The organism is Chryseobacterium ginsenosidimutans (assembly GCF_024807225.1).
Classification (GTDB): Bacteria; Bacteroidota; Bacteroidia; order Flavobacteriales; family Weeksellaceae; genus Chryseobacterium; species Chryseobacterium ginsenosidimutans.
Genome location: NZ_JANUCO010000001.1, coordinates 2,652,893 through 2,710,563 on the forward strand (window position 1 = coordinate 2,652,893; position 57,671 = coordinate 2,710,563).

The following is a 57,671-nucleotide window of genomic DNA, read 5'->3' on the forward strand; positions in this document are numbered from 1 at the left end:
TATTGGTTTGTAGGATTGTAAATTCTGTTTTTAAACTTGTACAAATAAGGAGCTTTATTTGCCGAACCGTCGTACAATTTTTCAAGTCTTTCTAAGATGTTTAAACTCAATATTTTACGTTGAAAATTGTTCCTTCTGAATTCTTCATCCAAAATTGTTTCATAAAGACATTGAAGATCCTTCATCGTGAATTTTTCGGGAAGAAGATTACTTGCCGCAACTTCTGTGTTGATATTCATTCTTAAATATTCAAGTCCGGTTTCGATGATTCTATCGTGGTCGAAAGCCATTTTCGGCAGTTTACTCACTTCAAACCATTCGCAGGTTTCGTTAAAAGCATCCGGAAAAGTATTCGCCATCGAAAAATCGATCAAACTACAATATCCAACTGTGATGAATCGTTGAAAAATCCAGTGATCTCTCGGAACTTCGACTCCTTTGTTGTTTAACAAAATCTCGTGAACATTATTTTCCGTTCTGTCAATTCTTCCAAAAGTGTGAAATTGTTTCAGGAAAATATCCTTAAGATGGGTTCTTTCATGCAAAACACGAGCAGCTGCTTCACGAAGATCTTCATCGTTGAATACAAAACCGCCGGGAAGAGACCACAAATTGAGGTCGTGGTACTTCAAAAGAAGAACTTTCAGGATATTATTATGAAAACCAAATATGGTGCAATCAACAGATACATGCGCTACAAAGTCCTTTGTATCAATAAGTTCCTGAAGAGTTTCTTTATTTTTTTCGTTCTTGATTTTCATAGGAGTAAAAATAAAATTATTTTTCAAATGTTTTAGCAGCAAGTTTAAAATAAATTAAACTTATCGTAAATACCACAATTACAGCGCATAAAATATAGGTGGAATAAAAGTTCAACATTTGATTTCCAAATAAAATGGCCATAATAATTGAACTGACAGAGCTTCCGAGCGACGAAAAAATGACAATTAATGAAGTGAAAAGGTTGGCTTTTGCTTTATCAATCTGAGCAATCATTTTTGAATTGATAACAGGATATAAAGGAGATAAAAACAGTCCGATTATAGGAAATAAGAACAGCAATAATTTTGAGTCGTCTGTATCAAAAAGCTGTATTCCGATAATGACGATTAATACCAAAACAATTAATGACAGACACAAAACATAATATTTAGATAAAGAAAATCTTTGGATAATATTGGCGGTTATTGTTCTTCCGATGTAAGAGAAAAGAGCTAAAAATGAGGAAGCCTGAAGTGCAAAAAACGAATTTACCTTTAAATGATTTTTATAAAAAGAAGGCAGCCACGAATTAAAGCTTTGCTCAACAAATACAATTGAAAAAATTACGGCTAAAAATATGAGTAATAATGGATTAATTAATTTTAAAAGATCTTTGATAATATTTTCTTTCTCCGTTTTAATAGGTTCTGAAATCGGAAGTTTTGAGAATAGATAAATTGTTATGGCAGATAAAACTGAAATTGATAAAAATCCAAATTTCCAGAATTCTGAGAATTTACTCGAAATGATCCATCCAAAACCTGTATTCACTACAAAAATCCCGATCATAAAAGAAGCTTCAACACTGTTCATTGTTTTAGCGAGAGATTTTTCGTCTGAAATATTGTTTCTGATTATTCCAAAAACACAGATTTTACCAACCGCGAAACATGTCCCGATAATCGCAAACCAGAGCTTGTAAAACCAAAATACTTCTACAAATGGTAAAATAAGTGAACAAATCCCAACAATTGTTAATGCTAAAATCAGAGATTTTTTAGTACCGAATTTGCTGATAAAATTAACGGCGAAAAGTGAAATAACAGCGATCGGAAGATCTTTAAAAGATTCTAGAAAACCCAGTTTTTCATAGGTGATTTTTGCCTCCGAAAGTTGAAGAATTACAATGCCCATGCAGTTTAGCACCATGGAGAAAATAAGAAAAGTTAACTTTAGCGGAAGTGAAATTTTGGAGAGCTTGGTTGACATTTTGGGGATTGTTTTTATTGTTTTTTTGCCAATTTTTGATGATTATTAAGAAAAAATTATGCCTTTAAACCCCCAAAAATAAACGAAATATTAAAATAATTATTAATAAAATGTTAATTATTTAAAAAAAAATATATTTTTATTGTCTCAATTTGAGAATTAAAAAACTAACTGTATATGAATGTAAGAATATCTAGAAGTTTGGGAATGGTTGCAGTGCTATATTTTACTGCCAACTTCAATGCCCAAAACACAAAGAAAGACACTCTTCCAAAAGAACAAAAAATAGAGGAAGTGGTAATGATCGGTTACGGTACTCAGAAAAAGAGTAATGTGACGGGTGCAATCTCAAGTATTAAAGCTGCGGACATTGATAACATTCCGGCAGGTAAACCGGAACAGGTATTGCAAGGTAGAGCAGCCGGTGTAAATGTAATATCAAATTCAGGACAACCAGGTTCTGCTGCGACAATTCGTGTAAGAGGTATTACCAGTTATTATGCCAATAATGATCCTTTATGGGTGGTTGACGGAATCGTAGTAGATGGAATTGGCTGGCTGAATCAATCGGACATTGAAAGCATTGAAGTATTGAAAGATGGTGCTTCTTCTGCAATCTATGGAGTTTCTGCAGCTAGAGGAGTAATCTTGGTGACTACCAAAAAAGGGAAAAAAGGTAGATTAAATCTTTCTTACAATGGATCTTACGGTACAGCAAGAGCTTCAAGAAAATTAGATCTTTTGGATGCAACTCAGTATGCAACAATCTTAAATGAAGCTTATGTAAATGGTGGACAAAGCCCAGTGTTCCAAAATCCACAATCTCTAGGAAAAGGTACAGATTGGCAAGATGCCATTTTCGGAACTGGTGAAAGATCTAATCATGAAATAAGCATCAGTGGAGGAAATGAAAAATCTACTTTTTACGGTTCATTCGGATATTTTGATCAGACAGGTATTGTGATGAGTGATATCTCTACTTACAAAAGATTAACAGGACGTTTAAACTCAACACATAAAGTTACAGACTGGTTAACAGTTGGGCAGACTTTTGCTTATACTCATACAAAATCTCAGGGAATTAATGCTAATGGTGAATTTGGAGGTCCTTTAAGCTCTGCTGTTAACTTGGATCCTACAACACCTTTAGTTGTGACCGACCCTGCTGTGGCTAATTCTAGTACATATTCAAATCCTAATATTGTAAGAGATCCTAATGGAAACCCTTATGGTATTTCTAATTTGGTAGGTCAGGAAATGTCTAACCCGCTTGCTTTTAGATATACACAACTAGGAAATACAGGTTGGTCTGATGATTTTATTGCTAATATTTTTGCTGAAGTGAAATTTGCAAAAGATTTTACATTTAAATCATCTATTAACGGTAAAAAATCATATTGGGGAAATCAAAGCTTTACACCGCTTTTTTATCTAAATCCAAATTACAGTAATTTAAATTTTAATAGCTTAAGCAGAACAACTCAGCAAAAACTAGAGTGGAGTTTTGAAAATACAGTTAACTGGCAAAAGAAATTTGGAGAGCATAATTTCAATGTTTTAGCTGGTACAGGTTATTACGAATATAATATTGGTTTCGGACAAACGGTAACGCATACTAACTTACCAATAAGCAGTTATCTGGATGCTTCCTTCAACTATTTTGTTCCACAGGATCAAAAAAATATGAACGCATGGGATTATGTAAATACTCATAAAGCATCGTATTTCGGAAGAGTTGTTTATGATTATGCTAATAAATATTTGTTTACTGGAACAATCAGACGTGATGGTTCTTCAAAATTTGGAGCGAATCATCATTGGGGAACTTTCCCTGCCTTCTCCGTAGGGTGGAATGTAGATAAAGAAAATTTCTGGCCGGAAAATAAAATCGTTAACAGTTTGAAATTACGCGGAGGATATGGGATTTTAGGGAATGACGGGATCGGAGATTTTCTTTTCGCCAGTTTCTATGTTCCTGGAGCAAATTACACAAACGGGAGTAATGTAATCATGCCGGGATATATTCCAAATACATTGGCAAATCCGGATTTGAAATGGGAAACTACTTCTCAATTAAATATCGCAGCAGATATTAAATTCTTGACCAATTTCAATTTAAGCGTTGATGTGTATAAAAAGAAAACTTCAGATATTCTAAGACAAATCCAAATCCCTGGATATGTAGGAGTAACAGTAGCTCCGACTGCAAATATTGGAGATATGGAAAATAAAGGGATAGAAGTAGAACTTGGTTATAAGAAAAATTGGTCAGATTGGGGAATTTCTGTGAACGGAAACTTTGCATATCTTAAAAATACCGTTACAAGTCTGGAACAAGGAAGACAATATATTGACGGACCTGGATTCCAATCTATGGGACCTGTTTCAAGAATTCAGGTAGGAGAATCTTACGGATCATTCTACGGATATAAGAATTTAGGTATTTTCCAAAATCAGGATCAGATTAATGCTTATAAAAATGCAAACGGTCAATTAATCCTTCCTGACGCAAAACCCGGAGATTTCATTTGGGCAGATTCAAATGGAGACGGAAAAATCAGTGATGCTGATAAAGTTAATTTAGGAAATTCAGTTCCGAAATTTAATTTTGGTATGACTATTAACTTAAACTACAAAAATTGGGATTTAATGGTTTTTGCTCAAGGACAAGCTGGAAACAAAATTTTCCAAGGTCTTAGACGTCTTGATATTTTGAATGCAAATTATCAAACAGCTATTTTAGATCGTTGGACAGGTGAAGGTACTTCTAACACAACTCCAAGACTTACAACTAATGATACCAATCATAATTACACTTGGATGTCTGATTACTATCTTCAAAAAGGTGACTATGTGAGAATAAAACTAGTTCAACTAGGATATACACTTCCACAAACAATGACACAAAATTTTGGAGTAAGCAAACTTCGTTTGTATGTAACAGGTGAAAACCTTTTCACATTTACGAAATATACAGGTTACGACCCTGAAATTGCAGCTGGTGATAGCTTTGGTATAGACAGAGCATATTATCCACAAGCTAAAACTTTCCTTTTCGGAGCTAACGTTACATTCTAAATAAGATTAAAAAAATGAAAAATAAAATATTTAAAATAAGCATAGCAGCATCATTATTTATCGGAAACCGGATTAATCAATGTAGCTTGTAATACAGATAATCTTGAAGACGTAAAAAACCTTGGAGCATTTGATACAAATAATTTCTTCAGAAATGAGCAAGAATGTTTCTTCGCTCTTGTAGGAACATATGATCCGTTAAGAAAATATGCAGGTGGTTTTGAAAATATGGTAACATTTTTTAATGCAGGATCTGATGATTTTTATGCAGGAGGGGGAAGTTCAACAGATGGTGCAGGGATTCAGGGATTATCAAATTATCAATTGAACCCGAATACAATGCCTGCAAGCTATTGGAGAGATTATTATCAGGGAATTTCCAGAGCTAATGTTTTGATAGAAAAAATTCCTGCAGCAGATATGAGTGATGCTGTAAAGAATAGGTTCACGGGAGAAGCTAAAACTTTAAGAGCTTTATATTACTTTGAGCTTGTAAGAATGTTTGGAAATATACCTTTAATTCTTAAAGAAATTAAAGCTACAGACGATTACTATAATATTCCTCAAACTCCTAAAGCTGCAGTATATGCTCAGATTGAGGCAGATTTACTTGCTGCTATTCCAGGGTTGCCAATGACAGTTTCGGGAGATCAAAAAGGACGATTAACGCAAGGAGCTGCAAAAGCATTACTTGGAAAAGTTTATTTATTTGATAATAAAAAAGCTGAAGCGGCTGCACAGTTTGCTGACGTAAACGGAACTCCTGGTGGAACAAGCCAGTACGGATACAAATTGGTAAGTGATTTTGCAAGTCTTTGGATTACAGATAATAAATTCACTACGGAATCTATCATCGAAGTGATGCATACCAACAAAGGAAATTCTGACTGGAGTTTCTGGGGACAAGGTAATGATGAAGGGAACTCTACTAATATTATGGTTGCTCCGAGAGGATATAGTAAGAAAACTGCGGATGCACCAGATGTTGTTGCAGGTTGGGCATTTAATGCTATTACAACAGATTTATTCAACTTTATGCAAGGTGACCCAAGAATGGATGCGACAATTTTGAATGTAAAAGTTCTTAAACAACAAAATAAAGCTGATTATTCTCCTGCTTATATGGATAGCGGATATTTTTTAAATAAATATATGCCAACAAAAGACGAAGTAACCACTTTGCCTGGTCCAGCAGAATTAAACTACCGTCAAAACTATATCTACCTTAGATTAGCAGATACTTATTTAATGGAAGCTGAAGCACTTAACGGTTCTGGCTCAAGAGCACAAGCTTTGTTGGATGCTGTAAGAGCAAGAGTTGGTTTAGCATCAGTTCCTGTTTCTATGCAAGCTGTTAAAGATGAGAGAAGAAGAGAACTAGTTGGTGAAGGACACAGATGGTTCGATTTGGTAAGATGGGGTGATGCTCCTGCTAAACTAGGCGCAAGAGGATTCACTGCTGGTAAGAATGAAATTCTGCCAATTCCTTATACAGAACTTACAGGTACAATTCTTAAACAAAATCCTAATTATTAATTTTAATAAACATGATAACTAAATATATTAACAAGAGTCTTTTATTAGGACCAGCGATATTTTTTCTGGCAAGTTGTTCTCCGGATACTATAGACGGTGAAGGAAACGGACTTTCTCAAGGAGCTGTAGATGGTTCTTTTAAAGTAGCAAAAACAGCGGAAAATAGATATAGATTAACAACAAATGCTAATAACTATATCATGACAAAATGGAATATTGATGATGAAGGTTTTAATATAGGAAAAAACATACAGGATATTTTTCTTCCGGATGCAGGAACTTATGTTGTAGAACATCAGGCGTTTGGAATTGGTGGAGTATTAGCGGGTACAGGAACTCAGACTATCACAGTTCCCACTTCAGATCCAATTTCAGGAAATATGATTTTAGGAGGAAGATTTGATACACCAGATGAAGTTTCGAAATGGACAACTCACAAAATAAGTGCTTCAGGTTCGCAATGGGTTTTTGCTAATGGTAAAGCTACTATTGTTGCATCAGGTGGTTCACAACAGGGTATTTATCAGGCAGTAAATGTTGTTGCCGGACAAAAATACTCAATTGATATGGTTGCTTCATCCGATACACCTCTTGTAGATACGTGGTTTGAAGTTTATGTTTTAAATAGTATTCCGGTTACAGGTCAGGATATATCAGGAACGGTTTATCGAAATATCAATACATGGTCAGGATGTGGGAAATCTGCATTCAAAGGAAAAGTTTCATCTGTAGGATGTGATACCGTTAAAAATGCGGGTGTTTACACAGCAACAACTACAGGAACTGTTTATTTGGAGATAAAATGTGGAGGAACAACTGTTAACAGTTTAAGCATCGACAAAGTAGAATTCCGTAGAATGCAATAATTTTTGCAATATAAATGTAATATGAAATCACAATATTCATATAGTTTCGTACTTAGAAGTGCTGCACTCTGCGGTGTAGCGCTTCTTTCTTTTTTAAACTGTAGCAGCACATCTTCGGATTTAGCCAATAATGGCGATAATTCAGGGAACAATGGAAGCGGAAATACTTCCGGAGATCCGGTACAGGCATGGTTGACAAAAGGAGATCAAACAGTGAAACTACAACAACAGGGTACAGCTTATTTTTCTGGGACTTCAGGAACTGGGACAACGATCGAAGTGGATGCTTCACAGGTTTTCCAAAGTATTGATGGTTTCGGATATACGCTTACTGGTGGGAGTGTTCAGGTAATTAATCAGCTGAATGCAACCAAGAAACAGGAATTGTTGAATGACTTATTCAGCAGTTCAGGAATTGGAATTAATTATTTAAGAATCAGCATCGGTGCTTCAGATTTGAACAGCGAAGTTTTTTCTTATGATGATTTGCCGGCAGGACAGACAGATGCTTCGCTTGCTCAATTTAGTTTAACTAAAGATCAGGCTGTTATCCAGATGTTAAAAGATATTTTGCTGATCAATCCGAATATTAAAATTTTAGCAACACCTTGGTCACCACCGGTTTGGATGAAAGATAACGGAAACACCGTCGGAGGAAGTTTAAAACCTGAATTTTACGGAGTTTATGCCCAATATTTTGTAAAATATATTCAGGCAATGCAGGCTCAGGGAATTAAAATCGATGCGATCACACCACAAAACGAACCATTACATCCCGGAAACAATCCGAGTATGTATATGACTTCTACAGATCAGACGAATTTCATCAAGAATAATCTGGGTCCCGCTTTTCAGGCTGCAAGTATTAACACTAAAATTATTGCTTACGATCACAATTGCGATAATCCGGCTTATCCTTTAGCAGTTTTAAATGACACAGCAGCAAATCCTTATGTTGACGGATCGGCTTTTCATTTATACGCGGGAGATATTTCGGCTTTAGGTACGGTTCATAATTTATTTCCAAATAAAAACGTATATTTTACAGAACAATGGACGAGTTCTACCGGAGGTTTTTCCGGAGATTTGGATTGGCACGTAAAAAATGTGGTCATCGGATCGATGAGAAACTGGAGCAAAGTAGCCTTGGAATGGAATGTCGCAAATGATGCAGGTTTCGGACCTCACACAACGGGAGGTTGTACACAATGCAAAGGCGCAATTACAGTGAATGGAGCTACAGGTTACGACAAAAATGTTGCGTATTATATCATTGCTCATGCTTCAAAATTCGTACCTGTAAATTCTCAGAGAATTGCTTCTACACAAGGCGATAATCTTTCAACGGTAGCTTTTAAAACTCCGGCTGGGAAAACAGTTTTAATCGTTCAGAACAGCAATTCTGGCGATAAGACATTTAACATAAAATATAATCAAAAAATGGCTTCCGTAACAATGCCGGGAGTTTCGACAGCGACTTATATTTTTTAGAATAAAACATGAAATCGCGGTACTATTATTTGATTCAAAATATGATCTATCGCGATTACATGACTTTAGAAAAAATAAAAAACATTATATGAAAAGAGTTTATTTCTTATTAGCAATTACAGCATTTGGGATGAATGCATTCGGACAAAAGACAATCGATCAGAAAGTTTCTGAGCTGTTGTCGAAAATGACGTTAGAAGAAAAAGTAGGTCAGTTGGTTCAATACAGTGGTTTTGAATATGCAACAGGTCCTCAAAATTCCAATTCTGCGAATGTTTTAAATGAAATAAAACAAGGAAAAGTAGGTTCCATGCTGAATGTGGCGGGTTCAGAGGAAACCAGAAAATTTCAGGAACTCGCTTTAAACTCAAGATTAAGAATTCCTTTATTGTTCGGTCAGGATGTAATTCACGGATACAGAACGACTTTTCCTGTGAATCTTGGTCAGGCTGCAAGCTGGGATTTAGGTTTAATTGAAAAATCAGAAAGAATCGCCGCAACAGAAGCATCTGCTTACGGTATTCACTGGACTTTCGCACCAATGGTCGACATTGCAAGAGATCCGAGATGGGGAAGAGTAATGGAAGGTTCGGGTGAAGATACTTACTTGGGGACTTTAATTGGTTTGGCAAGAATCAAAGGTTTTCAGGGAAAAGGTCTTGGAAATCTTGACGCTATTATGGCTTGTGCAAAGCATTTTGCAGCATATGGAGCGGGAGTTGGCGGAAGAGATTACAATTCCGTTGACATGAGTTTAAGACAATTAAACGAAACCTATTTACCGCCTTTCAAAGCGGCTGCAGAAGCGGGAGTTGCGACTTTTATGAACTCTTTTAATGATATCAATGGAATTCCGGCAACGGGAAATAAATACATTTTAAGAGATCTATTAAAAGGTAAATGGAATTATAAAGGTTTTGTGGTTTCAGATTGGGGAAGTATCGGTGAAATGGTTTCTCACGGTTATGCTAAAGACAATAAAGAAGCGGCGGAAAGAGCCATCAATGCAGGAAGCGATATGGATATGGAAAGTAGAGCTTACATGGCAGAACTTCCTAATTTGGTTAAAGAAGGCAAGGTTGATCCAAAGTTAATTGATGATGCAGCAAGAAGAATTTTAGTTAAAAAATTTGAAATGGGATTGTTCGACGATCCTTACAGATTCAGTAACGAAAACAGACAGAAAGAGCAGACCAACAATCAGGAAAACAGAAAATTCGGAAGAGAATTTGGCTCAAAAAGTATTGTTTTACTGAAGAATCAAAAAAATATTCTTCCGCTTTCAAAATCCACGAAAACGGTTGCTTTAATCGGACCTTTCGGAAAAGAAACTTCTGCCAATCACGGTTTTTGGTCGGTCGCTTTTAAAGATGATAATCAAAGAATCATCACTCAGTTCGACGGAATTAAAAATCAGTTAGATAAAAACTCAACTTTATTGTACGCAAAAGGTGCGAATGTTGATGATCAGGACAAATCGATGTTTGCAGAAGCGGTGGAAACGGCAAAAAAAGCAGACGTTGTGATTATGACTTTAGGTGAAGGTTCTGCCATGAGCGGTGAAGCGAAAAGCAGAAGTAACCTGCATTTCACAGGAGTTCAGGAAGATCTTTTGAAAGAAATTGCAAAAACTGGAAAACCGATCGTTTTAATGATCAACGCAGGAAGACCTTTGGTTTTTGACTGGGCTGCAGACAATATTCCGACGATCATGTACACTTGGTGGTTGGGAACGGAAGCCGGAAATTCGATCGCGGATGTTCTTTTCGGAACAGTAAATCCGGGTGGAAAATTACCGATGACTTTTCCTAGAACGGAAGGACAGATTCCGGTGTATTATAATCATTACAATACAGGAAGACCTGCGAAAAACAACACCGACAGAAATTACGTTTCGGCTTACATCGATCTGGATAACGACCCGAAGTTCCCGTTTGGTTTTGGCTTAAGTTATACTCAGTTTAAATATTCTGAAATGAATTTAAGTTCGACAAAGCTTAAAGGAAATCAAAGCTTAACGATCAGTGTAAATGTAGCCAATACCGGAAATTACGATGGGGAAGAAGTGGTGCAGTTATACATCAGAGATTTGTTTGGAAAAGTGGTGAGACCTGTGAAAGAATTGAAAGGTTTCCAAAAAATATTCATCAAAAAAGGAGAAAGTAAGACCGTCAATTTTACATTAACTCCGGAAAATTTAAAATTCTATGATGATCAGTTAAATTTTGATTGGGAAAGCGGAGATTTCGACATCATGGTCGGAACCGATTCTCAGAATGTTCAGAAAAAGACAATTAATTGGTCAAAATAAATAATAGTTTACTTCAACTAAGAGCGGGATAAAACCCGCTTTTGGTGGTAAAAAACTGTTCGTTTTTTAGATGATTGAGGAAACAATAATGTTTGTCATTCAGAACGAAACAAAGTGGAGTGACGAATCTATTTTACATAGAAATTCTTCTTGCTTCGGAATAAAAAAAATTGAAAATAAATAAATAATAAATTTTTAACGCAAAGATTTAAATATTGAAACTATAAATTTTAAGGTGCAAAGAATTGCGACAAGTCGCTTATTAAGCAAGCTTCATAAAATCAATTTATTGATTCAATCTTTGCTCCTTAAAATCAAAATTAATTTAAATAAAACTTTGCGTTAAAAAACAGCAGTATCAATTAATAATAACAGAGCAATTAATAAAAAACATAAAACCAAGAATCTCGATGAAATTCCAACATATCATTCGCCTTTTAATCGGAGGAACACTCCTTTTTTCTGTTTCGAATTGTGCTTCAAATAAGCCTGATTTTGATAGAAAAATGATTTGGAATGACGAGTTTAACGGAAAAGGATTACCGGATTCTTCCAAATGGAATTATGAAGTCGGAGGTGATGGGTACGGAAATAATGAAGCTCAGTTTTACACCAAAAACCGCTTGGAAAATGCAAGAGTTGAAAACGGAAATCTTGTGATTGAAGCCAAAAAAGAAAACTGGGAAAAGAATAAATATACTTCCGCAAGACTTTTAACAAAAGGAAAATTTTCCTTTCAATACGGAACTGTCGAAGTTCGTGCTAAACTTCCGAAAGGTCGCGGAACTTGGCCCGCCATCTGGATGATGAGCGAAAATATGAAAAAATGGCCCGATGACGGGGAACTGGACATCATGGAACATGTTGGTTTTAATCAGGGGTATATTCATGCTTCGGCTCACACGAAAAAATACAATCACATCATCGGAACTCAGAAAACCGATACGCTGATTGTAAAAGATGCAAGTGAAAAATTCCATGTCTATAAAGCAGATTGGACGCCGGAGAAAATTGATATTTATGTTGATGATCAGAAGTTTTTCACGTATGAAAATAAAGAAAAAACGTATGAATCGTGGCCTTTTGATCAGCCTTATTTTATCATTTTAAATTTGGCGGTCGGCGGATTTTGGGGCGGAAAAGAAGGAATTGATGATACTATTTTTCCTCAAAAGTATTACATAGATTACGTAAGAGTGTATAAAAATAATTAATCTTAAAATTCGAAAGAATTTTTGACAAGGTGGTTAAATATAAATAGAAAAAAGAAGAAGAAATAAATGAAAAAGCTAATTGTAAGTTGCTTTGTCATCGGAATGATTTTCAATGCCAATGCACAGAATTACTGGAAAAAGAATGCAGGCAAAACAGCCCGAATTATTCTTACCAATGCTAAAACCAACGAAAAACTGGCAGATAAAGGAACGGTAAAATTTGAAAAATTCGATCAGCCTAAAGAAAACGAACCCAGTATTTTTGTTGATCCGGATTTTAAATATCAGAAATTAATAGGAATCGGAGGTGCGATTACAGATGCTGCTGCTGAGACTTTTTATAAAATGCCGAAGGATAAGCAAAAGGAAATTATCGAAGCGTATTACGGGAAAAACGGGTTGGGATATTCAGTTGTTCGTACCAATATGAACTCTTGCGATTTCTCCAGCGATTCTTACACTTATGTTCAGGATAATGATACTTCATTGAAGTCATTTAATGTGGCTCACGATGAAAAGTTTAAAATCCCGATGATTAAAGAAGCTCAGAAATCAATTGGAAGCAATTTTAAATTATATTTTTCTCCGTGGAGTCCGCCGGCTTGGATGAAAACCAATAAAAATATGCTGAATGGCGGTAAGCTGGAAAGTCAATATTATCAGACTTGGGCAAATTATTACGTGAAATTCATTCAGGAATATGAGAAAAGAGGAATTAATATTTGGGGATTAACGATTCAGAATGAAGCAATGGCAAAGCAAACTTGGGAATCTTGTTTGTACACCGCTGAAGAAGAGGGTAATTTCCTGAAAAATAATCTGGGACCAACGCTTTGGAAAAACGGATATAAAGATAAAAAAGTAATGATCTGGGATCACAACAGAGACCTGATTTATCAAAGAGCAACCACCACATTAAGCGATCCCGAAGTTTCTAAATATACTTCCGGAATTGCCTATCACTGGTACGAAGTTTGGCATAACAGAACTCAGTTATTCGATAATGTAATGGAAACGAAAAGAGCTTTTCCCGATAAATTCTTAGCGTTTACGGAAGGTTGTAAGGAGGTTTTCAAAATGGAGAGAATCGAAGATGTAAGCTTGGGAGAGTTGTATGGTAAAAATATGATCAACGATTTCAACAGAGGAACTTCTTTATGGACAGACTGGAACGTGCTTTTAGACGAAACAGGTGGACCAAACCACGTCGGAAATTTCTGTTTTGCACCCATCATTGCTGATACTAAAACAGGAGAAGTGCATTACACGTATGAATATTATTATGTAGGACAGGTTTCTAAATACATAAAACCAAACGCACAAAGAGTCGGAAGTTCTGCCAATACATCAGATTTAACATCGACTTCATTCATGAATGAAAACGGACAATTAGTAACCGTCATCATGAATGACACAGACAAAGATATCGACGCCAATCTTTGGATCGAAGGGATGTCAGCAAAATTATCGGCTCCGGCTCATTCTATACAGACAGTAATTTTATAGACTTCATATTAACATTTTTATTATTAAGAATCGGCGGCACCTTTGGTGCCGCCGATTTGATTTTATGATATGCTAATTATCTTTTCTTTCCAGTAAAATCCACTCATTAAAAGTGGCTTCACCGCCAATGCCTTTTATAAAATATTTGCCACCCTCTTTTTTTATATAAAAAGCAGGAGAATCGGCCTTGCAATCGATCTCTTCATCATTATAATACAATTCTAAAATGTTATTATTGCTTTTTATGAGATATTTTCCATTGCATCTTATCGGTTCATGGTAAGTATTTGTTTCAAGTATAGCTTCATTGCCTTGAATTTTAAATGAATAACTGATAGAAGCCATTCCTGTTGTTGTAGCTTCTGTCTCTATGTAAACAGAATAATTTCCTTTGAATGTGTCTGGTTTATTATTTTCATTAACAGCAAGATTTGCTTTATGATATTTATAAGTTTTGCCTTTATCATAAGTCGTTTTTATACCAACGTAATCATCACCAAGCCATATTGTTTCTGCAATGTTGAAATTATTTGATGAAAAACTTCTGTGTTCTGTAAATGTTTTATCATCATTAATTTTTAAAACTCCTAAAAAGCTTTTATTAGTTTCATAAACGTAATTATAACGATAAACCAAATATTTCGTTTGAGGAGAAATGATAGGTTTTTCCACTTTATCATCTCCAACTGAAATAATACGGTAAGCTGAAAAATCGAATTTATTGATTAATTCAAGTTCACTAAAACCTAAATTGTCACGTGAGCTATTAGCGGAAAAAGCATATATATTTAAAGTTGGGTAAAATCCTAAATACTCATATTTGTTTTCTCCTTCTTTAGCTACATTTTCTTCAGTTTTAAGTTTAAGAATTTTATTGTTTATTTCCAATAAATAATTATTGTCTTTAATCGGTAACGGAGAATTTGTTATGGAGTTAGAAGTACTTTTTAGATTATCATATTCATCTTTAGTAATTTCCGAGAATTCCAAAGGCGGAAGTATTTCAAACTTATCTTGATAACCAACTTCAAAGTATTTTAAACTTTTAATATCAATAATATTTTTCTGAACTGATGATATTGTTTGTGTATTCTTTTCTTTATTGCAACTGAAAAGAATTACCGCGAGAATGAGTATTTGTATAATATTTTTCATCTGTGTGGTTAATTGTATAAAAAAACCCAAAGTAAAAATTCACTTTGGGTTATATATTTAAATAATGATTGTAAAACTATTATTCAACATCATATTTACTGATTACCTTCTGAGTAACTCCAGAGCTGCTGAATCCTCCGTCGTGGAAAAGATTCTGCATCGTTACTTTTTTAGTAAGATCAGAGAAAAGAGTAACGCAGTAATCTGCACATTCTAATGCGGTAGCATTTCCTAGCGGAGACATATCTTCAGCATATCCAAGGAAACCTCCGAAACCTTTCACACCGCTTCCTGCAGTGGTAGGAGTAGGAGACTGAGAAACCGTATTTACACGTACTTTTCTCTCACCCCAGTAATTTCCGAATGTTCTTGCGATACTTTCAAGATAAGCTTTGTTATCAGACATATCGTTGTAATCCGGGAACGTTCTCTGTGCTGCAATATAGGTAAGCGCCAAAATGCTTCCCCACTCATTCATACAGTCTTTTTCATAAGCGACACGCATTACTTTGTGGAAAGAAACGGCAGAAATATCCCAGCCTTTTTCCAACCAATCGTAATTCATTTCTGTATAATGTTTTCCTTTTCTTACATTGATAGACATTCCTATAGAATGAAGGATAAAATCGATTTTACCAAATTTTGCAACAGCGGCATCAAAAAGTTTTTCAAGATCTTCAATCGAAGTGGCATCTGCACCGATTATATCAGAACCTGTTTTTTCTGCTAAACCGTTTAATTCTCCCATTCTAAGAGCGATAGGAGCATTAGACAATATAAATTCAGCTCCTTCTTCATGACATCTTTCTGCAACTTTCCATGCAATAGATTGTTCATTAAGGGCTCCAAAAATAATTCCCTTTTTGCCTTTAAGTAAACCGTATGACATAATTTTTTAATGTTTATTAAGTTACAAATGTAGCAATAATTTGTCTTTAGAACATCATAAAAAACGGAGCCTTGTATAAAAAGGCTCCGTTTTTCTTGAAATTATTTATAAGACTGAAATTTTAATTGGTTTTCTTGTTCCATTCTGCTTTTACATCTTCTGCTGCATCTTTCGTTTTTTCCCATGCATCATTGGCTTTATCTTTAATATCATCCCAAGCATCGGATGCATTATTTTTTACTCTGTCTAGCCAGTCTTCCTGTTGAGCTTCTTCGTCATTGGCTCTTTTTTCGTTAATATAATCCTTTGCTCTGTCTGCCAGTTCTTCTATTTTCCATTTGGCATTGGTGGCTGCATCTTTTAAAGTGTCTTTCGTGTTGTCTACAGCATTTTCCGCTTTGTTGTATTCTGAATTATTCATAACATTAATATTTTGGTTATGTACGATTAATCAATAACTATTCCTAAAATTTCTGTGCACTGTTAAACTTTTCATAAAAATTTTATTGACAGTTTTCAGGCTTTTCTTTTATAGATGTATTTTGAAATGATAAATAATAATGACCAAAAACAAAAGCGTAACGTATCAAATTACAATGCTATTTATTGGAAGAGAAAAAATACGATTTTCAAGCTCATTTATCATTTTCGCGAACGCAAAAAGACCTTATTTACAAACAATTAGCAAAAAAATGTTTTCATTAAACAGTGATAAATTACATTTTATTCAATTTAAAGTGATTTTTTTAAGTAAATGTTAAATTTTGAATTAATTTAAAAATAAGGTAAAATTAGGTTTTGTAACGTTTAAACAAAGATTTAATATAGAATTAATTCTATGTTTACATTCATTAAACAGTGATTAAATATAGCTTTTTTGTTAGATTATTCACTATTTCGTGTGAAATTATAAAATTATTAAAAAATAGTATGTTTTATTGTTAATTATTATGTTTGCAGTCATAAACTATTATCTATATAATAAACTTGAGATGCTAAAAAAAACAAAAATTCAAATCTTATTCACCGCCTTATTATTAATTAATTTTAATATTGTGATGGCTCAAGTAGGGATAGGTACACCTACTCCGAATGCTTCTGCCATGTTGGAAATTAATTCTAAAAACAAAGGAGTTTTATTACCGAGTATTGCTTTGACTTCTATTACAGATAACGTGACGGTTCCTTCGCCATCAATCGGATTGATCGTTTGGAATAACGGACAGGGTGGATTAACAGACATAGGATTATATTACTGGAACAACCTGAAATGGAACATGATTTCTGTAGGAACCTCAGGAAACGGACTTAATGGAGGAGGAAGCAGTTCTGCTACCAACTGGAATAATTCAGCGACAAACGCCGGGAATTACGGAGGTTCAAATACCAACTTATCTTTAGGAACAAATACATCGGATGATTTGGTTTTCAAGGTTAATTCTGTAAAATCAGGAAGATTGGGAACAGATAATTCTGTAAGTTTGGGTTCGGGCGCCAATGCAGGTCAGAATGGTATCGCCATAGGGATTTCAAGCTCGTCTTATCAAGGAGTTTCTGTAGGAAATGAAGCGTCTGTATTGGCAAATGACGGGTTGGCTTTAGGAAATAAATCTACAGCAGGAGCTTTTCAGTCGAATGCAATCGGATATAATGCCAAAACAAATAAAAACGAATCAACCGCTTTAGGAAATAATTCTTTTGCCGATGGTTTTCAATCTACGGCAATTGGATTTAACGCTAAAACAACAGCAAATGAATCTTCTGCTTTAGGAAATAATTCGGTAGCGGCAGGTTTTCAGTCGGTGGCTTTAGGATATGGTGCAAAAACAAATGCGAACAGCGAAACGGCTATTGGATATAATTCAAATACAAACGGTCAAAATTCTACAGCAATCGGTTCCGGAGCATCATCAACAGGACAGAATTCTACGGCGATAGGATATAACGCGTCGACTTCTCAATATAATGCAATTGTTTTGGGTGATAATAACGCGTCTGTCGGAATTGGAACAAATACTCCCAATAATACGGCAAAAATTGACGTAAACGGACAATACAAGCTGGGAGACAGGGGAACGGTAAACAAAAACCAGATCAGTTTTGAAGTTTGGCCGAGTGTTTCTGTGAACAATCTGCCACCCGGAAAATCAACAACGATGAATATTACAATTCCTCCGGCTTTGAATACCGGATCTACAAGAGCAACGATTGTGGTAACACCGGCGGGAGATTTTGCAGGAAATTCTACGTTTTCAATTTCAAACCCGAGAATGACCTCAACATCGAATATTACCATCAATCTTACCAATATTTCATCAAGTGCAGAAAGTCTGAATTCTTCACACTTCTACGTAACGGTGAATGAATTTTAATAGAATTAAATTAAATAATTGAGCGCGCATCACTTCCAAAAGAAGAAATTTATTTTAAAATCTTAAATGGTTTTATTTGATCATAAAAAAAGGATTTCAGTATTGAAATCCTTTTTGTTTTTTTAGTCTTAAGCAAAAGCAAAACTTAATATTCTTAACCTCTTCATTTTCTTAATGGTAAAAAATAAATTTACTTAATAATTCTATCCAAAACCCAAGTAATCAGATTTTTTTCAGAAGCATGATGATCGGCAGAGAATTCTCCGCGTCTTCTGTTGGCGATTACATTATTTACCGTAATGGCTTTATGACCTAAAAGTTTAGACAAAGCATAAATTGCCGAAGTTTCCATTTCGAAATTGGTTACGCCAAGATCATTTAATGTTTCAAGGAATTTATCATCGAGTGCTTTCAGACGAAGCTGTCTTCCTTGTGGTGCGTAAAATCCGGGGAAAGTGGCTGTATTTCCGTGGTATTTTGCGTCTTTGTATAATTCTCCTAATTCCTCCGACCAATCTGCAAAATAAAGCATCGGCTTAATTTTCGCATAAGGGAATTTCTCTAAAAAGTTCTTAGAAAACTCATTTTCAAACGCATAATCCTGATAAAAATGCATCAAACCATCCAATCCTACAACATTCTGAGTCACCAACATATTGTCAACCTGAACATCAGGATTCACACTTCCGCAAGTTCCCATTCTGAATAATTGAAGCGCAGAATGTTCTGTTTTAAACTCTTTATTTTTAAGATCGATATTTACCAGCGCATCAAGCTCATTCATCACAATATCAATGTTTTCCGTTCCGATTCCGGTTGATAGTACGGTGATTCTTTCGCCTCTTAAAGTTCCTGTATGCGTGTAAAATTCTCTCTTGTTTTTCTTAATTTCTACTGTATCAAAATATTTTGAAACCTTCGCCACACGATCCGGATCACCAACAAGGATGATCTTTTCGGCAATATCTTCAGGCAAAAGATTTAGATGGTACACACTTCCGTCGTCGTTCAGAACAAGCTCTGAAGCAGCAAGTTTATCTAGCATAAATATGTTTTTATAGTTTAAAGTTGTTTTAAAATCCTCCCCAAATTCCCTTCCTCATTATCTTAAAACGAAGTCAAAAAAGTGAATTGACTTTCAGCGAATAATGAATTTTGATTTTCGGGATTTAAAATTAGTAAAAAATATGTTATCCAGAATGTAAACATAATTTAATTCAAAGTTAAAGTTGTGGTAACGTCTGATCGGTTGGGTATCGATAGTTTTGCACAAAAATTGAATGAGATCTTATCCGCTACTTATTGTGATTCTTTTAATTGGTTTTGCAGTAATGTCATTCAACCCGACGTATAAAGGGGTTGAAACTGAAAATTCTGTTGTTAATAAAGGCTTAACTGATTTTAAAACTAAACTTGACCAGTTAAAATCCGACGCTCACCAATTTTCAGAAGATAAAATTTCATTAGAAGATCTCCGAAAATCATTAAAAGAAACAAGAAATTCTTTCAAAGAAATTGAATTTTACGTGGCTTATCATTATCCTGAATTCACAAAAACTGACCTCAACGCGGCACCGTTATTTCATATTGAAGCGGCGGGAACTACAGCTTACACACTTCCTCCCAAAGGTTTGCAGGTGTTGGATGAATTGATATTTTCTGATGAAGCAAACGAGAAAAAAGAAGAAATCAAGACCATTACCGGTTTTCTGTACAACAGTTATGCAAGTTTTTATTTAAGTTCTGTTAAAAACGGCTTAAGCAAAGGGAATAACAAGACGTTGCCGTTAAGAATTGAACTGATCAGGATGTACAGTTTGGGCGTTACAGGTTTTGATACTCCAGGTTCTTTGAATATTTCTGAAGAAGCCAATCATACTTTTTTAGGAATGAAAAAGTACATTAATGATGATCCTTATTTTAAAAATTATAATGTTCAGAAAGCGAATACAATTTTAACGGAAGGAATTGATTATCTTTCGAAGAATACCGATTTTGAAAGTTTTGACAGGATAGAATTCTACAAAAAATATATTCAGCCTTTGTATGAAGAATTGGGAAATTGGGACGGCAGAAGTGATGACTTAAAAGAGTTTTCTGGCTGGAATGTAAGTAATAAAAACCTTTTCAGCAGCGATTTTCTTGATCCGTATTTTTATACTTTATTGAAAAAAGAGGAAGATAATGTCGATGTAAGAAAATTAGGAAAAGAGATTTTTTACGATCAAAACTTAAGCGACAACGGAAAAATGAGCTGTGCAACCTGTCATTTACCGGAAAATGCTTTTACAGATTTGAAAGCGAAATCTCCAAGTAATATTGAAGGGAAAACGGTATTGAGAAATTCACCATCTTTATATAATGCGGTTTTTGCGAAAAGATTTTTCTATGACTTAAGAGCTTTTTATCTTGAACAACAGGCGGAACACGTTATTTATAATGAAAATGAATTCAATACAAGTTATGAAAGCATCATTAAAAAATTAAAGACAAAACCTGAATATAAAAAAGCATTCAAAACGGCCTTTAAAAACGGAAATATCAGCAGAGAGAATTTTTCAAAAGCACTGAGTTCTTATGTGGCATCTTTATATTCTTACGAAAGTGATTTTGATAAATTCATGAGAAATGAAAAAGAAATCTCTTCTGATGCAAAAAAAGGTTTTAACTTATTCATGGGAAAAGCGAATTGTGCAACTTGCCACTTTGCTCCGAATTTTTCAGGATTAGTTCCGCCGTTATTTAATGAAAATGAATCTGAAGTATTGGGGATTACAACAAAACCGATCAACCAGAAACCGTTGGAATTAGACGCTGATAAAGGAAGAATAACCAGTCCGGTGAAAAAGGAAAACTCTTGGATCTATGAAAATTCGTTTAAAACGGTAACGGTAAGAAATGCAGCGTTGACAAAACCGTATTTCCACAACGGAGCTTTCAATACGTTGGAAGAAGTGATGGATTTCTATAATGAAGGGGGAGGAGAAGGTCTTGGTCTTAAAATGAAAAACCAGACTTTAGCTCCGGATAAATTGAATTTGACTCCAACGGAAATTAAGCAGGTTATTGCCTTCTTAAATACGTTGACAGACATAAGTAAAACAAAAAAATAAATCAATGGTGAGGAGTGGTTTAAAGAATGTAAAAGTTAAAAGTTGCATTTCTTTATCCGCTTCCTCACTTTTTAATATTTTTTTAATTTAACATAAAATTAATCTAATTAACGTTTGGTTTTCTATTAATTAATATTCATTGAGGTTTATTTAAAGTCCTATTAATAAAGGCTTAAAAGCAATCGTATAGCTTTGCAACGTCTAATAAATCGAAATTTATAATGAAAAGAAAACTACTAACAATTGCAGCTCTTGCAATGGTCTCGAGTTCTTTATTGAATGCGCAGACTTTTATTTTTAATAAGAATGCTTCTTGGAAATACAATGACGGTAACGTTGCTTTAGCATCTCAGTGGAAAGATACTACTTTTGATGTTTCTGCTTGGTCTCAAGGTAACGGACCTCTTGGTTACGGTGATCCTGTAACAACTACAACGGCTACAGGTCTTACGACAGCTTATTTTGCTAAAGATTTTACGGTAAACTTAAACGATCTTTCTACAACCATGGAATTGGGCGTAATGAGAGACGACGGTATTGTTGTTTATCTTAACGGTGAAGAAGTAATAAGAGACAATATGCCGGCTGGTGTAATAGATTTCAGTACTTTATCTAGTACAATCATCGACGGTGCTGCAGAAAGTGTTTACAATGTATTCTCTATTCCTAAATCTAAATTCGTAAACGGAACCAACAGAATTTCTATCGAATTGCACAACAGAAGTACTACAAGTTCTGATTTAAGAATCGATGCTTATCTTAAAACGGTAGGAACAACAACACCAGTTCCTTGTAACGCAGCCCACATCAGTTGTTTTACTTCAATCGTTCCGACGGTTCAGACTAATAAATTAATCATTCCTGCTGAACATAAATATCAATTGATCTTAAAAGAAGGAGATAATTATACAGAAGGAGGAGGATTAGTTGGAGGTCAAAATGACTTTACAGCTTATGTTCCTAAAAACGCAAGTGCTACCAACGGATATCTTTCTGTAAACCACGAAACGAATCCTGGAGGAGTTACGATGGCAGAAATCAACTATAACAGTTCTACAAAACTTTGGCAATTAACGAAATCTAGAGCGGTAAGCTTCTCAGCTCCGAGTTTGGTTCAGACGATCAGAAACTGTTCTGGAGGAATTACACCATGGGGAACTGTGGTTACAGCAGAAGAGCAGACTACTTCAAGTGATGTAAATGCCGATGGAATGAAAGATTATGGTTGGTTGGTAGAGATCGATCCTGCAACTGCTCAGGTTATTTCTCAAAATGCTGACGGATCTAAAGGAAAACTTTGGCAAATGGGTATTATGAACCACGAAAATGTTGTGATAAATAATGCAGGAACTATAGCATATTACGGTGAAGATGGTGGAACGCACATGGTTTACAAATATGTGATGGATACTCCGAACAACCTTTCTTCAGGAAATCTTTATGTGTTAAAATTAGATCAAGGTCTTAGCAACGGAGATCCTGTAGCGACAACAGGTGTTTGGGTTCAGGTTCCTAACAAGATGAAAGCTGACCAAAACAATACAGCAACTTTAGCTCAATCTCTTGGAACTTCTTTCAACGGAGTTGAAGATGTTGATATCAGTCCGCTTGATGGTAAAATCTATTTTACAGCGAAAGGTTTAAATAAAGTATACAGACTTCAGGACAACGGAATGACGACTTCTCAGGTTGAAACTTTCGTAGGTGGTCTTACAACAAATTATTCTTTCGACACCGCTCAGGGAACAAAAACTGAAGCTTGGGGAGATGGAAATGACAACCTTACTTTCGACGAGCTTGGAAACCTTTGGGTTCTTCAGGATGGTGGTAAAAACTACATCTGGGTAATTGCTCCGGATCACACTCAGGCAAATCCAAAAGTGAAACTGTTCGCTTCTATGCCTGCAGGTTCAGAGCCGACTGGTCTTACCTTTACACCGGATCACAAATTCGGATTCTTCTCGATTCAGCACCCGGATTCTACAATTTCTACGGATATTGATGCAACTGGAAATACAATCGACTACAAAGGGAAATCTGCTACGATCGTAGTTGCTCTTAAAAATAACTTAGGAACAACAGGATCTTTAGGAACTATTGATGCTCAAGCAGAAAATACTGTTACCGTTGCTCCGAACCCGACTTCTGGAATGGTGAAAATCAACTCTCCAAAAGGATTGAAAGATATTTCTGTAACGGCTTACAGCATCGATGGTAAAATTGTTTTCACGAAGAAATTCTCAGGAACAAACAAATCTTTAGACTTAGATTTTACAAGTCAATTGGACGCTTCAAGAGTTTTGATTTTAAATATCGAAGCTGATGGAGGATTCCAACAGACGGTAAAACTTTTGAAAAAATAAATTATTAATATTTACAATTGCTGCCGGTAATATTTTATTATCGGTAGCTTTTTTCTGTTATGAAAAAACTATTTTTTTCTATTGCTATTTTACTTCTTTCACAGGCAAAAGCCCAGATCGATCCTGTAAAATACCCAACGTATACCAATATTGATGATGCTTTAAAAAGCGGACAAACCATTTACAGCATGAGTTTCAGAGGGAAAGTGATGTTTAATCTTCCGACTGAAATTCAAAAGCTACAATCAATTTTTTTCCTGAATTTAATGGAAAATAAGTTTGAGAAAATGGATGAATCAATTTTTGCATTAAAAGAATTGACGATTTTAAACTTAAACGAAAACAGCATTAAATTTATTCCCGACGAAATCGGAGAACTTCAGAAACTGGAAAGTTTTTCGATTAATTTAAATGAATTAACCAGCATAAATCCAAACGTAGCAAAACTTCAGAAATTAAAGGTCATTCATTTGGATGCCAATAGTTTGAATGTTTTCCCGGAAGCGTTGTTGCAGATTCCGAGCTTGGAAGAAATTAATTTACAGGGAAATCAGATCAGTTTTATTGCTAAAGATCTGGATCAGATTAAGAATTTAAAATCATTAAATCTTTCTGCCAATCAAATCAACGATTTAGGAAACTTAGAATTCCCGAAACAATTAAAATACCTTGAATTACAGCAAAATTCCATATCAAAACTTCCTGAAGATCTCTTTAAGTCGAAGAATCTGGAATTTTTAAATGTAAGTCAGAACAATATCAAAGAAATTTCGTCTAAAGTAAAAGGTCTGAAAAATGTGGTCAGCATGAATCTTGCGAACAATGATTTAAAAGATCTCCCCACCGAATTTTCACAACTGAAAAATCTTAAAACACTCATATTAACGGGCAATCCAATGGAAAAATCAACCATCGAAAAGCTAAAAGCAATCATGCCGGAAACTCAGATTTATTTCTAAAAACAGGTTGAAAACTCTTCACCACAAAAGATACAACAGCTCTTATTGGATTATAAAATCTAATGTCTAGAAAGCAAAAGTACTCTGTTCAGCAAAGGCTGATTGAGGTTTTAGCTGAGTGAAACGCCGTTGCGAACGAAAATATTTTCAAGGTTAAATTAAAAAAAACTTTTGCGATCCTTGCGTTTAAAAAGATTCGGAGATTTTCTAATTCAATTGAATTAAAATATAAAATTATCCGCCGACTCTTTTAGTTTTAAACCCCATTTCTTTAAGGATATCCATTATTTTATCACGATTATCCCCTTGAATAATGATCGTTCCATCCTTTTCAGAACCACCGATTCCTAAGGTGGTTTTTATTTTTTTCGAGATTTTCTTCAAATCATCCTCACTCCCTTCCCAACCTTCAACAATTGTTACAGGTTTTCCGTTTCTCCCTTTCTTCTCAAACTTGCATACCAAAGGCTCTTTCTGCCTGAACTGCTCTTCAGGCATCTTAAAATCCTGCTCCTCATGCTCAGGAAAAAGGTTCTTCAATTGATCTCTTAAATCCATATGACAAAAATAAAAAAATATGCGCAAACATCCGTGAAAATCCGTGAAATCTGTGGGAGAAAAAAATTGCAGTCATTTTTAAAAATAATTCCCACGGATCACACAGATTTACACAGATGTTCCTGTTCTAATTTAAAACTCCAAGTAAAACAAAAAAGATTAGTGATAATTTGTGAAAAAAATAGTGAATATTAGTGTTAAAAAAACAAAGTCTTTCACAAACATTTCCGATTAAATTTAAAAATCAACAATAGAAAAACCAATCTTTTAATAAAAATTTAAGTCTTTCAAATTCTTCAATTCATTTCAAAATAGATAAATTTGTATATATAAAAGTTTATACATAATGTCGAAAAAAGCAATATTAGCCATTCTTGACGGATGGGGATTGGGAATGAATCCGGACGTTTCAGCACTTGATAAAGCAAATACACCATTTATAGATAGTTGTCTCAAAAATTTTCCTCACACAACGCTTGAAGCGAGTGGTTTGGCGGTAGGTCTTCCTTTCGGTCAGATGGGAAATTCTGAAGTGGGGCACATGAATTTGGGAGCAGGAAGAGTGGTTTACCAGAACTTGGTTAAGCTAAATATGGCGGTAGAAAACGGAACTCTTGGACAACAGAAGGAAATTCAGGACGCTTTTGAATATGCTAAAAAAGAGAACAAAAAAGTACACTTTATCGGTTTGGTTTCAAACGGTGGAGTACATTCACATATCAATCATTTAAAAGGTTTAATAACTTCTGCGCATGAATTTGGCTTGAATGATAATGTTTTCGTTCACGCTTTTACAGACGGTCGTGATTGTGATCCGCATTCAGGGAAAGGTTTTATCGAAGAACTGGAGAACCACATGGCAACAACTACCGGAAAACTGGCAACAGTGGTTGGTCGTTATTATGCGATGGACAGAGATAAAAGATGGGAGCGTGTAAAATTGGCTTACGATGCTTTGGTAGAAGGCGTTGGCGAACAATCTACAGATGCTTTGGCTTCGATTCAGAAATCGTATGAAAATAATGTGACGGATGAATTTTTAAAGCCAATTATCTTAGTAAATACAACAGAAACCGGAAATGTAGTTCCTGTTGCTAAAATTATTGATAATGATGTCGTTATCTGTTTTAATTTCAGAACAGACAGAGGTAGAGAAATCACGGAGGTACTTTCTCAGAAGGATTTCCCGGAATATTTCATGAGAAAACTGAATCTTTATTATGTTACATTAACGAATTATGATAAAACATATCAAAATGTACACGTAGTTTTTGATGAGAATGTTCTTCAGGAAACGATGGGGGAAATATTGGAAAAAAATCATAAAACACAGATAAGAATTGCAGAAACAGAGAAATATCCTCACGTTACGTTCTTCTTTTCCGGAGGTCGTGAAGAGGAATTTGTAGGCGAAAGAAGACTGCTTTGTCCAAGTCCGAAAGATGTTCCGACCTATGATTTGAAGCCGGAAATGTCAGCTTACGATATTACAAACGCAATCGTTCCCGAACTGGAAAATGAGACTGCAGATTTTATCTGTTTAAATTTTGCCAATACAGACATGGTAGGTCATACAGGAGTTTTCGAAGCAGCGGTAAAAGCAGCGGAAGTAGTTGATTCATGTATAGAAAAAGTAGCGACAACAGCTTACGAACACGGGTATGCCGTTTTCATTCTTGCAGATCACGGAAATTCTGATGTAATGATTAATCCGGATGGAACGCCGAATACGCAGCATTCAACCAATCTGGTTCCGTTCATCGTGATGGATAAAGACAACACCTGGAATCTGAAACCAGGGAAATTAGGAGATGTTGCTCCAACCATTTTAAAAGTAATGGGAGTGGAAATTCCGGAAATTATGACAGGAGATATTTTAGTTAGCTAAAATTGAACAATTTGGAACAAAAATTGCCGTTATAATTTATATAGCGGCAATTTTTTATGATTAATATCAGAAAGAATTAACAATTTATTATGTCTTAAATAATAAATAAAGCTTTAAATTTGCAAATTAATCCTAAATTTATAAAATGTATCAAAAACTTGTAAGGAAAGAAGTAATGGGAATTTTGGAAAAGGAGGTAGGTTCTTTTCTGGATAAGTTTTTAACGCCAGTTGAAAAAATCTGGCAGCCTTCCGATTACCTTCCAGATCCTTCAAGCGATAATTTTAAATACGATTTAGAAGAAATCCAGACTTACGCACGAGAAATGCCTTACGATTTATTCGTTACATTAATCGGTGACTGTATTACAGAAGAAGCTCTGCCTTCTTACGAATCTTGGTTGATGGGTGTAGACGGAATTGATCAGGAGAAGAAAGAAATCGGCTGGGCAAACTGGATAAGATCATGGACTGGTGAAGAAAACAGACATGGAGATCTTTTGGGTAAATATCTTTATCTATGCGGAAGAGTGAATATGAGAGAACTGGAAGTTACCACTCAGTATTTAATTAACGACGGTTTCGATTTGGGAACAAGCATGGATCCTTACAGAAATTTCATTTATACCAGTTTTCAGGAAACGGCAACCAATATTTCTCACAGAAGAGTAGGAACATTGGCAAAACAATCCGGAAACGGGAAATTAGCAAAAATGTGTGGGGTAATCGCGGCAGATGAAGCGAGACACGCAAAAGCATATAAATATTTCGTAACAAGAATTTTAGAAATAGATCCTTCGGAAATGATTATCGCATTTGAAGATATGATGCGTAAAAAAATCGTTATGCCGGCTCACATGATGAGACAATCTGGTCAGAAAGCAGGTGAACTTTGGGGTCATTTTTCGGATGCTGCACAGAGATGTATGGTGTATACAGGTCAGGATTATATCAATATTATGAAAGATCTGTTAGACGAATGGAAGATTGAGCATGTAAAAGGTCTTAACGAAAAAGCTGAAAAAGCTCAGGAATATTTAATGAAACTTCCTGCGAGACTTCAGAAAATTACAGACAGAATTTCAACACCCGATTTACAGTTTCACTTTAATTGGGTTAAAAGTTAATTATATATTATTTAAAATATAAAAGTAAGAGTGCTAAGTATTTTAGCACTCTTTTATTTTTGTATCTTTGCACTTCAAAAAGATATTCAAAATGATGAATAATAAGAAAATTGCTGTAGACTTCGACGGAACCATTGTTGATGATGCTTATCCGGCAATTGGTAAAACCAAAGTTTTTGCTTTTGAAACCTTAAAAAGGCTTCAGGCGGAAGGTTTTAGATTGATACTTTGGACTTACAGACACGGAAGAACATTGGATGAAGCCGTAGAATTCTGTAAAAAAAACGGTATTGAGTTTTATGCCGTAAATTCAAGTTTTGAAGGAGAAGTTTTTGATTCGGAAAATCAATCCAGAAAGCTTGATGCAGACTGGTTTATCGACGACAGAAATCTTGGTGGATTTCCGGGTTGGGGCGAAATCTACAATATTATTCAGGAAAGAATAGAGTTCCGAGTAGAAGGAAAAGAAGTTTTGGCATATTCAAAACTTAAAAAAGATAAGAAAAAAGGATTATTCTGGTAAGAATAAATCTAACGATATAGCAATGTAGCAATGATAATTGTTACACTGTTAAATTTTTTAAATTGTTACATTAATTTACATGATTCAATTAAAAACAATAGACGAATTACGTCTTATGAAGCAGAGTGCTCAGTTGGTTTCCAGAACATTAGGAATGTTGGCGAAAGAGATCAAACCGGGGATTACCACTTTGTATTTAGATAAATTAGCCCATGATTTTATTAAAGATCACGGTGCAGAACCTGCATTTTTAGGATATGGAGGTTTCCCTTATTCATTATGTATTTCACCCAACGATCAGGTTGTTCACGGTTTTCCGAGCAACGAAGAAATTAAAGAAGGCGATGTACTTTCTGTGGATTGCGGAGCGGTTTTAAATGGTTTTGTAGGCGATCACGCTTATACTTTTGAAATCGGTGAAGTAAGTCCGGAAACAAAAAAATTGTTGAAAGTTGCCAAAGAATCTCTTTATAAAGGAATCGAGCAATGTGTAAGAGGAAAGAGAATTGGTGATATTTCTTATGCCATCCAAAATCACTGTGAAAAAGAAGGATATGGTGTGGTAAAAGAGCTTGTAGGACATGGTGTGGGAAGACAGATGCATGAAGATCCACAAGTTCCGAATTACGGAAGACAGGGAAGTGGAAAAGTAATTAAAGACGGATTAACACTTGCTATCGAGCCCATGATCAACCTTGGAACTGAGAAAGTGAAATTCCATAACGATGGATGGACGGTTACGACTTTGGATAACAAGCCTTCTGCGCACTTCGAACACGATGTTGCGGTAATCAACGGGAAACCAGTGTTGCTGTCGACTTTCCAGTATATTTATGATGCTTTGGGAATTGTAACTGATGAAGAAAAAGCTTTCCAATTGGATTTTTAATGAAAAAAGTCACTAAACTTTTATTGAATAAAATTCCACGTCCGATGCTTATTAAAATGAGTGTTTGGGCGCGACCGCTTATTTATAAATTTTTCAAAGGAGATCAGTTTTTTGATCCGATTGATGGCAGATCTTACCGGAAATTTCTTCCTTACGGATACGGAAATCAACGTGAAAATGCTTTGTCTCCGGGAACATTAAGCCTGGAAAGACACCGCCAAATGTGGCTGTATCTTCAAAATGAGACAGATTTTTTCATTAAAAATGCTAAGGTTCTTCACATTGCTCCTGAGCAGGAATTTTTAAGAAAATTCAAGAGAATGAGGAATCTGGATTATATTTCAGCCGATTTATTTTCTCCGATTGTAGACGTAAAAGCAGATATTTTGGATCTTCCTTTTGCTGATGAAAGTTTTGATATTGTTTTCTGCAACCATGTGTTGGAACATATCGAAGACGATGCAAAAGCAATGAGCGAATTGTATAGAGTTTTACGACCGGGAGGATGGGGAATTTTACAGGTTTCCGATGAGAAATTCTCTGGAAAAAACATACGAAGATTTCACGATTAAAGATCCTAAAGAACGCCAGAAACATTTCGGGCAATATGACCATGTTCGCTGGTACGGAATGGATTATTTTGACCGTTTGAAGAAAGCAGGGTTTGAGACAGAAATCAATTTTTATTCTCAAAAATTTTCAGAAGAAGAAATAAAAAAATATGGGTTAAGAAAAAATGAAATTCTTCCTATTATTTATAAAAAATAAAAAAACGTCTCTGATTTTGGAGACGTTTTTTGTTGTATTGAACGTATAATTATTCTTTAATAAATTGATAAGGTTTTTTTCCGTTTACAATCAAAATATATTGACCGACCGCGAAATTCTGTGTATCGATTTTTACTTTTTTATCCGCGCTTTTGCCTTCATAAACCAGTTGTCCAATCATGTTGAAAACCTTTACAGAAAGATCGTTTTCAATATTTTCTAGGGTTAAAATTTCTTTTACAGGATTTGGATAGATTAAGAGTGATTGTTGCAGATTATTTTCTTTAATACCAAGAAAAGAGGCATTGTTGTAATAGATTTTATTGCCTGTACTGGGATTTGTTATGATAAGTGTTTTGTAAGTCCCACCATTATTGATGATCTGATAATTAAATACTGTTCCTGAAACCGAATTAAAAAAGAAATCGCAGTTTTTTTGATCATAATCTTGAGCCGCCGCCGCGTTTGTACCATTATATATGGCCAATGTACATCCGCCACCTTGTCTGGTAAAACTATCTGCTGTCGTAGAAAATGTAATCGTAGATCCCGCTGTATTATAATATGCGGAATTGAAGTTATAGCTATTTCCAGAATTCATAAACTTAGAAGTGCCGATAGCAAGCTGCATGACAGGACTAGTCGTCGTTTGATTACTGATAGTCATTTGGGAAATATACCAGTCATTGTTCAATAATTCTGCATTTTGCGCAAACAAAGATCCGCTGAAGAGTAAAAAGAATAAAGTTTTTTTCATGATTAATTTTTTTCAAAAATATAAAAATAAACTTGGTTTATAAAGTGAAACCACCTCCACAATAGAAGATGGCTTTTAAGTTTATATTAAATTTCGCTTTAATTAATAAATTCTTTAATTTTAATGTGAAGAAACTGCCTTCAATCCAACAACAGAACCAATTAAAGTTACGATAAAGAAAACCCTCCAGAAACTTACCGGATCTTTAAAGAAGAAAATTCCCATTAAAACGGTTTCCGACGGCTCCGATTCCCGTCCAGACTGCATAAGCCGTTCCGATGGGTAAAGTTTGTGTTGCTTTGATCAATAAAAGCATACTGACTGTTAAGGAGATCAGGAAACCAGCAAACCAAAAGTACATCGTTGTTCCGCTTGTTTCTTTTACTTTTCCTAAACAAGATGCAAAAGCCACTTCAAATAATCCTGCAATAACTAAGATAATCCAATTCATTTTTCTTTATTTTCTGCTGCAAAGTTCAGGATTTAAGAACGATTAAAATTTTACAATTGTTAAAAAATAAAAATATTTTCTTGAAACTGAAAGTTTTTATATCAAAAGACGTAAGGTCTCTTTCAAAAGGAATCTGTTATTCTTTCTAACGCAAAGATTATATTTACATTCCGCATTATTTTAGAAGGCAAAGGCAAATAAATTTGCTTCGTGAAGCGTGAAAACAATACTTCATCAAATCAACTTGTTGATTCATCTTGGCTCACTTCAATTAAGTAATATTGAATTAAAGCTTTGCGTTAAAAAAATTAGTAGTGTTTTTTTTAAAATTTTAGAATCAAATTTAAAAAAGCTCTTAATTTTCAACACTAAAACACTAAAACACTAAAACACTAAAACACTAAAACACTAAAACACTAAAACACTAAAACACTAAAACACTAAAACACTAAAACCTAATCTCCGCCCGAATCCTGCTCAAACTCACCTGTGTAATTCCCAGATACGAAGCAATATGCCCAAGCTGAACCCGTTTCAGAAGATCAGGTTTATCCTTCATCAGATCTTTGTATCGTTCCAAAGCGGTTTTAAACTGTCTTGAAATAATCAATTCTTCTGTTTTCACCAGTTCTCTTTCTGCAAATTTTCTCCCCCAATTGGCAATATGAATATCTTCGTTGAATAATTTTCTAAGACTTTCGGTTTCTAGTTTATACAATTCACAGTCTTCGAGAAGTTCGATGTTTTCGTAACCGGGTTTGTCTTCCACATAACTTTTCATAGAAACCACAGGTTCGCCTTCTTTTCCGAACCAAAACGTAATCTCTTTATCTTCCGCAGAAGCATAAGCGCGAACGATTCCCTTTTTTATAAAATAAATATGAGGAACAATTGTATCAGCACGCATCAGACAAAGGTTTTTCGGATGAGAAACTTCAGTGATGTATTTTTCTAAATTCTTTTTTGAATTTTCGGGTAGTATATAAATAGCATCAAGAATTTGGTCGATTTCCATATCAATTCAGGTAGGTTTGTTTTAAAATTAACAGTTTTAAGGATATAAAGAAAGAAAATATTCCAACAAGGTTTTGAATTAATTTTCATTTTAATTAAATTTAAAGGGTAAAACGTTTAACCAAAAATTAGATTAAGTCCAAGTTATTATTAATATTGAATTCATATTGTGTTTAAAGCAGATGTGATAATATTTTTAAATATTTGATTTATAGGAGTTTAAATTATTTTATTTTTCGGTTTAAAAAATTGCGAAACTACAATTATTTTTTACATAGCCAAAAAAATGAAGCTATTGTTTTTATATCTTTAATGAAATATTTTTGCTGCAAAGTCTAAAAAATTATGAAACGAGCTTCTATTAAAGACATAGCAAGAATCGCAGAAGTATCTGTCGCCACAGTTTCCTATGTTCTCAATAAAAAAGAGGGAAGCCGCATTAGTGAAGCCACGAAAAAGAAAATTCTTGAAGTAGCAAAAAACATCAATTATATTCCCAATAAAATAGCCAAAAGCTTGAAAATGAGTAAAAGCAAGCTGATCGGTTTAATTGTCGCAGACATATCGAACGACTTTTATTCTAACATTGCGAGAAGCATTGAAGACGAAGCGATGAAGCTGGGATATACACTTTTGATCGGAAGTTGCGACGAAAATCCAGAAAAATTCAGAAAGCTTACAGAATTATTTTCTGAGCAGCAGGTTGACGGAATGATTATCGCACCGGTTATGGATTCTGATGAAGCTATCAACAAATTAATCAACGAAGAATATCCCATTGTAACGATCGATCGTTATCTGAAAAATGTAAGTCTTCCGGGCGTTATGATCAATAATTCGGAGATTTCAGAATATATTTGCGATCATTTGGTTAAAAAAAATTTTGATGAAATTATCTATGTTGGTTATGATACGCAACTTCCGCACTTGCTTGACAGACAGGATGGTTTCGACAAAAGAATTACAAAATCAAAGGTTTCTTCAAAAACGATTTTAATTGGAATTCATAATATTACAGAAGAAGTTCACGCAAAACTAAAGGAGAATCTGGATCTTTCGAAAAAAACGGCGATTTATTTTTCCAGTAATAAATTAGGAATTGCCGGTCTTAGATATCTGATAGACAACAATATCAATGTTCCGCAGGATGTTTCATTGGTTGCTTTTGATGAAACGGAAGCGTATTATCTTTTCCCTGCCGAAGTAAGTTTTATCCAGCAGCCTTTGATCGATATGGCTAAAGAATCTGTTAAACTTATTGATAACCAGATAAATAATTATACACCAAACGGAAAACGAGTGACTTTTCATGCCAAATTTATGGAGAGAAGTTCTGTAAAATAAATTTTAAATTAATGCATAAATGATGTAATGATGACAGATAAAAATTCTTATATAGTATGTTTTGGGGAGGTTTCTTTGGGATATTTTCCCTGAAGGTTCGAGAGCAGGAGGAGCGCCGTTTAACGTTGCTTATAACGTTCACAAAATGGGTATTGATGTCAATATGCTCAGCAAAATAGGAAATGACGAATTAGGAAAAAAATTAACCGATCAGATAAAAAGCTGGGAAATTTCTACCGATTATATTCAGGTTGACGAAAAATATCCTACAAGTACGGTAATTGCAAAAATTGATGAACATAATGAAGCAACGTATGAAATCATCAATAACGTAGCCTGGGATTTTATAGAATTTCTTCCCGAGCATAAAGAATTGGTTTCTAATGCGGAAGCTTTTGTTTTCGGAAGTCTGTCTGCAAGAAATGAGAAATCCAAAGAAACCTTGCTTCAATTATTAGAATTTGCAAAGCTTAAGATTTTTGATGTTAATTTCAGACCGCCGTTTACAGAGGTGGAATTAATTAAAACTCTTTTGCAAAAAGCCGACATCGTTAAAATGAATAAAGCCGAGTTGAAACAAATTCTTGAGTTTATTGGAAAAGAATATAATAACGAAGAAGAGAGTGTGGCATTTCTTCAAAATCATTTCGATATTAAAGAAGTCATTTTAACAAAAGGAAGTAAAGGTGCGAAATATTTTGTAGGAGATAAAAATTACAGCTTCGAAGCCGTTCCGATTACCGTTGCCGATACCGTGGGAAGCGGAGATGCCTTTCTTTCAGGATTTATTTCAAAAAGAATTAAAAATGAAAATCCGGAAGAGATTATAAAACAGTCCATTTCTTTGGGAGCATTTATCACTTCAAAATCAGGAGCTTGTCCGGATTATGAGTATTCGGAATTTGAAAATTTTAAAAATCAGAAATTTTAGTTTTGAAATTGGTTTACACTTTTTTATTTGAAGCTTTTTCCTGCTTTCCGCACTCGCTATTTTGAGTTATTTTCGGCGCGACGGCAAAGCCGCCGCGCCAAAAATAACTCAAAATGAGCTCAAACAATCGCTGCAATCAGGGCTAGGAATTTTGTTGTTTTTTCAACATTGGAAATAAAACACAAGGTTTGTCATTCCGCAGGAATCTAAGCAAAGTTTTAGAAAGTAGTATGGAAGGATTCGCGCCTAGATTCCTGCGGAATGACAAATATTGTGGAAAGCTATGAAATAAAAGTAGTGTATTTCTTCATACTAACTCTTGGATTATCTCTATGAAATTTTAAATCAAGTCGAGAAGAAAAAAGTAAAGACAAGCTGTTTAAAGTAAAATTAATTTACAATAAAACGGTAGAAATTTTATCTTTGATAAAATCCTTGCGTCTTAAAAACATTGCTCTACATATTATTTTGCGTCTTTGCGATTTCCAACTCTTAAAATAAAAATTTAAATAAATTCACAGATAATTTAAGACCCTTTTCAGTTTTTGGAAGGGCTTTTTTTATGAATTCACCGAAAGACCAGATTTGTTTTAGTAACTTTGCACTTTGTAATATTATTTTTTATGCACAAAGCAGGATTTGTAAATATAGTTGGGAAGCCAAACGCCGGAAAATCTACCTTATTAAACCAATTGATGGGGGAGAAACTGGCAATTGTAACACAAAAGGCTCAAACAACACGTCACAGAATTTTTGGGATTTATAATGAAGAAGACTTACAGATCGTATTTTCAGACACTCCGGGAGTGCTTGATCCGAAATACGGTTTACAGGAAAAAATGATGGATTTTGTAAAGGATTCTTTACAGGATGCAGACGTTTTTTTGTTCATTGTAGATGTTACCGATAAGGCTGAACCTTCAGAATTTTTAATTGATAAACTAAATAAAATCCCGGTTCCGGTTTTACTTTTATTAAACAAAGTAGATCAGACGAATCAGGAAGGTCTTGAAAAATTGGTGGAAATATGGCACGAAAGAATTGCGAAGGCTGAAATTTTGCCTATTTCTGCGTTAAATGCTTTCAATACGGATATTATTTTGCCTAAATTGAAATCAATGCTTCCTGAAAGTCCAGCTTACTACGACAAAGATCAGTATACGGATAAGCCTGAAAGATTTTTCGTAAATGAAGCTATTCGTGAGAAAATTTTGTTGAATTACGATAAAGAAATTCCATATTCTGTAGAAGTTGTTACCGAACAATTCAAGGAAAAAGAGGGAATTATTTTCATCGATTCTATTATTTATGTAGAAAGAGACACTCAGAAAGGGATTATCATCGGGCATAAAGGAGAAGCCATCAAAAAAGTAGGAACAGAATCAAGGATAGATCTTGAGAAATTCTTTAGCAAAAAAATTCACTTAAATCTTTTCGTAAAAGTGAAAAAAGACTGGAGAAAAAACGACAGAGATTTGAAAAATTTTGGGTACAGATAGACTAAAAAGCTCTTAAAGGCGTTCTATTAAAAGATTTTTATTATCTTTAAATTTAAATCCTTGCCCAATGAACTATTTGAACTCAACAAATTCTAATTCGGTTTTAAAAGATATTGTTTTACTGCTTGTGAGAGTATTTATTGGTTTTGCCATGTTGTCTCACGGGTTTCCGAAACTACAAATGTTGTTGGAAGGTGGTAAGATCGATTTCTTCGACTTTTTAGGAATGGGATCACAAATTACATTGGGTCTTACCGTTTTTGCAGAATTTGTTTGTTCGATTTTTCTCATTTTAGGACTTTTTTCAAGAATTGCTTTAGGATTTTTGATCTTTACGATGATTATTGCAGGATTTGTAGTTCATGGAGCAGATCCTTTTGCAAAACAGGAAATGAGCATGATTTATCTCTCTGTTTATCTTCTTCTGATCATTTTCGGAGCCGGAAAAGTCTCTGTAGATTATATGATTGAGAAGAGAAGACGAGCCAATGACTGGTAATTAATTTTAAAATATAAATAAAAGTAGCGAGTTTTTTTGCTACTTTTTTTATGTCTTTAATTTTCATTAAATTCGTGAAAATCGAAATATCATGAAAATTAAATTAACGATATGTCTTCTTGCGTTTCTCAATTTCTACGAAGCTCAGGAAAGTATTACCTACCAAAAACCATCTGCGGAAATCCTTACACTTGCCGATTACGAAAGACCTCCAAGTGTTTTAATGAACAGTAAAAAAGACTGGATTCTTTTCACATACCGACCAACTTACAAAACATTGGAAGATCTTAGTCAGCAAGAAATGAAACTGGGAGGATTAAGGATAAATCCGGTGACGAATATTTCAAGTACGGCAACTTATTCTAATAATCTGAAGGTTAGAAAGCTTAATGATAAAACTGAAGTTCAGGTTAAGAATCTGCCTTCAAACCCGAAAATTACCTATACTTCATTTTCTCCGGATGAAAAGAAATTAGCTTTCACGAATACAACAAATAAAGGAGTTGAACTCTGGATCGTTGATCTGGAAACGGCTACAGCAAAGAAAATTACTTCAGATAATTTAAATGCAAATTTGGGAAGTCCGTATGTCTGGAACAAAGATTCTCAGAATTTATTGATTAAAACACTTCCTCAAAACAGAGCGACTTTAATAGATTCCAGCAAAGATCTTCCGACCGGACCGATTGTTTCAACTGCTGATGGGAAAGTTTCGCAAAACAGAACGTATCAGGATCTTTTGAAAAACCCGCAAGATGAAAAGAATTTTGAAATACTTACCGCTTCCGAAATTTATAACGTTGATCTTAATGGAAGCTTAAAAAAGATAAAAGATCAGGATTTATATTCGGGGTTAAGTTTTTCTCCGGACGGAAATTATTTAATGGCAACGACGATCAAAAAACCATTTTCTTACATCGTTCCTTTAAACAGATTTCCAATGACGACAACGGTTTATGATATGAACGGAAATGTTGTAAAAGTTGTTAATGAAATTCCGTTGAATGAAATTATGCCGAAAGGTTTTTCATCGGTAAGAAACCGGAAAAAGAGATATGGGATGGAGAAGCGATTTGCCCGCAACGTTGGTGTTTGCAGAAGCTCTAGATGGAGGAGATCAATCGAAGACAGCCGATTACAGAGATGAAATTTTCACTTGGGAAGCTCCGTTTAACAATGCTCCGAAATCATTTTTTAAGACAAAACAAAGATATGAAGAGGTAAGCTGGACGAACGATCATTACGCAATTGTTTCCGAAGGTTGGTACGATACAAGAAATACAAAGGCTTTTTTGGTTGACCTTAATAACGGCGAATCAAAAGTAATTGATGACCGAAATTATCAGGATGTTTACAGCGATCCGGGGAATTTCAATACCACAAAAAATCAGTACGGAAGATATGTCGTTGATATGAAAGGAGGAAAGTCGTACCTGATCGGAGCGGGTTTTACAAAAGACGGACAACATCCTTTTATCGATGAAATGGATATGAAAACGCTGAAGAAAAAGAGATTATACACTTCTAATCTTAAAAATGCCAAAGAAGAAATTATTGATATTTTAAATCCGGCGAAAGGAGAGATTTTAACGACTCAACAGTCATCAAGTCAATATCCGAATTATTTTAAAAAGAATATTAAATCTAATAAAACGGAAACGGTAACCAATTTCGCCAATCCTTTTGAAAGCATTAAAGATGTTTATAAAGAAGTGATTATGTACAAAAGAAATGATGGCGTAACGTTAACGGGAACACTTTATCTTCCTGCAAACTACGACAGAAAAACAAAAACAGAAAAATTGCCATTGCTGATCTGGGCTTATCCAACAGAATATAAAGACAAAAATACGGCGGGACAAAACACGCAAAATCCGAACGATTTTACATTCCCTTATTACGGATCGTTTGTGTATTGGACGACAAAAGGATATGCCGTTTTAGACGATGCCGCATTCCCGATCATCGGAGAAGGAAAAACAGAACCGAATGATACTTTCATCCCACAATTGGTTGCTAATGCAGAAGCCGCGATTAATGCAGTCGATCAGTTAGGATATATCGACAGAAAAAAAGTAGCTGTCGGAGGACATTCTTACGGTGCTTTTATGACCGCGAATCTTTTGACCCATTCTAAGCTTTTCGCGTGCGGAATTGCCAGAAGTGGAGCGTATAACAGAACTTTAACACCGTTTGGTTTCCAAAGTGAGCAAAGAAATTACTGGGACGTTCCGGAAATTTATAATACGATGTCGCCCTTCATGAATGCTGATAAAATGAAAACCCCGCTGTTGTTGGTTCATGGTGATGCAGACAACAATCCGGGAACTTTCACCTTGCAGACAGAAAGATATTTTCAGGCTTTGAAAAACTTGGGAGCACCTGTAAAAATGGTTCTTTTACCTAAAGAAGCTCACGGATACGTTGCTAAAGAGAATATTCTGCATTTGCTTTGGGAACAGGATCAGTTTTTGGAAAAATGCTTGAAGAAATAATAATTTAATAGTAAACTCGCTCTTTTTGAGCGAGTTTTTTGTTATTTTCAAAGTTTAAAACAATAACCTCTATTTAAATGAAAATATTAATTTTTCTAACATTTTTTCCTTTTTTTATTTTCGGACAATTATCACCAAAAGTAAATCGATTGTATAAGCAAATAGCTAAAAGTAAAATAGCTGAAGGTAAAAATATAAGTGTTGACGGACATGAAAGTGAACTGTATAAAATTCATGAAAAAATGGATAAAATAGCAACAGATCAAGAAATAGAATATATTGCTTTTCATGGAAATCCTGTAAATAAGTACTATGCGACAAATATTCTTTTTAAGAAGAAGTCTAAATCATTAGAAAAATTATTTAAAAATTATCTTAAAAATAAAGATTCTGTAGAAGTTTTAAGAGGATGTCTTAGGGGAATTTCTCATATGGATTATGAAATTTATACAAGAGTGACTTTTGAAAAACAAATCATCAATCAGGCAGACTGGGAGAAGAAGTGGAAAGACAGCATGATCATTAATAAAAAGGAAAATACTCCTGAATATTTAAATGGAGTTGATATATTAAATACAGAAACGAAGTGGACCAATAAAGAAATAGATTCATTGGTTTGTAAGCTGGATGAGATTATTTTAGACAATCAGGAATCTTCAAAAAAACTTATTGATTTAATCTGTGCATATCATTTATATGAAAATGTAAAAGTGCCTTACTACGAAAAAATTGCTTATTTCGAAAAAAGATATAATTCCCAGTATATTAAAAAATATCTAAATTTTTGCAGATATGGAATACGAGAAAAGGCTATTGATTTTTAAAATTTTATAAATAATTCAAGATTTCGTAATATTTGTCAATTTCATAAGATAAGGCTCATTTATCTAAAGTATATCATCTGCATCAAAAGCAATGGTAGTTATAGAATTATTCATATTTAGTTTACTTTAGTTTTTGTAATTTTCTGCCGACAAAATTCAGAATAAAAAACAACCCGTAAAAGGACATTTGTCTCAGATAAATTATGCTACGTACGAATCAATTATTTTTAGATTACTTAGAAGATCTTTACAAGAAGCAGGATAACAAGAAAAATATTGTGCTGAAATCTTTTGATAAAGGACAAAAAATATTGACACAAAATAAAACGTCTAACAAAATAATGCTCATTAAAAATGGGATTACAAAGTGCTATTTCGTTGAAGAAAACGGCAAAGAATATATCGTTGAGTTTTTGGGAAAAGGCGAAATTATCGGTGAAATAGAAGTCATAAAAAATGTAAGCTGTTTGTGCAGTATTGAGGCTATAACAGAAGTTACGGTCTATTCGATGACGATCCCTTTCTTTCAGTCTTTAATTAAAAGTGATCTTGCTTTAAATAATTTATTGCTTGATGTTTTCGCAGAACGTATCGTAAATACTTCAAGCCGTGCATCTTATCAGCAGCTTCACAAAACAGAACATACGTTGGCTCAGCTTCTTGATGTAAAATCCAAAGAAATGGAAATCTCAAAAGAAGATATGGCGGCTTATTTGGGAATCACGGTGAAAAGCCTTAACAGAGCTTTGAAAGAACATGAGAAAAGTAATTCCGAAGAATAATTCTTGTGATTATTAGAAAAAATCTTCTCGTATCTTTGCAGAAATAGGCTGTCATACAATGGAAGAAATAAAATTCAGGAATGCAAACCTGGAAGATTTACCAAAAATCGTCGAAATTTATAACTCAACCATTCCTTCAAGAATGGTAACTGCCGATACGGAAAATATCTCTGTGGAAAGCAGAATCCAATGGTTTCACGAACACAATTCTGAAACGCGACCTCTCTGGATCATTGAAGGTCAGCAAAATAATGTGTTGGGTTGGGTTAGTTTTTCTTCATTTTACGGAAGACCGGCTTACAATGGAACGGTAGAATTAAGCATTTATATGGATGAAAGCTGTCGTGGAAAAGGCTACGGCAAGAAAGTTCTGCAATATTGTATTGATAATGCAGGGAAATTTGGCGTCAAAACTTTATTAGGTTTTATCTTTTTGCATAATGAACCAAGCTTAAAACTCTTCAAATATTTTGGATTTGAAGATTGGGGCGTTTTTCCTGATGTTGCGGTTTTGGATGGTGTGGAAAGGACGTTGGTGATTTTGGGGAAGAGAATTGGTGAGCCTGTACTGAGCTTGTCGAAGTAAAACAATCTCAAAATTATATACAGTTTGTCACTTCAACAAAGGAGAAATCTACAATCATTAACAAATTCATCATTAATAATTAATAATTTTTTCAGGAGCTATTTCCCGCTTTCCGTTGCAATCTTTTTTTTCAAAAAAGGATTTTCTCTGCAATCGGGGCTAGGTTTTTTGTCATTCTTTTGATCAGACACAATAATCTCTGACTTTGTCATTCCGTAGGAATCTCAACTGTTCAATTAGGTCATTGCGAGGAGCGAAGTAATCTCTATAAATATTAAAGAGTAAAGATTCCTACGGAATGACAAACCTTGGGAATAACTTGAAAATAAAAAAGCGATCCCAAAAGACCGCTTTCCATATTATAAATTCTGCTTAATTCTCTTCGCAGACATATTCAAAAATCGTTTGACGAGCATAATTGCTGAAGCCGTTAATCCTAATCCTAAAGCGATCCACATTCCGAAAGCTCCCATTTTCAAGGTTACACAAAGAAAATATCCTAAAGGAATCGTAATTACCCAATATGCAATAAATGTATAAATAGAAGGAACTTTCACGTCCTGCAAACCTCTCAACATTCCCAATGCCGTTACCTGAATTCCGTCTGATAACTGGAATAAAGCAGCAATAATCATTAATTTGGACGCTAACATAATCACTTCAACTTCTTCTTTTTTCGTGAAGAATGTCGGAAGAATATTTCTTCCCAAAATGAAAATAACTCCGCAGATGCACATGAAAATAAATGCGATTTTCAGATTGTTGATTCCGACTTTTCTTAATTCAACAAAATTCTGTTCGCCCAGTTTTCGACCGATCATTACCGTTGAAGCTACACTGAAACCGATACATAAATTAAAGGTAAAAGAAGCCATGCTCAATGCAATTTGGTGAGAAGCGATATCATGAGCCGAAATCAATCCGCAAATAAAAGCTGCTCCTGCAAAAGCCGTTACTTCAAAAAACATCTGTAAAGCAGTTGGAAAGCCTAATCTTATCATTCTTTCAAACATTTCTTTCGTAAAAACCTGAATTTTTAATGAAAAATCTTTAATATATTGTCTTGTTTTCTTCTCTTTTAAAAGAACAAAATAAAGGAAAACAACCATAAAAATTCTTGCAATTAAACTGGCTAATGCAGAACCTTTTACGCCCATTTCAGGGAAAACCCATAGTCCTTTAATGAAAACATAATTTAAAACGATATTAATGACATTCGCAATGATCGTAGCTTTCGTAACTCCAATCGTATAAGATAATCCTTCCGAAACTTCTCTCAACGTCTGGAAAGCCATAAACGGAACCATACTGATCGCCATTATTCCTAAGAAATCAACCGTATCAGGAATAATTTTCACGGGTTGACCAGTTTTATAGAGTAGTGGTAATCCCAAAAGCAGAATTCCCATTAAAATAATTCCGACGGTCATATTAATGACAAATCCGTGACTGAAAACAGAATTGATCGTTTTGTGATCATTTTTAGAATGCGCTTCCGAAACCAATGGCGGAATGGCAAAAGAAAATCCCAATGCCAAAACAAACATCGAGAAAAATACCGCATTTCCCAGCGATACAGAAGCCAATGCATCGGCCCCGAGTAATTTTCCGACGATGATGTTGTCGAAGAGATTTACCGAGACTTGCCCAACCTGCGTCAACATCACCGGAAGAGCCAGAGTCAAAGCCTCTTTGGTATAGTTTTTATTTAAAAAGCTCATAATTAGTTTATATTCATATAGTTTACATCAAAAAAAAGATTTGCAGTGTGAATACTGCAAATCTTTATATATTTAAAATAATAATAAAATTATTTCCTTACAAAACTTGCAACGTCTTCGGGAGAAACAGTGTTTCCTCCTAAAATAATCAGCCTTTCGACAACATTTCTTAATTCTCTGATATTTCCGGTCCATGAAAGAGCTTTTAAGGCATCAATCGCCTTATCATCAAATTTTTTCAAAGCAGTACCGTGCTCTTCGGAGATCAATCCCGAAAAATGCTCTACCAATAATTTGATGTCTTCTTTTCTCTCATCCAATGGCGGAACATAGATCTCAATCACAGAAAGTCTGTGATAAAGGTCTTCTCTGAATCTTCCCGCTTCAATTTCCACCTGCATATTTTTGTTTGTTGCTGCAAGAACTCTTACATCAACTTTAATTTCTTTATCGCTTCCTACAGGAGAAACTTTGCTTTCCTGAAGTGCTCTCAACACCTTTGCCTGAGCGATTAAACTCATATCTCCGATCTCATCCAGGAAAATAGTACCTCCGTTTGCCTGTTCGAATTTCCCCTGCTTATCCTTAATTGCTCCCGTAAAAGAACCTTTTACGTGTCCAAATAGTTCAGATTCAATAAGTTCTGAAGGAATTGCAGCACAGTTAACTTCTACCATCGGACCTCTTGCTCTTTCACTTTGATTGTGAATCGCATGAGCAACCAATTCTTTTCCCGCACCGTTCGGACCTGTGATCAAAACTCTTGCGTCAGAAACAGCTACCTTTTCGATCATATCCTGAATCTTTTGCAAACCTGCAGATTCACCGATCATTTGGTACTTTTTGTTAACTTTTCTCTTTAATGTTTTATTTTCGGTTTGAAGATTTTTATTTTCTTTCTTCAAAGTTTCTTTAGCCAAAGCATTTTTTACACTGGTAATCAACCTGTTGATATCAATAGGCTTGGAAATAAAGTCGTATGCACCATCTCTTAAGCAAGACACTGCCGAATCGATGTCTGCATGTCCTGAAATCATAATGAAAGTGGATTCTGGTTTCAAGATTAAACTTTGTTTTAAAAGCTCAGTTCCAGAAAGTTTAGGCATTTTGATGTCCGAAATCACCAATGCGAAGTCTTCTTTTTCTATTTGTTTGTAACCTTCAAGTCCATCTTCGGCGATAACAAATTCATAGTCAGTTAGTTCATCAGAAAGAATACTTTGAAGTACCCCTGAGATTGCTTTTTCGTCTTCTACAATAAGGATTTTTTGCATAGTTGCAAATTTAGATTTTTTGATTGAATTATTAGCAAAAACTATACCTAAACCAACTATTTGGAATAATCTCTTCTTCCAAAAATTGCCGATCCCACTCTCACAGAATTAGCTCCGCTTTCAATGGCAATAGGAAAATCATCACTCATTCCCATTGATAATGTTTCCAGCTTTTTCAATTGATTTAATTCATCAAAAACTTGTTTTAGTAGTAAAAATTCCTTTTTTACCTGAGTTTTATCGTCCGTAAAGGTTGCCATTCCCATTAAACCGGTAATTTCTACATTGGGAAAATCTCCGTTTATATATTTTTGGAATAAGTCTTTTGCTTCTTCAATTTCCAATCCGAATTTGCTTTCTTCTTCGGCAATTTTTACTTGAAGTAAAACTTTAATGATACGGTTATGTTTTCCTGCTTCTTTATTAATTTCAATCAATAATTTTTCAGAATCCACACTTTGAATGGTATCAACAAATTCGGCAATATATTTTACTTTGTTGGTTTGTAGATGCCCGATCAAATGCCATTGAATATCTTTCGGAAGAAGAGGATATTTTTCTGTTACTTCCTGAACTTTATTTTCACCAAAAACCCTTTGTCCCAAATCATAAACCTCCTGAATCGCCGAAACAGGATGGGTTTTTGAAACAGCAACCAATTGTACATCAGAAGGAAGCTGGCTTTTTATATCGCTGTAATTTTCTTGAATACTCATAATGGCAAATTTCTGAATTTTAACAGTAAAAAACGAATAGATTATTAATTTATTTGAAATTCAGAAAAATGTATTTAGAAATATCTATTTCGATAATTCGACGAGTTGTGTTTTGAAATTTTCAGGCATTTTCCAACTGTAATCGGAAACTAGTTTTTTATAGACGTTCTTCCATTCCGGAGAGTTTTTATCACTAAGATTTTCTTTGTTTTTTTTCAGATATTTTGCAATTTCATATACCTGATGATAGGTATTATAAGAATTTTCTGATTCTAAAAATGATTTTATTGCAGATTCAGCATCTTTATTTATAACAGATTCAAAACCTTCTTTTTCAAATTTTTGTGCACTTGTCAAATTATTATTTATAGCAGTTTTAATAATAGGTTTTACATCAGGGATTCCGAGTTTCTTTTATAAGTTCTTTACCTTTTTCTCTTAATTTTGAATCAGAAGAATTAAATGCTACTAAGCGAATTTTATTATCTGTTATCTTTTGCTCTGATTTTAGTGCTTTTATGCTGTTATTAAGAGTTTTCTCTTCTTGCTTAAGGCCATCAACCATAGCTTTTTTAGCAATAACGCTTTTATTTAATATAGTATTTTCATCATTTAAAGTATATCCTTTATACAATAAAAATAAGTATCCAATCACTGTGGCTATAATACCAATTAAGCCAAATATTCTTATGGTCTTTGAATTATTCATCTTTACCATTATTTGTTTTAATTGTTGACATTACATCATCCCACATTTTAAAAACTCTGGACAAACAGAAAAAAATTGTTCCTCCAGGTGCAAGAAGTGACAATGCTGTAGGCCAGTTATCCTTTTGTCTTAATAAAAGTATAGCAACAATTATAATAATTAAGGTACACGCTGCAATGATAATCAAATGGAAATATCTTTCCCATTTGAATTTATCAATAAGCCTTTCAATTTCTTCAAAAGTAACTTTTTCCATGTTATAAGTATTTGATTATTAGTAATCAAATATATATAATTAAATAAAGTAAAAGGGTAGTGTTTTTACTGTAATTTCATAATTGAAATTAAATTAATGACAAAGAGAGAATTTTCTTCAGATACAACGAATTTTTAATCGCTGCAGTTCCCCAAGTATTATTAAAAAAGATAAATACTTTATGTTGTGAATTTTTAATTTTTTCAGCTAACTTATCAAGATATTCTTCAGAATATTCTGATTTATAAAGATTGGGTTTTCCGTGAAGCCGATAGTATAGAATATCGGGATGATTGATAATGATATCTTCAGGAAGATTTCCGGGAAAGCTGACTCCTGAGAAAACTAAATTATTTTCTTTTAAAATTTCAAAAATATCATCGCTCCACCAAGATTCATGACGGAATTCTATGACATTTAAATAATTGAAATCAATGTTATTAAGAATTAAATCAATATTTTCCTGTGTATTTTTAAAGGAAGGCGGAAACTGATACAAAAACCCTGAAAGTTTTTCTCCTAAATGAGATTGAATATGAATACAGAACTCTGAAATCTCTTCTTTACAATCTTTCAAGCGTTTTTCATGAGAAATCACTTTTGGAATTTTAATGAAAAATTTAAAATCATCGGGCGTTTCATCAACCCATTTCAACAAGGTTTTGGCAGTTGGTTTTCTGTAAAATGTAGAATTAATTTCAACAGAATTGAATTCCTGAGAATACAAGGTAAGAAAGTCTTTGCTTTTGGCGTCTTCAGGATATAAGGAGCCTTTCCAATCGTTGTTGTAGAAGCCGGAACATCCGATATAGAGATTTTCTTTTTTCATATTTTCAATTTTAGTTTTGGCTAAAGCTTTGTTGTTATTGATTTGAAAGTTTTTATTTTCTCCCGCAGATTTCACAGATTACGCAGATTTTTATTGAAAATATTTTATAGAATTAAAACACAATCATCTGCAAAATCTGCGAGAGAATCAAAAAATTTTATTTAATATTCAAATCAACAGAATTTAATCGCAATGAATTTAAAATCACAGATAATGAACTGAAACTCATCGCCGCAGCCGCAATCATCGGTGATAATAAGATTCCGAAAAATGGATACAATAATCCTGCCGCAATCGGAACTCCCAACACATTATAGATAAAAGCAAAAAACAGATTTTCCTTAATGTTTTTCAAAAGTTTCTCACTTAATAATTTAGCTTTTGCAACACCCAGAATGTCACCTTTTAATAAAGTAATTTCTGCGCTTTCAATCGCTGCATCGGTTCCTGTTCCCATTGCAATCCCTATATTTGCCTGAGCCAAAGCAGGGGAGTCGTTGATTCCGTCGCCGGTCATGGCTACGATTTTACCTTCTTTTTGAAGTCTTTTTACTTCGTTTAATTTATCTTCAGGAAGACAATTTGCTTTAAAATGTTTAATACCCAATTCGTCTGCAACAGCTTTTGCGGTGTGTTCGTTATCACCGGTCATCATGATAATGTCGATGCCTTCGTTTAGTAATTGTTCGACTGCTTTTTTAGAGCTTTCTTTAATTTTATCGGTAAAACTTAGGAAACCCAAAACTTCTTTATCCTGAGCAATATAAGAGATCGTATGCGCTTTTGACTGTACTTCTGTTGCTTTTTGTTTTAAGTTTTCAGGAATCGAAATTTGATGGGATGTCAAAAGATTTTCGTTTCCAAGATAAACCATTTTTCCGTGGATATTTCCTTTAACGCCTTTTCCTGAAATGTTTTCAAAATTGTCTACTTTTTCGAAAGAGATATTTTCATTTTTAGCTTTTTTAATAACAGCATTTGACAACGGATGTTCGGAATTTTGGTTTAATGAATATGCTAATTTTAAGATTAAATCCTGATCATTATTAAGCGTTTCAATATATTCAACGGATGGTTTTCCTTCGGTTAAAGTTCCTGTTTTATCGGTGATGAGAACGTTTACTTTATTCATTTGTTCAAGAGCATCGGCGTTTTTTATTAAGATCCCGTTTTTTGCACCTTTCCCAATCCCCACCATCAAAGACATCGGTGTTGCCAATCCTAAAGCACACGGACAAGCCACAATTAAAACCGCAACCGCATTTACAAAAGCAAACAAAGTTTTTTTGCCTTCCGGACCGAAAAACTGCCATAAAATAAAAGTAAGAACAGCAATTAAAATAACGGTCGGAACAAAAACTTTAGCTACTTTATCTGTCAATTTTTGAATCGGGGCTTTGCTTCGGCTCGCTTCATTTACCATTTTAATAATTTGAGAAAGCAAAGTTTCATCGCCTACTTTTTCAGCTTTCATGATGAAAACCTGGTTTCCGTTAATCGTTCCTGAAGTGACTTTGTCGTCAATATTTTTCTCAACAGGAATCGGTTCGCCCGTAATCATACTTTCATCGACAATAGAATTTCCTTCTGTGATTTTTCCGTCTACAGGAATTTTTTCACCCGGTTTTACTTTTAATAAATCTCCGATTTTAACTTGTGAAAGTAACACCTTTTTTTCTTCACCATTAATGATTAAATTCGCTTCATCAGGAGAGAGATTCATTAATTCGCGGATTGCATTTCCTGTCTTTTTATGGGCTGCAGCTTCCATTAATTGTCCTAAAATAACAAGCGTTAAAATCACACAAACCGCCTCGAAATACAAAGGGATTTCATGATTGTGACCACGAATTTCATGAGGAATAAGATCCGGAAAAATCAAAGAAACAATACTGAAAATAAATGCTGCCGCAACACCCAAAACAATTAAACTGAACATATTTAAATTCCATGTTTTGAACGAAATCCAACCTCTTTTCATCAAAAACCATCCTGAATAAAATAAAACTGGAAGCGTTAAAATCAACTCAATAATTCCCTGAATTTGATGTGAAAAAGGAAAATTAATTAACATTCCGCCCATCGAAAGGATAAAAACAGGAAGGGTAAATGCCAGTGAAATAATGAATTTACGTTTTAAAATATGGTAAGTTTCATCTTCTTCCTCATCTTTATCGGGCATTCTTACCAAATCCATTCCGCAAATCGGACAATCTCCCGGTTCGTCCTGAACAATTTCCGGATGCATCGGACACGTATATTTCGCCACTTTTTTCTCCGGATATTTCACCAGATCCATTCCGCAAACAGGGCAACCAACGTTACTGTCATACACTTTGTCGCCTTCGCAATACATCGGGCAATAATATTTTCCTGCCATTTCATCCGTAACTTTCGGGTTTTCATGATGATGATGGGAATAATCGTGTGAATGTGGTGCGGAATTTTTAACCAAATCTTCAGTAATTTCCTCCAAATGCATGTTGCAAATTGGACAATCTTCTTTCTCATCATAAATTTTATCGCCTTCACAAAACATCGGGCAATAATGTTTTCCAGGATTATCTTTAAAGTTTTCTGGAAGATTTGTCGAAGAAAAAGTGGGTTTGTAATTCGGATCTTTGGCGTGTTTTTCCTCAATCGGAACCAGATACATATTGCAATCAGGACATCTTTTTCCTTGCTGGAAATAGACTTTCTCACCTTCGCATTCCATCGGACAATAATAAACTGAAGAAGGCGAAACCCTGTCCTGCGGTTTTATAAAAGCTTTTTCGGAGTTATTGGGATCTTCGAGCCTGTAATTTCCGATTTCTTCTAATGCTTTATTTAATGTCTTAAGTTCGATCGGTTTGTCGGAAATTATTGTTGCTGTGCTATTTTCAAGATTAATTTCCGCGTTAATTCCTTCTATATTATTGAGTTTTTCTGAGATCTTTTTCTGACAGCCGGAGCAAGTCATTCCCAGAATTTTATATTGTTGTTGCATGATCCTTTAATTTATACTGCAAATTTCCAAAATGAAAGCGGAAGGTTGTTATAAATTTAAGGATAATGTTTATAGAATTTAGTTTGAGGGTGGGAGTGTTGGAGTGTATTAGAGTTTAAGAGTGGGAGCGATGCAGAGTATCAGAGTTTTGCGTAAAAGTGGATTTTTACACAGATTTTCTGTTGTTAAATATCATAGATGTAATTATTAAAACTCAAAAAACTCTCAAACACTAGAACTCTCAGACTCAAATTTGATCCAAAGCTTTTCTATTATGAACTTTCAGTTTTTTGAATTCGGTAGGAGTGAAGCCTGTACTGTTTCGGAATTGAGAAGATAAATGCTGAACGCTTTTATAGCCTAGTTTTCCAGCGATTTCCGTTAAAGTAAATTCATTATAAAGAAGAAGTTCTTTTACTTTTTCGATTTTTTGAAGGATAAAGAAACTGTTCCAGCGTAATATTTTCGTTCTGTGAAAAGGTTTTCGAAAGTGCGCTATAATCTTTATGAAGTTTTGAGCTTAAAAATTCGGACAAAAGAAAATTTTCATCAATATCAAGTTCACTGATTTTTATAATCGCAAGGTTTTTAATTTTCTCAATAACTTGATGTGAAGAGTCTCTTATTCGTTCAAATCCGGTTTCTAACAATTGATTTTCTAAGGATTGAAGGTCTTTGTCGGAAACTTCGGATTCAGTTTCGACTTCACCGAGGTTGATCGATGTAATTTTAATTTCAACCTCATTAAAAATGCGCTCCACAGCAGAAATACATCTGCCGCAAACCATATTTTTCACAAAGATTTTCATAACTGACTGTTTAATCTGTCTTTTACGAACTCAACTTTTGTTTTTCCGTGAGGAGCTGGATTCCATCCTCGCCAAGATTTACCATTACGATTTTATCGACAGTAATAATGGTTTGATGAGTCATTTTATTTCGTACATCACACTTTAATGTAAGCGAAGTAGAGCCAAAAGCCGAAACTTCAATACCAATTTCAATAATATCTCCCTGTTTTGCAGAGCTTACGAAATTGATTTCAGAGATAAATTTTGTGACTATTTTTTTGTTTTCTAACTGAATCACAGCATATAAAGCAGCTTCTTCGTCGATCCACTGTAATAATCTTCCTCCAAAAAGAGATTGATTAGGATTTAAGTCTTCCGGTTTTACCCATTTTCTAGTGTGATAATTCATAGGTGAAATTTTGTAGGGCAAATTTAGCGCTAAAAACTGGCTTTATCAAACGAATTGGATTCAGTTATCAAAAGAGAATTATTTATAGCCTCAATTATTTCTTTTTTAATTGTATTGTTTTATTCTTGTCTTTTGTTTAAAAAAGATTTGTGGTAAAAAGCAGAATAGTTTTTCAATAGCTTTATAAAATTATTCACTTAATCGATGATACATGCTTTATATTAAGGAATACAGCCTTAAATATTAATTATTTTGTAATACTGATTTTGAAAATTTTCACCAATATTTTATTTTTGAATTGTAAATTCTTATTAATAAGGTGGCTTTTGACAAATATTCATAAAAATTTCATAATGAATTAATAGTTTTTAACGAAAGAATACTTTAGTTGTAAATTTTACTGAAATATTTTGTAAAAAAGCTTTGATATGAAATTAATAATCGTATCTTGCACCTGTCTTATATCTGGAATCAATATTTGTTCAACCTTATATGTTGTTTTTCTTTTATAAACCAAATCATTGTTAACATTTTTAATTTTTAACTCAGATGAACATTTTTGTTTCAAACATCAACTACGCAACTAAAGATTATGAGTTGCAGGATCTATTTTCAGAATTTGGAGAGGTTTCTTCTGTAAAAATCATTACAGATAAAGAAACTGGTCGTTCTAGAGGTTTCGGTTTTATCGAAATGGAGGACGCTGAAGGACAGCAAGCTATTGAAGCTCTTAACCAAAAAGAATTCAACGGAAAAGAACTAAACGTTTCAGAAGCTAAACCAAGAGAGGAGAAGCCAAGAAGAACTTTCGGTAACAGTACTGGAGGTGGTAACAGAAGCGGTGGCGGTGGCTACGGTGGAGGTAACAGAAGCGGCGGTGGCGGTGGCTACGGCGGCGGTAACAGAAGCGGTGGCGGAGGTTACAGCGGCGGTGGAGATCGTGGCGGAAACGGCGGTGGAAAACGTTGGTAAAAAATATAAGCGGCTTTTATAAGCCGCTTTTTTTTATGGGCTTAATTCAGAATAGATTATTTCATTAGATTCTAAAAGGCAAACTTATTGTCTTTTGGCATAATTTTAGAGAAATTTTTAACCAAGCAAAACTTATTAAAATGAAAAGACATGTATTGGTATTTTTAATGATGTTCGCAGGACTATTGCTTAATGCACAGAATATCTACAACGGTCAAAATATCGATCAGAACAAAAAGTACTGGTCGGGTAATAATCAATATTATTTATTATTTCAGAATGATGGCAATTTGGTTCTGTATAATAGAAGAGGAAATTCTATTTGGGATTCTAAGACTACAGGAAGAGGAACAAGAGCTACTTTTCAAGATGATGGTAATCTTGTAGTATATACTTCAGGAAATGGTGTTGCCTTTAGTTCTAATACAAACGGAAGACGTGCTGATAAATTAACAATACAGGATGATGGTAATCTTGTTATTTATAATAGAACAAATCCTTTATGGGCTTCAAAAAACAGCAGTAGTAATAACGATAATGGATATGGATTTCGCGGAGGATATGTGAATTTGGGATACAAATTTTATCGAGGTACAAAAGTTTTTTCTTCAGATCGTAATTATTATTTAATTTTTCAAAATGATGGAAACTTGGTTTTATCGGCTAATAATGGAGATCCAATCTGGAGTTCAGGAACGGATAATAAAGGAAGTAAAGCTGAATTTCAAAACGATGGTAATTTAGTAGTTTATGATTCTTATAACAGGTCGGTTTGGAGTTCGAATACAGCTAACAAAGGGGTAACTAAATTAACAATACAAAATGATGGCAATTTAGTAATCTATGGAAGTTCGTCTCCGGTTTGGAGTTCCGAAACTCAACGATAATATTTCAGTGAATCAAATATATATAGAGAGCATTACGAAAAGGTAATGCTTTTATTTTTCCTGATCTTTCTTCTTCTTTTTTTTCTTGTCTTTTTCCTTAATTTTCTTTTTATCTTTCTTCGGATTTAGAACCTCATTGGCGTATTCAAATTCCGGTTCTTTTGTGATTGTTGGGTTGGCTTCAATATTAATGTTAAAGTCTTTTAAATCCTTCTGTGAGATCAGATTTTCATTAATTAAAAATCCTAAGATTTCTTTCCCTGAATTATTGAAAAAATTAAGTGAAAGTTCTTTTAATAAGAATTTTTTATACTCTTCAAAAGGAACCAATACATTGTATTTGAAAATCCTTCCTTCTTTTACAGTAGATAAATATCCTTTTTCTACCAATATTTTTAAATAAGTGGAAACAGTATTCTGATGTGGTTTTGGCTCAGGATGCTGCTCCATAACGTCTTTTAAATAAAAGGAATCCATTTTCCAGAATAGTTTCATTAAGTTTTCTTCGGCAGAGGTGAGATGATTTATTTTCATATTAAATTCTTAATGTTGAAATTGTATATTGCAATAAAGGTAAAGAAAAGATACCATAAAAGCAATTCCGGCGCCCATCAATACCTCTTTTACGGTATGTCTTTTTAAAATGACACGGGTAATTCCTACCAAACTTGCAATGCCTAACCAAATTAATCCCATCATCGGATTTAAAGCAAAAAATAAAGCAGCCACAAATATATTGAAGGAAGTATGCATCGAACTTTTAATGAAAAAATTACTGATTTGCATGGCGAAAAGCAAAATCAAAACAAATAGCATGATAAAATCAATATATCCGTTTTTGAAATAATTATAGGCAATATAAGCAATGACACAAACAGCGATAAAAACGTACAACGTCTTTCTCTGAATACGATTCGACACATCCATATTGGTGTATCTTCCTGTTTTTACATTCCACACGAGCCAAATAACCACCGGAATAATAACCATTAATAATATCGGAAGAAAATAGACAACTGAATCATGCAAGCTATAATTTCTAACACTCATATATACGAAAAATATGAACAAAGAAACCAAAGGATTAAAGAAATCTGAGATGATTTTTGAAATTTTATGAAGAGCTGAAGGCTGTTTTTCTTCCATATTTAAGTTTGATAATGTAAATATAATACTATAACCAAAAAAACAATTGGTATGTATACAATAAAAACGAAGTTTTTTTTATAATTTTGCTCAACTATTTCATAATAAATAAGCAAGAGCTCAACACATGAAAGAATTTTCTAAAGAGGTATACCTGAAGTGGTATGAAGATATGACAATGTGGAGAAGGTTTGAAGACAAATGCCGTTCTCTTTATCTAAAACAAAAAATCAGAGGTTTTTTACATTTGTATAACGGTCAGGAGGCTATTCCTGCTGGTTTCACGCATGCAATGGATTTAACCAAAGATAGTATGATCACTGCTTACAGATGTCACATCCATCCGATGGCGATGGGGGTAGATCCTAAAAGAATCATGGCAGAACTTTGTGGCAAGGCTACAGGTACTTCCGGAGGTATGGGTGGATCTATGCACATTTTCAGCAAAGAACATAGATTTTATGGAGGTCACGGTATCGTTGGAGGTCAGATTCCTTTGGGAGCAGGTATTGCTTTCGCGGATAAGTTTTTTGACAGAAAAGCGGTAAATATCTGCTTTTTCGGAGATGGAGCGGCTAGACAGGGTTCATTACATGAAACGTTTAACATGGCGATGAACTGGAAATTACCGGTGATTTTCGTTGTTGAAAACAATCAGTATGCAATGGGAACTTCTGTTAAAAGAACAGCGAACCACGAAGATATCTACAAATTAGGTTTAGGGTACGAAATGCCTTGTCTTGCTGTAGATGCAATGGATCCTGAGAAAGTAGCTGAAGCTGCTTACGAAGCGATCGAAAGAGCTAGAAGAGGAGACGGACCAACTTTCATCGAGGCTAGAACGTATCGTTTCAGAGGACACTCTATGTCTGATGCAGAACCTTACAGATCTAAGGAAGAAGTGGCTATCCACAAAAATGACGATCCAATTGAATTGATTAAACAAAGAATTTTGGATAACAATTGGGCGACTGAAGCAGAATTGGAAGCTACAGATAACAAATCAAGAGATTTCGTTGAAGAATGTATCGAGTTCATGGAAAACTCTCCGTATCCGGATGTAGAAAAAGTGTATGAATATGTATATTCTCAGGAAAACTACCCATTCTTAGATAAATTAGAAAACTAATAATAATTTGCTGATAGGATGATATGGTGTGTTATTTTAACTTTCACTTTTCTTATCATCACTTCATCACATTAACAAATTAAAAATTAAATTATGGCAGAAGTTATTACAATGCCGCGTCTTTCCGATACTATGACGGAAGGTAAGGTGGCAAAATGGCATAAAAAAGTAGGAGATAAAGTAAAAGAAGGAGATATTTTAGCTGAAATTGAAACTGATAAAGCTGTTCAGGATTTCGAATCTGAAATTGATGGTACCCTTTTATACATCGGTGTAGAAGAAGGTAACGCAGCTGCTGTAGACTCTGTTTTGGCAATTATCGGTAATGAAGGAGAAGATATTTCAGGATTAACGGGTGGAGCTGCTGCTCCCGCTGCAAATGCTTCTGAAGAGAAAAAAGAAGAGCCTAAAGCTGAAACAACTGCTGCTCCGGAGCAAGCTTCTGCGGAAGTTCCTGCTGGAGTAGAAGTGATTACAATGCCAAGACTTTCTGATACAATGACGGAAGGTAAAGTGGCGAAATGGCACAAAAACGTAGGAGATACAGTAAAAGAAGGAGATCTTCTTGCTGAGATCGAAACAGATAAAGCGGTTCAGGATTTCGAATCTGAATTCAACGGAGTATTATTGAAGCAAGGTGTTGAAGAAGGTGGTGCTTCTCCTGTTGATACAGTATTGGCAATTATAGGACCTGCAGGAACAGATGTTTCCGGAGTTGGTGCTGCAGAACCTGCGGCTCAATCTTCAGAAAAACCTACAGAACAAAAAACTGAGTCTAAAGCAGAAGAGAAATCGGTTGCACAAACGGTAAGTTCTTCATCTTCAGACAGAGTGGCAATTTCTCCGTTGGCGAAGAAAATCGCTCAGGAAAAGGGTGTTGATATTCACAGTGTTCAAGGTTCTGGTGAAAACGGAAGAATCGTTAAGAAAGACATTGAAAATTATCAGCCATCTGCAAAACCTGCTGCTTCTGCGCCGACTGCAAGTCCTGCTGCTCAAGTTGCTTTAAGCTTTGTACAGGGAGAAGATACAGAGACTCCAAACTCTCAGGTAAGAAATATCATTGCGAAACGTCTTGCTGAAAGTAAATTCTCTGCTCCACACTACTATTTAATGGTAGAAATCAATATGGATAAAGCCATTGATGCTAGAAAAGAGATCAATTCTTTACCTGATACAAAAATTTCTTTCAACGATATGATTATTAAAGCGACTGCAATTGCTTTAAGAAAACACCCTCAGGTTAATTCAAGTTGGGCGGGTGATAAGATCATTCACAGAGGAAATATTAATATTGGGGTTGCGGTTGCGATTCCTGACGGATTGGTAGTTCCGGTTCTTAAGAACACAGATCAGATGAGTTATACTCAAATTTCTGCTGGTGTTAAAGATATGGCTGGAAGAGCAAAATCTAAAGGTCTTAAAGCAAACGAAATGGAAGGTTCTACTTTCTCGATCTCAAACTTAGGAATGTTCGGAATTGAAACTTTCACAAGTATCATCAATCAACCCAATTCTGCCATCCTTTCAGTAGGAGCAATTATCGAGAAACCGATTGTGAAAAACGGACAAATCGTGGTTGGAAACATCATGAAGCTTTCATTAGCTTGTGATCACAGAGTGGTAGACGGTGCTACAGGTGCTCAGTTCTTACAAACTTTAAAAACATATTTAGAAAGTCCTCTAAGTTTATTAGTGTAATTTTCTAACGTTTTAAAATATTGAAAAACGCTTCTCGATTTTGAGAAGCGTTTTTTGTTTTAAATTATTTAAATGTAAGACATCCCACGCAGTTTGTCTTCCCATAGGGATCTAAGCACGAATCTTTCCATTCTATTTTCTAATACTATGCCTAGATCTCTACGAGATGACAAACTTTATGATTATTTTTTGAAATTTGAAATGACCGACTGCTGTCCTAGCCCAGATAGAAACGGCTACCCCACAGCAAGCGCAGGAAAGAGCTTTGGAGCGAGGAGTAATAGTGGAGAGCTGGAAATAGCTTCAGAAAGAAGAATTTGAGAATATTTTTTTAACGTTGTCAATAATGAAAAATCCACCATTTATAATTCACCTTAAAATTAT

At 34.4% G+C, this 57,671-nt stretch carries 47 protein-coding genes and 4 pseudogenes (1 of these 51 cut by a window edge); 28 read left to right on the forward strand and 23 right to left on the reverse strand.

What is annotated here, in order from left to right:
* On the reverse strand, positions 1–761 hold the 5' portion of the coding sequence (locus tag J3D55_RS12460; protein ID WP_259131537.1) for an NUDIX hydrolase. It extends 28 nt beyond the left edge of the window; 761 of the gene's 789 nt are visible here — the first part of the coding sequence; the start codon lies at positions 759–761; its stop codon lies beyond the left edge, outside the window.
* A gap of 16 nt (positions 762–777) precedes the next feature.
* Positions 778–1,971, reverse strand: coding sequence for an MFS transporter (locus J3D55_RS12465; protein ID WP_259131539.1), 1,194 nt, complete (start codon positions 1,969–1,971; stop codon positions 778–780).
* Positions 1,972–2,148: 177 nt separating this feature from the next.
* Between J3D55_RS12465 and J3D55_RS12470 the strand changes: the two genes are divergently transcribed.
* The 7 genes from J3D55_RS12470 to J3D55_RS12500 all read left to right on the forward strand — a co-directional run bounded on the left by J3D55_RS12470 (position 2,149) and on the right by J3D55_RS12500 (position 13,973).
* On the forward strand, positions 2,149–5,049 hold the full coding sequence (locus tag J3D55_RS12470; protein WP_259131541.1) for a SusC/RagA family TonB-linked outer membrane protein: 2,901 nt from the start codon (positions 2,149–2,151) through the stop codon (positions 5,047–5,049).
* 228 nt (positions 5,050–5,277) lie between these two features.
* A complete protein-coding gene (locus J3D55_RS12475) occupies positions 5,278–6,585 on the forward strand; it encodes a RagB/SusD family nutrient uptake outer membrane protein (protein ID WP_259131543.1) in 1,308 nt (435 codons plus the stop codon).
* An 11-nt stretch (positions 6,586–6,596) separates the two neighbouring features.
* Complete coding sequence (locus J3D55_RS12480; RefSeq protein WP_259131545.1) at positions 6,597–7,451, forward strand: hypothetical protein; 855 nt, start codon at positions 6,597–6,599, stop codon at positions 7,449–7,451.
* Positions 7,452–7,472: 21 nt separating this feature from the next.
* Positions 7,473–8,942: a glycoside hydrolase family 30 protein gene (locus J3D55_RS12485; protein WP_259131547.1), complete on the forward strand. Its 1,470-nt coding sequence runs from the start codon at positions 7,473–7,475 to the stop codon at positions 8,940–8,942.
* Positions 8,943–9,030: 88 nt separating this feature from the next.
* Positions 9,031–11,253, forward strand: coding sequence for a beta-glucosidase BglX (gene bglX / locus J3D55_RS12490; RefSeq protein WP_259131548.1), 2,223 nt, complete (start codon positions 9,031–9,033; stop codon positions 11,251–11,253).
* A gap of 410 nt (positions 11,254–11,663) precedes the next feature.
* On the forward strand, positions 11,664–12,467 hold the full coding sequence (locus J3D55_RS12495; RefSeq protein WP_259131549.1) for a glycoside hydrolase family 16 protein: 804 nt from the start codon (positions 11,664–11,666) through the stop codon (positions 12,465–12,467).
* Between the two features lie 66 nt (positions 12,468–12,533).
* On the forward strand, positions 12,534–13,973 hold the full coding sequence (locus tag J3D55_RS12500; RefSeq protein WP_259131550.1) for a glycoside hydrolase family 30 protein: 1,440 nt from the start codon (positions 12,534–12,536) through the stop codon (positions 13,971–13,973).
* Positions 13,974–14,045: 72 nt separating this feature from the next.
* Here J3D55_RS12500 and J3D55_RS12505 read toward each other — a convergent pair whose 3' ends face one another.
* The 3 genes from J3D55_RS12505 to J3D55_RS12515 all read right to left on the reverse strand — a co-directional run bounded on the left by J3D55_RS12505 (position 14,046) and on the right by J3D55_RS12515 (position 16,438).
* A complete protein-coding gene (locus J3D55_RS12505; RefSeq protein ID WP_259131551.1) occupies positions 14,046–15,128 on the reverse strand; it encodes a hypothetical protein in 1,083 nt (360 codons plus the stop codon).
* Between the two features lie 79 nt (positions 15,129–15,207).
* The gene (locus J3D55_RS12510) at positions 15,208–16,017 is read right to left on the reverse strand and encodes an enoyl-ACP reductase FabI (protein ID WP_259131553.1); all 810 of its coding nucleotides are present in this window, start codon (positions 16,015–16,017) and stop codon (positions 15,208–15,210) included.
* Positions 16,018–16,138: 121 nt separating this feature from the next.
* On the reverse strand, positions 16,139–16,438 hold the full coding sequence (locus J3D55_RS12515; protein WP_259131554.1) for a hypothetical protein: 300 nt from the start codon (positions 16,436–16,438) through the stop codon (positions 16,139–16,141).
* A 571-nt stretch (positions 16,439–17,009) separates the two neighbouring features.
* Between J3D55_RS12515 and J3D55_RS12520 the strand changes: the two genes are divergently transcribed.
* Positions 17,010–18,389: a phage tail-like protein gene (locus J3D55_RS12520; protein ID WP_259131555.1), complete on the forward strand. Its 1,380-nt coding sequence runs from the start codon at positions 17,010–17,012 to the stop codon at positions 18,387–18,389.
* 190 nt (positions 18,390–18,579) lie between these two features.
* On the opposite strand, the gene J3D55_RS12525 is transcribed toward J3D55_RS12520, so the two are convergent.
* Positions 18,580–19,434 (reverse strand): nucleoside phosphorylase, encoded by an 855-nt coding sequence (locus J3D55_RS12525; RefSeq protein WP_259131556.1) that lies wholly within the window; start codon positions 19,432–19,434, stop codon positions 18,580–18,582.
* A 235-nt stretch (positions 19,435–19,669) separates the two neighbouring features.
* Here J3D55_RS12525 and J3D55_RS12530 point away from each other — a divergent pair, with 235 nt between their 5' ends.
* The 3 genes from J3D55_RS12530 (at position 19,670) to J3D55_RS12540 (ending at position 24,824) form a co-directional block, all read left to right on the forward strand.
* A complete protein-coding gene (locus tag J3D55_RS12530; RefSeq protein ID WP_259131558.1) occupies positions 19,670–21,502 on the forward strand; it encodes a cytochrome-c peroxidase in 1,833 nt (610 codons plus the stop codon).
* 221 nt (positions 21,503–21,723) lie between these two features.
* Complete coding sequence (locus J3D55_RS12535; RefSeq protein ID WP_259131559.1) at positions 21,724–23,865, forward strand: alkaline phosphatase PhoX; 2,142 nt, start codon at positions 21,724–21,726, stop codon at positions 23,863–23,865.
* Positions 23,866–23,924: 59 nt separating this feature from the next.
* Entirely contained in the window at positions 23,925–24,824 is a 900-nt protein-coding gene (locus J3D55_RS12540) for a leucine-rich repeat domain-containing protein (RefSeq protein ID WP_259131560.1), read from the forward strand.
* Between the two features lie 234 nt (positions 24,825–25,058).
* On the opposite strand, the gene J3D55_RS12545 is transcribed toward J3D55_RS12540, so the two are convergent.
* Positions 25,059–25,382 (reverse strand): translation initiation factor, encoded by a 324-nt coding sequence (locus J3D55_RS12545; protein ID WP_259131562.1) that lies wholly within the window; start codon positions 25,380–25,382, stop codon positions 25,059–25,061.
* 346 nt (positions 25,383–25,728) lie between these two features.
* Here J3D55_RS12545 and gpmI point away from each other — a divergent pair, with 346 nt between their 5' ends.
* The 5 genes and pseudogenes from gpmI to J3D55_RS12570 all read left to right on the forward strand — a co-directional run bounded on the left by gpmI (position 25,729) and on the right by J3D55_RS12570 (position 30,576).
* On the forward strand, positions 25,729–27,270 hold the full coding sequence (gene gpmI, locus J3D55_RS12550) for a 2,3-bisphosphoglycerate-independent phosphoglycerate mutase (RefSeq protein WP_259131563.1): 1,542 nt from the start codon (positions 25,729–25,731) through the stop codon (positions 27,268–27,270).
* A gap of 145 nt (positions 27,271–27,415) precedes the next feature.
* Positions 27,416–28,396, forward strand: coding sequence for an acyl-ACP desaturase (locus J3D55_RS12555; protein WP_259131564.1), 981 nt, complete (start codon positions 27,416–27,418; stop codon positions 28,394–28,396).
* 91 nt (positions 28,397–28,487) lie between these two features.
* Entirely contained in the window at positions 28,488–28,919 is a 432-nt protein-coding gene (locus J3D55_RS12560; protein WP_259131567.1) for a BT0820 family HAD-type phosphatase, read from the forward strand.
* Between the two features lie 79 nt (positions 28,920–28,998).
* On the forward strand, positions 28,999–29,808 hold the full coding sequence (gene map, locus J3D55_RS12565) for a type I methionyl aminopeptidase (RefSeq protein WP_259131568.1): 810 nt from the start codon (positions 28,999–29,001) through the stop codon (positions 29,806–29,808).
* Positions 29,808–30,576, forward strand: a pseudogene (locus tag J3D55_RS12570) (class I SAM-dependent methyltransferase). Before map ends, J3D55_RS12570 begins: the two are co-directional and overlap by 1 nt.
* 49 nt (positions 30,577–30,625) lie before the next feature.
* Here the strand turns inward: J3D55_RS12570 and J3D55_RS12575 are convergent.
* The 3 genes and pseudogenes from J3D55_RS12575 to J3D55_RS12585 all read right to left on the reverse strand — a co-directional run bounded on the left by J3D55_RS12575 (position 30,626) and on the right by J3D55_RS12585 (position 32,799).
* Positions 30,626–31,333 carry a T9SS type A sorting domain-containing protein gene (locus J3D55_RS12575; RefSeq protein WP_259131570.1) on the reverse strand — a complete coding sequence of 236 codons (708 nt, stop codon included), beginning with the start codon at positions 31,331–31,333 and terminating at the stop codon, positions 30,626–30,628.
* A gap of 120 nt (positions 31,334–31,453) precedes the next feature.
* Positions 31,454–31,784: pseudogene (locus J3D55_RS12580) on the reverse strand (DMT family transporter).
* 448 nt (positions 31,785–32,232) lie between these two features.
* A complete protein-coding gene (locus J3D55_RS12585) occupies positions 32,233–32,799 on the reverse strand; it encodes a Crp/Fnr family transcriptional regulator (protein WP_259131571.1) in 567 nt (188 codons plus the stop codon).
* Positions 32,800–33,143: 344 nt separating this feature from the next.
* On the opposite strand from J3D55_RS12585, the gene J3D55_RS12590 reads away from it, so the two are divergent.
* From J3D55_RS12590 to J3D55_RS12625, 8 genes and pseudogenes are all read left to right on the forward strand, one after another.
* Positions 33,144–34,142 carry a LacI family DNA-binding transcriptional regulator gene (locus tag J3D55_RS12590; RefSeq protein WP_259131572.1) on the forward strand — a complete coding sequence of 333 codons (999 nt, stop codon included), beginning with the start codon at positions 33,144–33,146 and terminating at the stop codon, positions 34,140–34,142.
* A 61-nt stretch (positions 34,143–34,203) separates the two neighbouring features.
* The gene (locus J3D55_RS12595; RefSeq protein ID WP_259131574.1) at positions 34,204–35,073 is read left to right on the forward strand and encodes a carbohydrate kinase family protein; all 870 of its coding nucleotides are present in this window, start codon (positions 34,204–34,206) and stop codon (positions 35,071–35,073) included.
* A gap of 623 nt (positions 35,074–35,696) precedes the next feature.
* Positions 35,697–36,572, forward strand: a complete 876-nt coding sequence (gene era, locus J3D55_RS12600) for a GTPase Era (protein WP_259131575.1) — start codon at positions 35,697–35,699, stop codon at positions 36,570–36,572.
* A 67-nt stretch (positions 36,573–36,639) separates the two neighbouring features.
* Positions 36,640–37,071 (forward strand): DoxX family protein, encoded by a 432-nt coding sequence (locus J3D55_RS12605; RefSeq protein ID WP_259131577.1) that lies wholly within the window; start codon positions 36,640–36,642, stop codon positions 37,069–37,071.
* 91 nt (positions 37,072–37,162) lie between these two features.
* Positions 37,163–39,566: pseudogene (locus J3D55_RS12610) on the forward strand (alpha/beta hydrolase family protein).
* 149 nt (positions 39,567–39,715) lie between these two features.
* Positions 39,716–40,390, forward strand: a complete 675-nt coding sequence (locus J3D55_RS12615; RefSeq protein WP_259131579.1) for a hypothetical protein — start codon at positions 39,716–39,718, stop codon at positions 40,388–40,390.
* A 203-nt stretch (positions 40,391–40,593) separates the two neighbouring features.
* On the forward strand, positions 40,594–41,172 hold the full coding sequence (locus J3D55_RS12620; RefSeq protein ID WP_259131580.1) for a Crp/Fnr family transcriptional regulator: 579 nt from the start codon (positions 40,594–40,596) through the stop codon (positions 41,170–41,172).
* Between the two features lie 58 nt (positions 41,173–41,230).
* Positions 41,231–41,758 carry a GNAT family N-acetyltransferase gene (locus tag J3D55_RS12625; RefSeq protein WP_259131581.1) on the forward strand — a complete coding sequence of 176 codons (528 nt, stop codon included), beginning with the start codon at positions 41,231–41,233 and terminating at the stop codon, positions 41,756–41,758.
* A gap of 359 nt (positions 41,759–42,117) precedes the next feature.
* Here J3D55_RS12625 and J3D55_RS12630 read toward each other — a convergent pair whose 3' ends face one another.
* The 11 genes and pseudogenes from J3D55_RS12630 to J3D55_RS12680 form a co-directional block, all read right to left on the reverse strand.
* Positions 42,118–43,479, reverse strand: coding sequence for an MATE family efflux transporter (locus J3D55_RS12630; protein WP_259131582.1), 1,362 nt, complete (start codon positions 43,477–43,479; stop codon positions 42,118–42,120).
* Between the two features lie 89 nt (positions 43,480–43,568).
* Positions 43,569–44,753 (reverse strand): sigma-54-dependent transcriptional regulator, encoded by a 1,185-nt coding sequence (locus J3D55_RS12635; protein WP_259131583.1) that lies wholly within the window; start codon positions 44,751–44,753, stop codon positions 43,569–43,571.
* Between the two features lie 56 nt (positions 44,754–44,809).
* Positions 44,810–45,469, reverse strand: coding sequence for a YggS family pyridoxal phosphate-dependent enzyme (locus J3D55_RS12640; protein ID WP_259131585.1), 660 nt, complete (start codon positions 45,467–45,469; stop codon positions 44,810–44,812).
* 84 nt (positions 45,470–45,553) lie between these two features.
* A complete protein-coding gene (locus J3D55_RS12645; protein WP_259131586.1) occupies positions 45,554–45,826 on the reverse strand; it encodes a hypothetical protein in 273 nt (90 codons plus the stop codon).
* 37 nt (positions 45,827–45,863) lie between these two features.
* A complete protein-coding gene (locus J3D55_RS12650; RefSeq protein ID WP_259131588.1) occupies positions 45,864–46,178 on the reverse strand; it encodes a hypothetical protein in 315 nt (104 codons plus the stop codon).
* Positions 46,171–46,434 (reverse strand): hypothetical protein, encoded by a 264-nt coding sequence (locus J3D55_RS12655; protein ID WP_259131590.1) that lies wholly within the window; start codon positions 46,432–46,434, stop codon positions 46,171–46,173. Before J3D55_RS12655 ends, J3D55_RS12650 begins: the two co-directional genes overlap by 8 nt.
* An 88-nt stretch (positions 46,435–46,522) precedes the next feature.
* The gene (locus tag J3D55_RS12660; RefSeq protein ID WP_259131592.1) at positions 46,523–47,263 is read right to left on the reverse strand and encodes a DUF72 domain-containing protein; all 741 of its coding nucleotides are present in this window, start codon (positions 47,261–47,263) and stop codon (positions 46,523–46,525) included.
* 157 nt (positions 47,264–47,420) lie between these two features.
* Positions 47,421–50,252 carry a heavy metal translocating P-type ATPase gene (locus J3D55_RS12665; RefSeq protein WP_259131595.1) on the reverse strand — a complete coding sequence of 944 codons (2,832 nt, stop codon included), beginning with the start codon at positions 50,250–50,252 and terminating at the stop codon, positions 47,421–47,423.
* A 247-nt stretch (positions 50,253–50,499) separates the two neighbouring features.
* On the reverse strand, positions 50,500–50,760 hold the full coding sequence (locus tag J3D55_RS12670; RefSeq protein WP_310467505.1) for a helix-turn-helix domain-containing protein: 261 nt from the start codon (positions 50,758–50,760) through the stop codon (positions 50,500–50,502).
* A complete protein-coding gene (locus J3D55_RS12675; RefSeq protein WP_259131597.1) occupies positions 50,648–51,061 on the reverse strand; it encodes an AraC family transcriptional regulator in 414 nt (137 codons plus the stop codon). The genes J3D55_RS12670 and J3D55_RS12675 overlap by 113 nt, the downstream gene beginning before the upstream one ends.
* Positions 51,058–51,452: pseudogene (locus tag J3D55_RS12680) on the reverse strand (acyl-CoA thioesterase). The gene J3D55_RS12675 and the pseudogene J3D55_RS12680 overlap by 4 nt, the downstream one beginning before the upstream one ends.
* A 549-nt stretch (positions 51,453–52,001) precedes the next feature.
* On the opposite strand from J3D55_RS12680, the gene rbp reads away from it, so the two are divergent.
* Together rbp and J3D55_RS12690 are read left to right on the forward strand one after the other, a co-directional pair.
* Complete coding sequence (gene rbp, locus J3D55_RS12685) at positions 52,002–52,424, forward strand: RNA-binding regulator (RefSeq protein WP_259131599.1); 423 nt, start codon at positions 52,002–52,004, stop codon at positions 52,422–52,424.
* A 140-nt stretch (positions 52,425–52,564) separates the two neighbouring features.
* Positions 52,565–53,311 carry a hypothetical protein gene (locus J3D55_RS12690; protein ID WP_259131600.1) on the forward strand — a complete coding sequence of 249 codons (747 nt, stop codon included), beginning with the start codon at positions 52,565–52,567 and terminating at the stop codon, positions 53,309–53,311.
* Between the two features lie 51 nt (positions 53,312–53,362).
* On the opposite strand, the gene J3D55_RS12695 is transcribed toward J3D55_RS12690, so the two are convergent.
* Both J3D55_RS12695 and J3D55_RS12700 read right to left on the reverse strand, forming a co-directional pair.
* A complete protein-coding gene (locus J3D55_RS12695; RefSeq protein ID WP_259131602.1) occupies positions 53,363–53,845 on the reverse strand; it encodes a BlaI/MecI/CopY family transcriptional regulator in 483 nt (160 codons plus the stop codon).
* A gap of 9 nt (positions 53,846–53,854) precedes the next feature.
* A complete protein-coding gene (locus tag J3D55_RS12700) occupies positions 53,855–54,457 on the reverse strand; it encodes a phosphatase PAP2 family protein (protein ID WP_259131603.1) in 603 nt (200 codons plus the stop codon).
* Between the two features lie 127 nt (positions 54,458–54,584).
* On the opposite strand from J3D55_RS12700, the gene pdhA reads away from it, so the two are divergent.
* Positions 54,585–55,586: a pyruvate dehydrogenase (acetyl-transferring) E1 component subunit alpha gene (pdhA, locus tag J3D55_RS12705; RefSeq protein ID WP_259131604.1), complete on the forward strand. Its 1,002-nt coding sequence runs from the start codon at positions 54,585–54,587 to the stop codon at positions 55,584–55,586.
* A 93-nt stretch (positions 55,587–55,679) separates the two neighbouring features.
* Positions 55,680–57,287: a dihydrolipoyl dehydrogenase family protein gene (locus J3D55_RS12710; protein ID WP_259131605.1), complete on the forward strand. Its 1,608-nt coding sequence runs from the start codon at positions 55,680–55,682 to the stop codon at positions 57,285–57,287.
* Positions 57,288–57,671 lie beyond the last annotated feature (384 nt).

Excerpts from the sequence above, each read along its gene's own strand:
- J3D55_RS12465 (WP_259131539.1), bottom strand. The coding sequence starts at position 1,971 with ATGTCAACCAAGCTCTCCAAAATTTCACTTCCGCTAAAGTTAACTTTT.
- J3D55_RS12470 (WP_259131541.1), top strand. The coding sequence starts at position 2,149 with ATGAATGTAAGAATATCTAGAAGTTTGGGAATGGTTGCAGTGCTATAT.
- J3D55_RS12475 (WP_259131543.1), top strand. The coding sequence starts at position 5,278 with ATGGTAACATTTTTTAATGCAGGATCTGATGATTTTTATGCAGGAGGG.
- J3D55_RS12480 (WP_259131545.1), top strand. The coding sequence starts at position 6,597 with ATGATAACTAAATATATTAACAAGAGTCTTTTATTAGGACCAGCGATA.
- J3D55_RS12485 (WP_259131547.1), top strand. The coding sequence starts at position 7,473 with ATGAAATCACAATATTCATATAGTTTCGTACTTAGAAGTGCTGCACTC.
- bglX (WP_259131548.1), top strand. The coding sequence starts at position 9,031 with ATGAAAAGAGTTTATTTCTTATTAGCAATTACAGCATTTGGGATGAAT.
- J3D55_RS12495 (WP_259131549.1), top strand. The coding sequence starts at position 11,664 with ATGAAATTCCAACATATCATTCGCCTTTTAATCGGAGGAACACTCCTT.
- J3D55_RS12500 (WP_259131550.1), top strand. The coding sequence starts at position 12,534 with ATGAAAAAGCTAATTGTAAGTTGCTTTGTCATCGGAATGATTTTCAAT.
- J3D55_RS12505 (WP_259131551.1), bottom strand. The coding sequence starts at position 15,128 with ATGAAAAATATTATACAAATACTCATTCTCGCGGTAATTCTTTTCAGT.
- J3D55_RS12510 (WP_259131553.1), bottom strand. The coding sequence starts at position 16,017 with ATGTCATACGGTTTACTTAAAGGCAAAAAGGGAATTATTTTTGGAGCC.
- J3D55_RS12515 (WP_259131554.1), bottom strand. The coding sequence starts at position 16,438 with ATGAATAATTCAGAATACAACAAAGCGGAAAATGCTGTAGACAACACG.
- J3D55_RS12520 (WP_259131555.1), top strand. The coding sequence starts at position 17,010 with ATGCTAAAAAAAACAAAAATTCAAATCTTATTCACCGCCTTATTATTA.
- J3D55_RS12525 (WP_259131556.1), bottom strand. The coding sequence starts at position 19,434 with ATGCTAGATAAACTTGCTGCTTCAGAGCTTGTTCTGAACGACGACGGA.
- J3D55_RS12530 (WP_259131558.1), top strand. The coding sequence starts at position 19,670 with ATGAGATCTTATCCGCTACTTATTGTGATTCTTTTAATTGGTTTTGCA.
- J3D55_RS12535 (WP_259131559.1), top strand. The coding sequence starts at position 21,724 with ATGAAAAGAAAACTACTAACAATTGCAGCTCTTGCAATGGTCTCGAGT.
- J3D55_RS12540 (WP_259131560.1), top strand. The coding sequence starts at position 23,925 with ATGAAAAAACTATTTTTTTCTATTGCTATTTTACTTCTTTCACAGGCA.
- J3D55_RS12545 (WP_259131562.1), bottom strand. The coding sequence starts at position 25,382 with ATGGATTTAAGAGATCAATTGAAGAACCTTTTTCCTGAGCATGAGGAG.
- gpmI (WP_259131563.1), top strand. The coding sequence starts at position 25,729 with ATGTCGAAAAAAGCAATATTAGCCATTCTTGACGGATGGGGATTGGGA.
- J3D55_RS12555 (WP_259131564.1), top strand. The coding sequence starts at position 27,416 with ATGTATCAAAAACTTGTAAGGAAAGAAGTAATGGGAATTTTGGAAAAG.
- J3D55_RS12560 (WP_259131567.1), top strand. The coding sequence starts at position 28,488 with ATGATGAATAATAAGAAAATTGCTGTAGACTTCGACGGAACCATTGTT.
- map (WP_259131568.1), top strand. The coding sequence starts at position 28,999 with ATGATTCAATTAAAAACAATAGACGAATTACGTCTTATGAAGCAGAGT.
- J3D55_RS12575 (WP_259131570.1), bottom strand. The coding sequence starts at position 31,333 with ATGAAAAAAACTTTATTCTTTTTACTCTTCAGCGGATCTTTGTTTGCG.
- J3D55_RS12585 (WP_259131571.1), bottom strand. The coding sequence starts at position 32,799 with ATGGAAATCGACCAAATTCTTGATGCTATTTATATACTACCCGAAAAT.
- J3D55_RS12590 (WP_259131572.1), top strand. The coding sequence starts at position 33,144 with ATGAAACGAGCTTCTATTAAAGACATAGCAAGAATCGCAGAAGTATCT.
- era (WP_259131575.1), top strand. The coding sequence starts at position 35,697 with ATGCACAAAGCAGGATTTGTAAATATAGTTGGGAAGCCAAACGCCGGA.
- J3D55_RS12605 (WP_259131577.1), top strand. The coding sequence starts at position 36,640 with ATGAACTATTTGAACTCAACAAATTCTAATTCGGTTTTAAAAGATATT.
- J3D55_RS12620 (WP_259131580.1), top strand. The coding sequence starts at position 40,594 with ATGCTACGTACGAATCAATTATTTTTAGATTACTTAGAAGATCTTTAC.
- J3D55_RS12625 (WP_259131581.1), top strand. The coding sequence starts at position 41,231 with ATGGAAGAAATAAAATTCAGGAATGCAAACCTGGAAGATTTACCAAAA.
- J3D55_RS12630 (WP_259131582.1), bottom strand. The coding sequence starts at position 43,479 with ATGAGCTTTTTAAATAAAAACTATACCAAAGAGGCTTTGACTCTGGCT.
- J3D55_RS12635 (WP_259131583.1), bottom strand. The coding sequence starts at position 44,753 with ATGCAAAAAATCCTTATTGTAGAAGACGAAAAAGCAATCTCAGGGGTA.
- J3D55_RS12640 (WP_259131585.1), bottom strand. The coding sequence starts at position 45,469 with ATGAGTATTCAAGAAAATTACAGCGATATAAAAAGCCAGCTTCCTTCT.
- J3D55_RS12650 (WP_259131588.1), bottom strand. The coding sequence starts at position 46,178 with ATGAATAATTCAAAGACCATAAGAATATTTGGCTTAATTGGTATTATA.
- J3D55_RS12655 (WP_259131590.1), bottom strand. The coding sequence starts at position 46,434 with ATGGAAAAAGTTACTTTTGAAGAAATTGAAAGGCTTATTGATAAATTC.
- J3D55_RS12660 (WP_259131592.1), bottom strand. The coding sequence starts at position 47,263 with ATGAAAAAAGAAAATCTCTATATCGGATGTTCCGGCTTCTACAACAAC.
- J3D55_RS12665 (WP_259131595.1), bottom strand. The coding sequence starts at position 50,252 with ATGCAACAACAATATAAAATTCTGGGAATGACTTGCTCCGGCTGTCAG.
- J3D55_RS12675 (WP_259131597.1), bottom strand. The coding sequence starts at position 51,061 with ATGAAAATCTTTGTGAAAAATATGGTTTGCGGCAGATGTATTTCTGCT.
- rbp (WP_259131599.1), top strand. The coding sequence starts at position 52,002 with ATGAACATTTTTGTTTCAAACATCAACTACGCAACTAAAGATTATGAG.
- J3D55_RS12690 (WP_259131600.1), top strand. The coding sequence starts at position 52,565 with ATGAAAAGACATGTATTGGTATTTTTAATGATGTTCGCAGGACTATTG.
- J3D55_RS12695 (WP_259131602.1), bottom strand. The coding sequence starts at position 53,845 with ATGAAAATAAATCATCTCACCTCTGCCGAAGAAAACTTAATGAAACTA.
- J3D55_RS12700 (WP_259131603.1), bottom strand. The coding sequence starts at position 54,457 with ATGGAAGAAAAACAGCCTTCAGCTCTTCATAAAATTTCAAAAATCATC.
- pdhA (WP_259131604.1), top strand. The coding sequence starts at position 54,585 with ATGAAAGAATTTTCTAAAGAGGTATACCTGAAGTGGTATGAAGATATG.
- J3D55_RS12710 (WP_259131605.1), top strand. The coding sequence starts at position 55,680 with ATGGCAGAAGTTATTACAATGCCGCGTCTTTCCGATACTATGACGGAA.